We start from the raw sequence: 50,894 nt of genomic DNA, 5'->3' as shown, positions 1-50,894 counted from the left end.
CCCCTGCCATTACGGCTGCGGCTGCGCCGGCGGTGCCGCCTTGGCCTTGGCGATCGTCTCGGCCACCGATGCGGTGGTGATCGGGTGGTAGCTGGGCTTGGCCTTTTCGAAGGCCTGCTCGGCGAAGGCGATGCCGTCCGGGGTCTTCAACAACTCGGCATAGATCGGCAGCACCAGCTTGCGGCGGCCGACGCGTTCGATGAACTCGCCTGCAGCGGGGCGCGCATCGGTGTAACCGCTGCGGATCGCCAGCGGATACCAGCGCATGGCGATTTCGCCGTTCGGGGTGCCGGTGAAATGATAGGCCTCATCCAGCTGCTTGAGCTGCTCGGGCTTGAGCGTGGCGCCCATGCCGCTGAGGAAGTGCACCCATTCCTGCGTGCCCCACTCGCCGGTGACCTGCTTGCTCGGCAGCGTGCCGCTGCCGCTCCAGGCGATGCGCGCGGTGTCCACGATCGAGAAGCTGCGCGAGCGTGCCTTGGCGGCGAAGGCCGGGATGCCCGGCTGCTTCAACCACGCATCCACCTCGGCCGCACTGACCGTGTTGGGATGCTTGTCCAGCAGGTTCTTGTTGAGGTAATCGACGAACTGGTCGGTGGTGGCGCTCTGGAACGCATGATCGTCGAACCAGCCGCGCAGGAACGGGTCGAACACCTCGCGGCCGAAGCGCTGCTCCAGGAACTGCAGGAACCACGCGCCCTTGACGTAGGCCACCTGGCTCAGGGCTTCGTCGGGGTCGCGCTCGGCCAGCGGCGGCAGTGCCAACGCCTGGTCGGCCGGCGCCATGCCCTTCACTTCGGCCAGCAGGTCGCCCTGGTCGATCTCGCGCTCCATCTCGGCCATCTCCGCGCCATACAGCGCCTCGGTGATGCGGGCCTGCACGTAGGTGGTGAAGCCTTCATTGAGCCAGATGTCCTTCCAGCTGGCATTGGTCACCAGGTTGCCGGACCAGCTATGCGCCAGTTCGTGCGCGACCAGCGAGACCAGCGACTTGTCGCCGACGATCACGGTGGGCGTGGCGAAGGTCAGGCGCGGATTCTCCATGCCGCCGAACGGGAACGACGGCGGCAGCACCAGCATGTCGTAACGGCCCCAGCGATACGGGCCATACAGTTTTTCGGCGGCACCGATCATCTTTTCGGTGTCTTCGAATTCCTTGGCGGCCTTGTCGGCCATGGCCGGCTCGGCCCACACGCCCGAGCGCGCGGAAATCGGCTTGAACACCACATCGCCAGCGGCGATCGCCAGCAGATAGGACGGAATCGGCTCGGGCATCTTGAAGCTGTAGTCGCCGTCGCGCGCGGCCTTGGGGTCGTTGTCGGCGCTCATCAGCACCATCACGTCCGGGCGCGAGGTCACATGCGCGCTGTAGGTGAAGCGCACGCTCGGGGTGTCCTGCAACGGCACCCAGCTACGCGCGTGGATCGCCTGCGACTGGCTGAACATGAAAGGCAACTGCTTGCCTTCGGTCATCGACGGCTCCAGCCACTGCAGGCCGGAGGCGGTCGGTGCGGTGTGATAGGTGATCACGACCTTGGCCGGCTGATTCGGCGCCTCGATGGTGAGCTTGCTGCCGAAGGTCTTGTCGGCCGGCGCCAGCGCGAACTGCAGCGGCGCCAGCGTGCCCTTGCCGTCGTCGGCCTGCACCTGCGCAATGCTCAGCTCGCGCGTGTCCAGCACCAGCTGCTTGGCGGCCTTGTCCTTCCATTCCAGCGTGTAGGTGGCGGTGCCGCCGATCTGCTTGGCGTCGAAATCCAGCTTCAGGTCCAGCGCCAGATCCTTGATCACCACCAGCTGCGGCTGGGCGTAGGAGCTTTCGTCGTGGTTGCGGGCGTCTGCTTTCACGGGGGCCTTGGCAGTGGTGGCCGGCGCGGCGGTGTTGGCGGCCGGCGGCGTGGACTCGTTGGAACAGCCGGCCAGCGCGATGGACACGGCCAGGGACAGCGACAGGAACGGGAAGCGCATCGACGGCACCGCAGCGAGGGAATTGGGCATTTTAACGCCCCGGGCGGTTGCCTGCCCGTGCGGCCGATGGCGAGCACGTGCCGGACGCTCAACCCGCGCCGGCTGGCGACACCGTGGATGTCGCTGGCGCATCGGCACGAACTTGGGGCAGCAACCGCAGTGATGGCGTGACGCATGCCGCCCATGCGCGGCGTGCACCCGCCTGCGGCCCGGCCGCCAGGCGATTGCCGGATCGCCTAGACCACCGGATGGCTGCGCGGGCTGTCATGCCCGTCGCGCACCAGACGCCGGCCGCCGGAGAACTTGGCGCGATACATCGCCGCATCGGCGCGGCGATACAGCTCGGTGGCATCCAGGCCACGCTCGCACACCGCGCTGCCGGCGCTCACATGCAGCGGCGCCTCGTCGGCATCCTCGCGTTCGAGCATCGACAGCCATTGATTGAGCTTGAGCGTGGCGTCGTCCTCGCTGGCGTGCACGCCGATCAGAAATTCGTCGCCGCCCCAGCGCCCGATCCAGTCCTGCGCGCCCAGCCAGCCGTAGGCCGATTCCACCAGCCGCACCAGCACGCGATCGCCGGCCAGATGGCCGAAGCGGTCGTTGATCGGCTTGAGGTTGTCCATGTCCAGCACGAACAGCATGAACGGCCAGCCTTCGCGCTGCGCGGCGGTGACAGAATCGCGCATCGCCTGTTCGCAGCCGCGCCGGTTCAAGGCCTCGGTCAGCGGGTCGAACAAGGCGTGCTTCTTCAGATCGCGCATGCCGGCATCGATGCCGCGCAGGCTGCGATTGATGCCACGCAGCAACCGCCCCAGTTCGTCGTCGCCATGTTCGGGCAGGCTGGGCAGACGTTGATCGGCGTAATACGCATCCAGTGCGTCGGCGGCGATGCGCAGCGGTGCGAGCAGGCGATACAGGGCCGACAGGGTCGCCGCGGTGCCAGCCAGCGTGGCCAGCAGCGCCACGATCACCACCGACCACAGCGGGCGCCCGCTCAACTCGCTCTGCGCGGCCAGCCAGGCGATCAATAACAACAACGGCAGGTGGATGCCGACAAAGGTCACCGCCAGCAGCTTGGCGCTGAAGGAGCGGGGAAACACGCGCGACAACCCTGCGTACAAGCGCATCCACGTCTCCGGCAAAAGAGCGCCTAGTGTCGCCGACCGTTGGTGGAGCCAACGCGACGGGAGTCTCAAAGGTTTGTCGGCAAACGCACCTGCGCACAGTGCAATCGTGCGGCAAGCGAACACGAGCATGACCTGCTCGTGCGATGCCGACGCGCGATGTCCGGCGCATGCTGCGCGCCGGACCGGACGCTCAGATCACGCTGCGTCGGATCCGGTTCAGATCTTGTAGCCGGAGTGGATCGCCACGATGCCGCCGGTCAGGTTCTTGTAATGGCAACGCGCAAATCCGGCCTCGCCCATCATGCCCTTGAGCGATTCCTGCGGCGGGTGCTTGCGGATGCTTTCTGCCAGGTACTGGTAGCTGTCGGCGTCGCGCGCGAACAGCTGGCCCAGCCTGGGCAGGATCTTGAACGAGTGGAAGTCGTAGATCGGCTTGAACCAGTCGGCGGTGACCTCGGAAAACTCCAGCACGCGCGCCTGCCCGCCCACCTTCAACACGCGATACATCTCGCGCAGCGCGGCGTCCTTGTCGGTGACATTGCGCAGGCCGAAGGAAATGGTCACCAGATCGAAGCTCTGATCCGGGAACGGCAGCGCCTCGGCATTGCATTGCACGTAATCGAAGCCGGCCACCAGGCCGCGGTTGGTCAGCCGGTCGCGGCCCACCGACAGCATGCCGGCGTTGATGTCGCCCAGCACCACCGCGCCCTCGTTGCCGACGCGCTCCTTGAGCAGCACGGCGATGTCGCCGGTACCGCCGGCCAGGTCCAGCACGCGGTCGCCCGGCTTCACCTGCGCGGTCGCCACGAAGTAGCGTTTCCATGCGCGGTGCACGCCCAGACTCATCAGATCGTTCATCAGGTCGTAGTTGCGCGCGACCGAGGTGAACACTTCGCCGACCAGCTTCTGCTTGTCCTTGGCAGCGACGTCGCGGAAGCCGAAATGGGTGGTACCGGAGGTATAGGGGGATTCGCTCATGGGCGGATTATCGCACTGCTGACGCCGCCATGACCGCAACCGGACCACAATCGCTGCCTCCCCTGCGACCGGCCCTGCGAGCCCTGCGTGCACGACAAGTACGTCCAGCGCGACTGGCAGCCCCACGAGAAGCCCACCCTGCCCGGGTCGGCCTCCACCCCCTTGCACTCCACCCGGCGCCGCATCCAGTACGGGCTGGTGGGCGTGGTGGTGGCGCTGACCGGCGGGCTGAGCAATGCGCTGGTCACCGCCAACCTGACCTATCTGCAGGGCACGCTGGGCGCCTACGCCACCGAAACGGCCTGGCTGCCGGCCGCCTACGTGATGACCAACATGTCGGCCAACCTGCTGCTGGTGAAGTTCCGCCAGCAGTTCGGGCTGCGGCGCTTCACCGAGATCTTCCTGGCGCTGTATGCGGTCATCGCCTTCGCGCATCTGTTCGTGCACAGCCTGAGCTCGGCGATCACCGTGCGTGCCGCGCACGGATTGGTGGGCGCCGCGCTCAGCTCGCTGGGGCTGTATTACGTGATCCAGGCGTTTCCGGCCAGGTACCGGCTCAAGGCGGTGGTGACCGGGCTGGGGGTGACCCAGCTGGCGCTGCCATTGGCGCGGGTGTTCTCCACCGATCTGCTGGAATTTGCGCAGTGGCAAGGCCTGTACCTGTTCGAACTGGGCCTGGCGGTGTTCGCGCTGGCCTGCGTGCTGGCGCTCAAGCTGCCGCCCAGCGACCGCTATCGCGTGTTCGAGCCGCTGGATTTCCTCACCTTCAGCCTGTTCGCGGCCGGGTCGGCCGGGCTGGCGGCGGTGCTGTCGCTGGGGCGGCTGCTGTGGTGGACCAGCACGCCGTGGCTGGGCGTGGCGCTGGCGGCCTCCATCGTGCTGCTGTGCACGGCGGCGTGGATCGAGCACAACCGCCGCAACCCGATGATCAATACGCGCTGGCTGGCCAGCGGCGACATGCTGCGGCTGGGCCTGGCGATCCTGCTGATCCGGCTGGTGCTGTCCGAGCAGAGCACCGGCGCGATCGGCTTCTTCCAGACCCTGGGGCTGGCCAACACGCAGCTGCAGACCCTGTTCGCGCTGATGTTGCTGGGCGCAGTGGTCGGCGTGGCCGCCAGCGCGTGGCTGATCAATCCGGCGCGGGTGGCCGAGCATCTGATCATTGCGGTGGCGGCGATCTGCATCGGTTGTTTCATGGATGCCGACGCCACCAGCCTCACCCGTCCGGAGCAGATGTACGTCAGCCAGTTCCTGCTCGCCTTTGGCAGCACCTTCTTCATCGGCCCGGCGATGGTGGCCGGGCTGGGCCGGGTCATCGCGCAGCCGGGCAATCTGATCAGCTTCATCGTGCTGTTCGGCATGGCACAGAACATGGGCGGCCTGCTCGGCAGCGCGCTGCTCGGCACCGTGCAGGTCGTGCGCGAGAAATACCATTCCAGCCAGTTGGTCGAACATCTGGCATTGACCGACCCGCAAGTGGCCGCGCGCGTGCAGGCCTATGCCGCGCTGTACGGCCGCAGCATCGGCGACCCGGCCCTGCGCCAGGCCCAGGGCGTGCGCGCCCTGGGCAGCGTGGCCACGCGCGAAGCCAATGTGCTCGCCTATAACGACGTGTTCCTGTTGATCGGCTGCATCGCCATCGCCACCGGGCTGTGGATCCTGTCCGTGCTGGTGTGGCGGCGTTATCTGCGCCCACCCGCTGCGTCCCCCTCTCCTGCTTCCACCGCGCGCCCATGAATACACCTGCAGCTTCAACCTCTCCTGCCGATCTGCAACGTCGCAGGCGCCGCCGCATCGGTGGCGTGATCGGCTTCGGCGGGCTGGCCCTGCTCGGCGTGGCACTGGTGCTGTATGCATGGCGGTTGCCGCCGTTCGTCAGCGCCGTCGAGCGCACCGAGAACGCGATGGTGCATGGCCAGATCACGGTGATCGCGCCGCAGGTCAGCGGCTATGTCACCGAGGTGCCGGTGCAGGACTTCGCCCACGTCAGACACGGCCAGTTGCTGGCCAGGATCGACGACCGCATCTATGCCCAGCAGCTCGAACAGGCCAGGGCGCAGCTGCAGACCGCGCAGGCCAACCTGTCCAACTGGGACCAGCAGCGGCATAGCGCCGATGCCACCATCGCCGAACAACGCGCCGCACTGAGCAGCAATCAGGCCCAGCGCGACCGCACGCGCTCGGCGTATGCGCGCGCGCAGCAGTTGGCCGAGCAGAAACTGGTGTCCGAACAGGATCGCGACACCGCCTTCGCCGCACGTGCGCAGGCCGATGCCGGCGTGGCACAGGCGCGTGCCGCCGTGCAGGCCGCCGAGGAGAACGCACGCAGCGTCACCGTCAATCGCGCCGCGCTGGAAGCGGCGGTGGCCAATGCGCAAGCGGCCGTGCAACTGGCGCAGATCAATCTGGACAACACGCGCATCCTGGCCCCGCGCGATGGCCAGCTCGGCCAGCTCGGCGTGCGCCAGGGCGCCTACGTCACCAATGGCACGCAGCTGATGTCGCTGGTGCCGGACACGTTGTGGATCGTGGCCAATTTCAAGGAAACCCAGATGGCCAAGATCCGCATCGGGCAACGCGCCAGCTTCACCGTGGATGCGTTGGACAATGCGCGTCTGCACGGCCGTGTGCAGGAAATCTCCCCGGCCGCGGGCTCGGAATTCAGCGTGCTGCCGGCCGACAACGCCACCGGCAACTTCGTCAAGATCGCCCAGCGCATTCCGCTGCGCATCAGCGTCGATCCGGACCAGGCGCTGGCACCGCGGCTGCGCCCGGGCATGTCGGTGGTGGTGGCGATCGACACCGACAGCGCGGTCGACTGACGCGACGCAGCCGCTATCATGCGGTGATGTCGTCCCTGTCCCCATCCTCGCTGCACTGGCAGTGCCTGCGCTTCGACCAACTGAGCACCACGCAGTTGTACGCGCTGCTGCGGCTGCGCTCGGATGTGTTCGTGGTGGAGCAGCAGTGCGCGTATCCGGAGCTGGATGGCAAGGACAGCCTGCCGGGTGTGCGGCATCTGCTCGGCAGCACCGACGACGGTGCATTGGCCGCCTATCTGCGCGTGCTACCGCCCGGCGTGAGTTACCCCGAGCCGAGCATCGGCCGAGTAGTGATTGCCGCCACGCAGCGCGGCCACGGCTTCGCACACGCATTACTGCAGGAAGGCTTGCGGCTGGTGCACCGGCAGTGGCCCGCCAGCGCCGTGCAACTCGGCGCGCAGGCGCACCTGCAGGCGTTCTACGCCGCACACGGTTTCACGCCCTCGTCCGCACCGTATCTGGAAGACGGCATTCCCCACATCGACATGCTGCGTCGCGCCGACGCCGCCACCCAGGAGCCTGCATGATCACCACCCCCGACTACCGCGCACTGCTCGACACCGCCATTGCCGAAGCCCGCCAGGGCCTGGCCGAAGGCGGCATCCCGATCGGCGCGGCGCTGTACCACAACGACGGACGTCTGCTCGGTTGCGGCCACAACCGCCGCGTGCAGGAAAACGATCCCTCCGTGCATGGCGAAACCGATGCCTTCCGCAAGGCCGGCCGGCAGCGCCGCTACAAGGACACCATCATGGTCACCACGCTGGCGCCGTGCTGGTACTGCAGCGGGCTGGTGCGCCAGTTCAATATCGGCACCGTGGTGGTCGGCGAGTCGGTCACCTTCCAGGGCGGCGTGTCCTGGCTGCGCGAGCACGGCGTCACTGTCATCGACCTGCAGAGCCAGGAATGCATCGACCTGCTGGGCGGCTATATCTCGGCCAATCCGGACGTGTGGAACGAGGATATCGGCGAGGACTGAGCGGTTTGGGTGCAGAGCGGTTGATCTGCGGCTTGGCTGCGAGGCCCTTGCCCGCCCACCATCGCAGGACACGCCGCAAGTACGTCCCTGTAGGCTCTTACGCGGCATCCATGCCGCGTAAGGTCCCGCGACGGTGGGCGGGCAAAGACCATCGGAGATGGTCGGTGTGCATATACAAGCAACGCACTACGCACGTTGTTCGAAATCAGCTTGTTTAATACTGATGAGTGGGCGCAACGTCCCGACGCACGTCGGGCGACAGGCAGCTTTTATGCGAGCGCCGATCAACGTTAGGTGCGGTGCCCTCATCGATTACGGGACCCTTGGCGGCATGGATGCCGCCACCGAGCCTCCACGGACGGGTTCACGGCGTGTCCCGCGAGCGGTGAGGGCACCGCGCCGTCGACCGACTCAGCGTTTGACTGCATCCGGGCGGATGCGGCCAACAACACTGCCGTCCTCACCGCCAGGCGAGCGCGGTCAAAATCGGAATCGGCATGTCCAACGCGTACACGCCGGCTCCGGTTGCGTCCACACCGACCTGATGACCGTTGGCACCGGCATGCAGGTGCGCTGCGATCAGAGGATGTAGCGGCTCAGGTCCGGGTCCTGCACCAGCTCGCCGAGCTGCGCATCGACATAGGCCGCATCGACCGTGACGCTCTGGCCGTCGCGATCCGGCGCCTCATAACTCAACACATCGAGCAGGCGCTCCAGCACCGTGTGCAGGCGGCGCGCGCCGATGTTTTCCTGCCGCTCGTTGACCTGCGCGGCGATCTCGGCCAGGCGCTCCACCGCATCGGCGCCGAAGGTCAGGCGCACGCCCTCGGTCTGCAGCAGGGCTTCGTACTGCTTGATCAACGCAGCCTTGGGTTCGGTGAGGATGCGCACGAAATCGGCCTTGGTCAGCGCGGTCAATTCGACGCGGATCGGGAAACGGCCCTGCAATTCGGGAATCAGATCGCTGGGCTTGGCCAGATGGAACGCGCCGGAGGCGATAAACAGGATATGGTCGGTCTTGACCGTGCCGTACTTGGTCGACACGTTGGAGCCTTCCACCAGCGGCAGCAGATCGCGCTGCACGCCCTCGCGACTGACATCGCCGCCGTTGGAGCCGGCTTCGCCACGCTTGGCGACCTTGTCGATTTCATCGATGAACACGATGCCGTGCTGCTCGCACGCTTCGATCGCCGCCGCACGTACGTCGTCTTCGTTGACCAGCTTGCCGGCTTCTTCTTCGATCAGCAGCGGGCGCGCGGCCTTGATGGTGAGCTTGCGCTTCTGCGACTTGCCGCTGCCCAGGTTGGAAAACATCTGCCGCAGCTGCTGGCCCATTTCTTCCATGCCCGGCGGGGTCATGATGTCCATGCTGGCGTTGACAGCCACTTCCAGCTCGATCTCGCGCTCGTCCAGCTCGCCGCTGCGCAGCATGCGGCGGAACTTGATGCGGGTGTCGTTGTCCTGCGCCGAGGGCTCGTTGCGCGCCGCTTCCGGATCGAACCCGATCCCGGCCGCGCGGCGTGGCAGCAGCGCATCCAGGAGACGATCTTCGGCGCGTTCTTCGGCCTGGTTGCGCACGCGCACCTTGGCCTGTTCGCGATACAGCTTGACCGAGGTGTCGGCCAGGTCGCGAATGATCTGTTCCACATCCTTGCCGACATAGCCGACCTCGGTAAAGCGCGTGGCTTCGACCTTGACGAACGGCGCATTGGCCAAGGTGGCCAGGCGCCGCGCGATCTCGGTCTTGCCGACGCCGGTCGGGCCGATCATCAGGATGTTCTTGGGCATCACCTCGTTGCGCAGCTCTTCGGGCAGCTGCATGCGGCGCCAGCGATTACGCAGCGCGATGGCAACCGCACGCTTGGCATCGTGCTGGCCAACGATATGACGGTCGAGCTCCTGCACGATTTCGCGCGGAGTCATGGTTGAAGTATCGGAATTTGGCATTGGGGAATCGAGAATGGGGAAAGGGGAATCGCAAGCGCGAAATCAAGAGCCTATGTCGTCGGGGTGGAACCGAAACCGCTGTTGCGATTCCCGATTCCCCACTCCCGATTCACAGCTCTTCGACCACCACATTGCGATTGGTATAAATGCAGATATCGCCGGCGATGTTGATCGCCTCGGTGGCGATGGTCTTGGCATCGAGTTCGGTGTGCGCCAGCAGCGCGCGGGCGGCCGACAGGGCGTACGAGCCGCCCGAACCGATGGCGATGATGCCGTCTTCCGGTTCGATCACATCGCCGGTCCCGCTGATGATCAACGAGGTTTCCTTATCGGCGACCGCAAGCAGCGCCTCAAGCTTGCCCAGGCGGCGCTCGGTGCGCCAATCCTTGGCCAGCTCCACGGCGGCACGGGTCAGTTGCCCATGCTTGTCGAGCTTGGCTTCGAACAGCTCGAACAGGGTGAACGCATCGGCGGCGGCGCCGGCGAAACCGGCCAGCACCTGCCCCTCGCGGCCGAGCCGGCGCACCTTGCGCGCATTGCCCTTCATGACGGTGTGGCCGAGGGTGACCTGGCCATCGCCGGCAACGGCGACATGCCCACCACGCCGAACCGAGATGATGGTGGTGGCGTGAACGATGTTGGGGTTCTGGCTGGGGTCCATGGGTCCTCCGGGGGTTTCCAATGAGGTGGGGACGCCCCTGCCGGGTTCAAGCATGCTGCGCGCATGTGGCGCGGGCGGCTGATGCAGCGCGCTCAGACGGCAGACAGCATGCGCTCCCGGCACGCAGCGATTGAGCAGCCGCACACGAGAACGATCGGCAGCGTGGTGTGCGCTTCGGGATGAACCGGGTGATCGTCGCCGGCGCGGAGACGCTGCTGCGCAAACCTGTCGCTGCAGTACGCGGCCGTCATATGCGCATCACTGCAACAAACGCTTCGGCCCGAATAACCACGCAGGCCCGCGCATGGATGCGCGTACAAGCGCCGATGCCTGCACTTGAGCCCCTCTCCCGAGGGGAGAGGGGCTAGAGCGGCGATTCGCAAGCGGCGGTACTTCAGAGCAGTGGTTAACCGCCAAGCGCAACACACGCCGCACCGCTCACTCAGCAGCTTTCTTGCGCCTGGCGCGCGGATGCGCGGCGTCGTAGACCTTGGCCAGGTGCTGGAAATCCAGATGTGTATAGATCTGCGTGGTGGCGATGTCCGAATGGCCGAGCAATTCCTGCACGCCGCGCAGGTCGCCGGAAGATTCGAGGATGTGGCTGGCAAAGCTGTGCCGCAGCATATGCGGATGCACGTCCTTGAACATGCCCTGGCGCACTGCCAGTTGCTTGATGCGGATCTGCACTGCGCGCTGCGAAATCGCACCGCCGGCGCGGCCGGGGAATACATGCGTATCGGCAAGCCCGCCGCTGTCGCGCAGCCAGTCGCGCAACGCGCCGATCGCATGCGAGCCCACCGGCACCAGGCGCTGCTTGCCGCCCTTGCCGAGCACCATCACCAAGCCGCTGTCCAGATCCAGGTCGCGCCAGCGCAGCGCGCAGAGCTCGCTCAGGCGCAGCCCGGATGAATAGAACAGCTCCAGCAAGGCGCGATCGCGCAGGCCCAGCGGCGCGTCGGTCGGCACCTCGACCAGACGCACCGCTTCATCGGCATCGAGCACCTGCGGCAATTTACGTGGCGCCTTGGGTGCACGCAGCGCCGCCGCCGGACTTGCGGCAATGCGGCCATGCTTGAGCAACCAGGCGTAGTAACTGCGGCATGCCGACAGACGACGCTGCAGGCTCTTGGGCGACAACCCGCGCCGGTGCTCGGCCGCAACGAACTGCCGCAACTGTGCGCTATCGAGCTGCGCCACATCGTCGATGGCCTGTTCGCCGGCCCAGCCCACCAACGCAGCAAGATCGCGCTGGTAGGCATCCAGCGTATGCGCAGACACCTGCCGCTCGACCTGCAGATATCCCAGGAAATCGTCGACCGACGCCACCTCAGACTCCCCGCTGCCGCACCGTCGGTGCGGCCATCCAGCGCAGGCTGCACGCATCGGCGCACCCTGCACGGCGCATCATGTGTCGAAGCGCTGCAAGGCCACGCCCAGGGACTCGCCCATCATGCGCAGAAACAAGGTACCCATGCCGGGATAGAAACGGTTGGCGTCGCTGCTGCCGACCGCAATCAGGCCGATGCCGGGCAAGGGCAGCAGCGCAGTGGATTGCACGTTGGCAGCCTGGTCGGCGTACAGCAGCGCGTGTTTTTCCGCCTGCAGGCGGCCGCAGATTGGCTCGCCGTCGCTCAGGCAATCGCGGAACGGGGCAAGCCGTGCATCGTCGGCGGCGATGATCTGCAGCCAGTCGGCCTCCAGGCCGGCGACCGGCTTGAGCAACACCAGCCGCACCAGTTCGCCATTGAAATCTTCCGCCAGCGAGGCGGCCATCGCCTTGAGCGTGTCGGCTGCGCTGGTCTGGCGCATCAGCGCCAGGGTCAGTTGATGCGTGCGTACCGCCAGGCGCTCGTTGTCCTGCGCATTGTGGCCAAGCTCGTGCAGGCGCCGCGACAGCTCGCGGTTCTTGTCGCGCAGCACTTCCAGCTGATAGGTGGCCAGCGAGGCGGTGGGGCCGTCGTCGCGCGGCACCAGCAGACTCACCGCCAGATCCGGGAACTGCTTGAGGAAGGTCGGGTGGCGCCGCAACCAGGTTGCCACTTCGTGCGCGCTGAATGTGTCCGTGTTCTCGCTCATCAGTTCCACTCTCCATCGAAGACGAACACGGCCGGGCCTGACATGACGACTTCCTGTTGTTCGCCGGCCCAACGGATGCGCAGCTCGCCGCCGGGCAAGGACACCTGCACGTCGCGCTCGACACGGCCGCGCTGCATCAGCACCACCGCCGCCGCGCATGCACCGCTGCCGCAGGCCAGGGTTTCGCCGACGCCGCGCTCGAACACGCGCAGGCGCACATGCGTCGGGTCGACGACCTGCACAAAGCCGACGTTGACCGAATCGGGAAACGCGGCGTTCTGCTGCAACAGGCCGCCGACGCGCTCTACCGGCGCCGCGTCCACCCGCCCAACTTCCACCACGGCATGCGGGTTGCCCATCGACACCGCGCCAAAGCGCACGGTTTCGCCATGCACCGGCAGCGCATATTCCTCGCGCGCACGCGCAAAGCCGGCCAGCGGGATCTGCGTGGGCTCGAACTGCGGCACGCCCATCGCCACCGCGTAGGTGCCGGCGTCCAGACGCTGCACGCGGTGGGAGGTGAACGGGCTATCGATGACGAACTCATCGTCCTGCGCGGTGCCGTCGCGCACCAGCCAGGCCGCCACACAGCGCGCGCCATTGCCGCATTGGCGCGCGGCCGAGCCGTCGGAATTCCAGATGCCGTAGGCGGCCACCGCCTCGCTGCTGCGCGAGTTCTCGATGGTCAGGATCTGGTCGCAGCCCACCCCGAAATGACGGTCGGCCAGGCGTGCGGCCAGCGCGGCATCCGGCGGCGGCGTACCGTCGCGCAGGTCCAGCACGACGAAATCGTTGCCGGCGCCATGCATTTTGGTGAAACGCAGACGCCCGTTGCGGCCGTCAGCGCTCATTGCCGCTGCTAGCGGGCTGGTCGGTGGTGGGCGCGGGCTGCGTATCGGTATTCACCGGCGCAGGCGCAGGCGAGGACTCATCCAGTGGTTGTGGCGCGTCCGGCGGCTGCAGCACGGGCTGGGCTTCCACCGGCACCGGCTTCTGCGGCATTACCAGCGGGCCCTTGTTGCCGCAGGCGGCAAGCAGGACAAAGGTCGCACCAACCAGTGCGAGACGAACAGACGGTCGGGACATGATGCTCATGGCCGAAGTATAGCCAGAACACCCTGACTGCCGTGCGCTCAGTGCGCTCAGTGCGCGCTGGGCAGCGCGCGCGGTGGCGGCTCGGGGCGCAGCCATAGCCAGATCGCCACCACCGCCATGCTGCCGATCGACAGGCATTTGACCCAGAACACCGGCACGCACCACAGCATGATGCCGGCGCAGACGGTCATGGTGAGCGTGGCCATCCACTTGGCCTTGCGGCTGACCGCGCGATAGGTCTGCCACTCGACGATCGCCGGGCCGAAGCGCGGGTGCGAGAGCAGCCAGTTGTGCAGGCGCTCGGAGCCGTGCGAGGCGGCCCAGGCGGAAATCAGGATGAACACGGTCGTCGGCAGGCCGGGTACGAAGATACCGACGATGCCGGTCGCCAGGCTGGCGTAGGCCAGCAACCACCAGGCCCAGCGGAATCGAGTCGGTCGCGTCATGGGTAAATGATACGGCCAGCGGGCGCCGAGATGGTCCGGGCATCCCCTTCTCGCACCGGGAGAAGGGGCCCCGAACGGCGGATAAGGGGACGTCTGCACGCAGGATTGGGCGGGTTTTGCTTACCAATCCCCAATCCCGACTCCCCAATCCCCGCCCCTCAACTACTTGACCCCGAGCTGATCCAGCACAAACGCATACGACTCGGCGAGTTCGCGGTAACGGCGGAAGCGGCCGGACTTGCCGCCGTGGCCGGCTTCCATGTTGGTGCGGAACACGATCGGCCGGGTGCCGGTGTTGTCGTCGCGCAGCTTGGCCACCCACTTGGCCGGCTCCCAGTACTGCACCTGCGAATCCCACAGGCCGGTGCCGACGAACAGGGCCGGATAGGCCTGCCTGGTCACATTGTCGTACGGGGAATAGGACAGCATGTAGTCGTAATAGGCCTTCTTTTCCGGGTTGCCCCACTCGTCGTATTCGTTGGTGGTGAGCGGGATGCTGGCATCGAGCATGGTGGTGACCACGTCGACGAACGGCACCTGCGCGACCATCACGCGATAGTCCTGCGGCGCCATATTGGCCACCGCACCCATCAGCAACCCACCGGCGCTGCCGCCGGAGGCGGCAACGCGATCCTTGGCGGCATAGCCCTGTTCCACCAGCCCGCGGGTGACGTCGATGAAGTCGGTGAAGGTGTTCTTCTTGTGCAGCAGCTTGCCGTCGTCGTACCACTGGCGGCCCATCTCCTGGCCGCCGCGGATGTGTGCGATGGCATACACCACGCCACGGTCCAGCAAGCTGATCGCCGGCAGATTGAACGCCGGGTCCATCGACATGCCGTAGCTGCCGTAGGCGTACTGGAACAACGCTGCAGTGCCGTCCTTCTTGAAGCCGCGCTTGTACACCAGCGACACCGGCACCTTGACGCCGTCACGCGCGCTCACCCAGACGCGCTCGGTCACGTACTTGCCGGCGTCGTAACCGATCACCGGCTGCTGCTTGAGCAGCTTGCGCTCGCCGGTCCGCGTGTTGAGCTCATAGGTGGTGGCCGGCGTGGTCAACGAGGTGTAGCTGTAGCGCAACCACTCGGTGTCCGGCTCGGAATTGACCGCCAGGCCCATCGAATACGCAGGCTCGTCGGCCTTGACGTATTGCGGTTCCCCCGGATGAGCCCCCACATCCATATGCGGACTGTTGAATTGAAGACGCACGCGTTCCAGCCCGCCGGAGCGCTCTTCGATCGCGGTAAACCCGTCGAACAGCTCGAAGTTTTCGATATAGACCTTGTCATCGTGCGCCACCCAGTCGGTCCACTGCTTGCGCGTGGTCGCATCGGTGGGTGCGGTCACCAGCTTGAAATTCTTGGCGCCATCGGCATTGGTGCGGATCACCCAACGGCCATCGAAATGCTCGGGGTGATATTCGACATCGCGTTCGCGCTTGGCCAGCAGGGTGAACCGCTCGGGATTGTCGGCCGGCGCATAACGCGTCTCCGACGACACCGTGCTTTCCACGCCGATGACGATGTACTTGTCGTCGCGGGTACGGCCGATGCCCATGTAGAAGCTGTCGTCCTTCTCCTCGTACACCAGCACGTCGTCCTTGGAGGGCGTGCCCAGCACGTGTTTCTTCACCCGCACGGTGAGCAGCGTTTCCGGATCGTTTTCGACATAGAACAGGGTCTTGTTGTCGTCGGCCCAGACCACGTTGGCCGACACGCCTTCCACCGTATCGGGGTAGATCTCGCCGGTGTCCAGATTCTTGAAACGGATCGTGTACTGGCGACGGCCCACCGCATCGTCGGCCCAGGCCAGGATGCGATTGTCCTGGCTGACTTCCGCATCGCCGACGCTGAAGTAGCCCTTGCCCTGCGCCATCTGGTTGACGTCGAGCAGGATCTGTTCCGGCGCCTCCATGCTGCCCTTGCGGCGCGCCTGGATCGGGTAGTCCTTGCCAGCCTCGAAGCGCGTGTAATACCAGTAGCCGCGCTCGCGATACGGCACGCTGGCGTCGTCCTGCTTGATGCGCCCGACGATCTCGGTATACAGCGCGTCTTCCAGCGGCTTGAGCGGCGCCATCACCGTGTCGGTGTAGGCGTTCTCGGCGTTGAGATAGGCCAGCATCGCCTTGTCCTCGCGCTTGTCGTCGCGCAGCCAGTAGTAGTCGTCGTTGCGGGTGGCGCCGAACGGGGCCTTGACCACATGCGGACGCTTGGCCACGTCCGGCGGCGACGGGAGAGCTGCGATGGCGGAAGGAACAGATGTGGTCATCAGGCTGGCGATCAGAAAGGTGAGGACAGGCTTCATCAGATTGGGGTTCGTTGGATGAACGCAATGCCATCCCAGCGCCCGAGTGTGGAAGAGGCTGGCCGGGAGCGTCATGTGCCCGAGGTCATGCTGCTCTATCCTCTTCGGCATGGACTCCCTACATTCGCACGTTCCCCGCTACAGCCGCCGCAGCCAGGACATCGCCCCGTTTCATGTGATGGCGCTATTGGCGCGCGCCAATGCGCTGGAGCAGGCCGGCCACGATGTGATCCACCTGGAGATCGGCGAACCGGATTTCACCACCGCCGCACCGATCGTCGCGGCCGGGCAGGCCGCACTGGCGGCCGGACACACCCGCTACACGGCCGCCCGCGGCCTGCCCGCGCTGCGCGCCGCCATCGCCGGGTTTTACGCGCAGCGGTACGGCTGCGCTATCGATCCGGAACGCATCCTGGTGACCCCGGGCGGCTCCGGCGCATTGCTGCTGGCCAGCAGCCTGTTGGTCGACCCGGACAAACACTGGCTGCTCGCCGACCCCGGCTATCCGTGCAACCGGCATTTCCTGCGCCTGGTCGAAGGCGCCGCGCAACTGGTGCCGGTCGGCGCAGACACCGATTACCAGCTGACGCCAGGTCTGGTCGACGCCTGCTGGAACGCCGACAGCGTCGGCGCACTGGTCGCCTCGCCGGCAAATCCCACCGGCAGCGTGCTGTCGCGCGCGCAACTGGCCGGCTTGTCGCAGGCGCTGCATGCACGCGGCGGCCACCTGGTGGTGGACGAGATCTACCACGGCCTGACCTACGGCATGGACGCGCACAGCGTGCTGGAAGTGGACGACAGCGCCTTTGTGTTGAACAGTTTTTCCAAGTACTTCGGCATGACCGGCTGGCGCCTGGGCTGGCTGGTCGCCCCGCCCGAGGCGGTGCCGGAGCTGGAGAAACTCGCGCAGAATCTTTACATCAGCGCATCCACGATCGCCCAGCACGCCGCACTGGCCTGTTTTACGCCAGAAAGCATCGCCATCTTCGAAGCCCGCCGCGCCGAGTTCCAGCAGCGCCGCGATTATCTGCTGCCCGCGCTGCGCCAGCTTGGCTTCAACATCGCCGTCGAACCGCAGGGTGCGTTCTACCTGTACGCGGACATCAGCGCATTTTCCAACGACGCCCAGGCCTTCTGCGCGCACTTCCTGGAAACCGAACATGTCGCCTTCACCCCCGGCATCGACTTCGGCCATCACCGCGCCAACCAGCACGTCCGCATCGCCTATACGCAAAGCCTGCCACGCCTCGAGCAGGCGGTGGAGCGGATTGCACGTGGCTTGCAACGTCTTTGATCGAACCAGCGCCAGTGCGCACGGCGCATCTCTTCGATCAGCGCCTCGCTGTGGCCATAGGTTCACTGCATCTGGAATGCATCTCTTCTACGTGCGCACGTACCCTCATCCGCCCTTCGGGCACCTTCTCCCGACGAGAAAAGGAAACGGCCAGGTGTCGCGGCGCTCCTGATCAACCGCAACGCGCGTCAGCACTCACCTCTGCGCGGCGCAGCCATTCAGATCGAAGAATTGCCGTGCAATGTCCAATCGCTGCTCGGGCCCGGCCCGGTACCACACCGCTTCGCGCAGGTCGGGCAACAGAAAGTGCGCTGGCGCCGGTGCGCCCAGACGCGGCACCTCGCTCAAGACGCGATAGTCCGCATCTGTACCGATATAGCTGACATCGCCCAACGGGCGCGGCCCGCCGTCGGCGTCTGGCGGATGCCAGCCCGGCGCAGTGACGTCGGTCGTCGAGGCCATGTGCTGACTGCCGTCACTGCCACCATTCCATGGCAGAAACCATGCATCCCGGCCGGAGCTTGTGGAGTGCACGCGCAACGCCAAATGTGATGGCCACTGTGGGCCGCTGGCGACCTGATGGAATTCGGCACGCATGTCGGGGTGGTCACGCAGCACATAGTGCGCATCCTGAGCAGCACAGCCGCTCAATGCCAAGGCAACCATCAGCGCCAGCATCGACCACTCTCCGACTAGGTCAATCAATCGCAAAACATCCAAAACAATACGGGCGCGCCGACCATTGCCGGCGCGCCCGTATCGGCGCATCAACTCAATCCGCCAGCCGCTCCCACAAGAAGCTGTAGGCCAGCGCCGCCATATGCGCGGCCTGTGCGTTGTTGGCCGCGCCGCCGTGGCCGCCTTCGATGTTCTCGTAGTAGGTCACGTCCTTGCCGGCCTCGATCATCTTGGCGGCCATCTTGCGCGCGTGGCCCGGATGCACGCGGTCGTCGCGCGTGGAGGTCAGGAAGATCACCGGCGGATAGGTCTTCTTCGGGTCGAACAGGTGATACGGCGAGAAGGTCTGGATGAACTTCCAGTCGTCGGTGTCCGGGTCGCCGTACTCGGCCATCCACGAGGCACCGGCCAGCAGATGGCTGTAGCGCTTCATGTCCAGCAATGGCACCTGCACCACCACCGCACCGAACAGTTCCGGATACTGGGTGAGCATGTTGCCGGTCATCAGCCCGCCATTGCTGCCGCCCTGCACGCCCAGATGCCTGGTCGAGGTGATCTTGCGCGCCACCAGGTCCTTGGCCACCGCAGCCATGTCTTCATAGGCCTTGTGGCGGTTCTGCTTGAGCGCGGCCTGGTGCCAGCGCGGGCCGTATTCGCCACCGCCGCGGATGTTGGCCACCACGTAGACGCCGCCCTTCTCCAACCAGGCGCGGCCCAGTCCGCCGGAATAATTGGGCGTCATCGAAATCTCGAACCCGCCGTAGCCGTACAGCAGGGTCGGCGCGCTGCCATCGAGCTTCAACGCCTTGGGGCGCACCAGGAAATACGGCACGCGGGTACCGTCCTTGCTGGTGGCAAAGTGCTGCTCGATGCTGTCCTTGCCGGCATCGAAGAACGCGGGCATGGCCTTGAGCGGCTGCGGCGCGGTGCCCACCTCCACCCACGACAAGGTGGTCGGGGTCAGGTAGTCGGTAACGGTCAACCACAGCGCGTCGCTGTCGTCGCTGTCCACCGCGCTGACGTCGACGGTGCCGAACGCCGGCGCACCGACGAAGGCGCTCTTCTTCCAGCCATCCTGCCCAGGCGTGATCACGCTCAGGCGGTTCTTGACGTCTTCCAGCACGTTCAACACCAGGTGCGAACGCGTCCAGGCGATACCTGCCAGCGAGGTGCTGTCGGTGGGCTCGAACAGCACATCGAAGCTGCGCTTGCCGGCCATGAAGTCGTCAAAGCGCGTCGCCAGCAGCGAGCCGGCCTTGTAGGTCTTGCCGGCCACGGTCCAGGGTTCGCGCAGCTCCAGGGTCAGCCATTGCCGCTTGACCGACTTGCTGGCCGAGTTGGGTGCATCCACCTTGACCAGCTTGCCGTCGGCGCCCTTGAGATACAGCTCCTCGTTGTAGAAGGCCAGCGTGCGGCTGACGAAATCGCGCTCGAATCCGGGCGTGTCGTCGTGCATCGCGGCGATGTACATGTCGGTCGGCTTGCCCTCGTACACCACCGTGGCGGCGCTGAGCGGAGTGCCGCGCTTCCACTGCTTGGCGATGCGCGGATAGCCGGAGCTGGTCATCGTGCCGGCACCGAAATCGGTGAACACGTAGACGGTGTCCTGGTCGATCCAGCCCAGCCCGCCCTTGGATTCGGGGCGGAAGAAGCCGTCCTTGACCCACTGCTTGCCGGCCAGATCGAACTCGCGGGTGACGTCGGCATCGGCGCCGCCGCGCGACAGCGCGATCAGGCAGCGCTGGTAATCCGGGCGCAGGCAGTCGGCGCCGTGCCAGACCCAGTTCTCGCCTTCGGCCTTGTTGAGCGCATCCAGGTCCAGCACCGTTTCCCACTTGGGCGCCGGCTTGCGGTATTCGTCCAGCGTGGTGCGCCGCCACAGGCCGCGCTCGTGCTGCTTGTCCTTCCAGAAGTTGTAGTAGTACTCGCCGATCTTCTGCACGCCGGGAATCTTCGCGTCCGAATCCAGCACTTCGCGGATGCTGGTCTCCATCTGCTTGAAGGCCGGCGTGGCGGCCAGGCGCGCCTCGGTCTTGGCGTTCTGGGCCTTGACCCAGTCCAGCGACTGGGCGCCGGAAACATCTTCCAGCCAGGCGTAGGGATCGTTGGACACGGCGGTTTCCTCTGCAGAGACGGCGCCAGCGGTGATCAGACCGGCAACCAGGCAGATCGAGGCGAGTTTGGACATGAATGTTTCCGGGAGAACGAACGCCGTGAACGTAGCATAGCCCTCCGCCGCCCGACCCTGCCGAAGGTCAGGCCGCGCGCGCCTGTGTCGCCGCACGCGAAGTGCTGCGTCGGCGTTGTGCCTGCGGCCCGCGCCGACGTGGTGCGCCGCGCCGCGCACCTGGCCGCACCAGGGCCGGCAATGCGAACCGGTGCAGGCTCCACCAGGCCAGCATCGGCATGCCGACCAGCCACAGCGGCAGCCAGCCGATCCACTCGCTGTGGCCGCGCGCGGCCGGCCAGACCAGCACCAGGGCCAGGCCGGCCAGGGCGATCTGCCGGACCGGGCGCAGCACGCGCGGGTCGGGACGTTCGGAACGACGGGAAGGACGAATCGACATGGCGGCACTCCGTGGCAGGAAGGATCAGGACAGGCCGGCAGGATTGCCTGCGCCCATCTCACCGACTGCGACCTGGCGGCGAAAACCGGAGAGACCGCCTTGCCGGGTGCCGACGCCGCAGCGCGATAACCACCGCCAGGCCACCGATGGCGCCCTCTTCCGCACCCGGTCCCGGGCGCCCGGTTGCCACGTTTGAGGCAGCCACGTGCGCCAGACCCGACCGTTGACGCGAACTTGCCCCCTGCATGCGGTAGTGTGCTGCTCCAACTGCCCCTTTGTGATGTTGCGATGCGCCTGACCGTTACGATCGCCCTCGCTTTTCTGTTCGTCCTCGGCCTGCCCGTGGCATCCGCCAAGGACGCGCCTGCCAGCGAGCCGGCGGTCGACCTGTCCAAGATCATGGGCACCTGGTATGTGATCGCACGCATGCCCAACCCGGTCGAGCGCGGCCACGTCACCAGCCGCGACGAGTACACCCTGGTCGAAGACGGCAAGGTGGCGGTGCGCTATGTGTACCGCGAGGGCTTCGGCGAGCCGGAGAAAGAGGTCAACGCGCGCGCCTCGGTGGATGCCGAGAGCGGCAACCGCGACTGGCGGGTATGGTTCTACAAGGTCATCCCGGCCAAGCAGCGCATCCTGGAAATCGCACCGGACGGTTCGTGGATGCTGATCTCCTACCCCGGCCGCGACCTGGCCTGGATCTTCGCGCGCAAGCCGGACATGAGCCGCGACCAGTACCGCAAGCTGGTCGACAAGATGCGCGACGACTATTCCATCTACACCGACAAGCTCAAGCGCGTGCCGCAGCTGCGCGAGCAGGTGGATCGTTTGGGGTTTGAAGTGCCTAACAAGCGCTGAGCTTGGCGGGCGGGCCGGTCGGTTGCCCGGCCGGATTCGGTTGATACAGGCATCAGCTGGTTGGTACGACGGTCGATAAGATTCGGCGCAATGCGTCGCTGGCGACCTTGTCGCTTCAACTTTAACTGCACGCTCCCGGCGCGGTTGCAGCAGGAACTGCGCTGCAACGCGCGTTACCACCATTGGCGGCAGTGACGCGCGCTAAGCTGTATCGGCGGCTACTTCGGATGCGCGCACGCGGCTGCCGCACGACAGCCCGCTCCAGGCACCGCGCGCCACGCTCAGTCGTAATTGCTCAAGGCCAGCGACAGCAGCGCCTTGGCCTGCTCGCGCAGCGAGACCGGCTCGACGATTTCCGCGTCCGAGCCGTAATGCAGCACGTCCATCAGCAGTTCGCGCGAGTTGCTGTACGGCACCTTGAGCTCGTAACGGCCATCAGCCAGAAAGCGGCCCTGCTGCTTGGAATGCCAGTGCTCGTCGGCGACCCAGCGCGCGGCCTTGGCACTGAACACGATGGTGGCCCAGCCCTTGGGTGCACCGGAAAAAATGCCGTAGCTGGCCGCCAGCTGCTCATCCAGCTCGCTGTCGGGCACATCGCGCGGCACGCTCTCGAGCAGGCGTGCGTGATTAATACGGTCCACCGCAAAGCTGCGCACGCCATCGCGGCCGTGGTCCCAGGCGTCCAGGTACCAGTTGTCGCGGTAGTGGGTGATACGCTGCGGGGACACCGTGCGCTTGGTCGATTCGTCGGTGGAACGGGCGCGGTAGTCGAAGCTCAGCTGCTTGCGCTCCAGCACGCCGGAGGCCACGGTGCGGAAGCTGGCTTCGTCCAGCTTGCGGCCGCGGTGCGGAATCACTCGCACCCGGTCCACCGGCCATTGCGACACGCCGGCCTGAGCGGCCAGCAGCCCTTCGATGCGTTGCTGCAGCGGCGCCAGCATCGAGGACAACACGCCGCCACCGGTGCGCGCCAGCAGTTGCTGGGAGGCCAGCAGCGCATGCAGCTCTTCCGAACTCAGCCACAGGCCGGGCAGTTCGAAGCGGTCGCTTTCGCCGGAGAGATAGCGGAACCCCGATTCGCCGTCGCCTTCCACCGGCGCCATCAGCGCATCGCGCAGAAACGCCAGGTCGCGGTACACGGTTGCGCGGGAACAGCTCAGCTCATCCTGCAGCCGCGCCACCGTGACCGGGTAGCGTGCCGATTTGAGCAAGCGATGCAGGGAGTTGATGCGTTCGTAGCGGTCCATGCGTCGATTATGTCCGAGTCTTTGCGTGGCAGGGTGAGCGTCGCTGTACACCGGCAATCATGCCTGGATCGGCGCCGCCACTGTGCGCGTTCGGCATGGCTGCTGGCCTGCAGCGCGCGCAGGCCAGGCCTGCTTGCGATGCGCCATCCGCTGCCGTTGCGCAAGCCGACGCCCGAACCCCTTCTGAAGCGCAGCATTCACTTGCTCATGACGCAGCCGCTCAGTCCGTTATCATGAAATCGCTTCCACCCTCTTTCGCCCCCCTGTCCTCCAAAGCGAGCCGCCCATGTCCCGCCGTGCCCCGTTGTCTGCCCTGCTGCCGCTGTTGTTGATCACGCCCACCGTCTGGGCCCAGGCAGTCGCACCGGCCCCGGTGGACCCTGCCGCCGCCGTGATGCCGTCGCCGTGGGGCGGGAGCAGTGGCGAGCTCGGCTATGCCGCCGCCCATGGCAACAGCACCACCGACAGCCTCAACGGCCGGATCCGCCTGCGCTATACCGACGGCGACTGGATCCACAGCCTGGATGCCACCGCGCTGCGCTCCAGTTCCGAATACACCAATACCAACGACGACGGCAGCACCTCGCGCGAGCGCCAGACCACTGCCGAGCGCTACACCGGCAGCGCCGGCAGCGCGCTGCAGTTGGGCGAGCACCGCCAGCTCACCGCCACCGGCCGTTACGAACACGACGACTTTGCCACCTACGACCGCCTGGCAACCTTCGGTATCGGTTACGGCACGCGCCTGATCGATGCCGACCGCTTCTACCTGGATGCGCAGATCGGCCCAGGTATCCGGCGCGCGCACAACAGCGACGAAGACCGCAACGAGACCGGGCTGATCGGGCGCGGGCTGTTCGACCTCAAGTACACCGTCACTGACAACACCGACCTGATCAACACGCTGCTGGTGGAATCGGGCGAATACAACACCTACGCGCAGAACGATTTCGGCGTGCAGGTCAGCATGAACTCGCACTTCGCGCTCAAGGCCGCCTGGCAGATGCGCCACAACAGCGAGGTCAGCGACGGCGACAAGAAGACCGACACCCTGACCACGGTCAACCTGGTCTATACGTTCAAGTAAACACCCGCAAATGTAGGAGCGGCCCTGGCCGCGAGGGCGTTCCCGGGAAAGCCTCTCGCGGCCAGGGCCGCTCCTACGAAGAGCGGGCGTTGCGTGAGGGCGGGCTTGGCGGCGAGGTCTGGAGTCTGCGCCTGGCTCGGCGTCGATGCCGGTCGCGTTACACGTTGACGCAGCGGCGCGTTACAGCTCGGCCAGCAGTTGCGCGGCGCCCTTGTCGAACAGGCCTTGCGCGACCAGGCGGCCGAGGGCCTCGGTGTCGTCGGCGCTGCCGTGCGCCTCGGCGTGGATCAGGCGTCCATCGCTGGCGCTGCCGACCATGCCCTGCAGGAACAGGCCCTGCCCTTCCCAACGCGCGAACGCCGCCACCGGCACATGGCAGCTGCCGTGCAGCGCGCGATTCATCGCCCGCTCCGCTTCCACGCAGGCGCGCGTGCGGCCGGCGTCCAGAACCGCCAGCAGGCCGTGGATGCGCGCATCGTCGCCACGGCATTCCACCGCCACCGCGCCCTGGGCCGGTGCCGGCAACCAGTCCGGGACGTCCAGACGCGCGGTGATGCGCGCATCCAGGCCCAGCCGCTGCAGGCCGGCGCAGGCCAGCACGATGGCGTCGTAACCGCCGTTGTCGAGTTTGGCCAGGCGGGTGTTGACGTTGCCGCGCAGGTCGATCAACTCCAGATCCGGGCGGGCCGCGCGCAGCTGCGCCTGACGCCGCAAGGAGGAGGTGCCCACGCGGGCGCCCAGCGGCAGCGCCTGCAGGTTGGCATAGAGATTGGACACCAATGCATCGGCGGCATCGCCGCGCTCCATGATCGCCGGCAGCACGAAGGGCGCATCCAGCTCCATCGGCACATCCTTGAGCGAATGCACCGCGCAATCGGCCTCGCCGCGCAACATCGCCAGCTCCAGCTCCTTCAGGAACAGGCCCTTGCCGCCGATCGCGGCCAGCGAACGGTCCAGCACCTCGTCGCCGCGGGTGCTCATCGGCACCAGCGCGACCTCCAGCCCGGGGTGGTGCTGGCGCAGCGCGGCGGCGACATGTTCGCTCTGCCAGAGGGCGAGCGGGCTCTTACGGGTAGCGATGCGGAGCGTGGTCATCGGGGCATTATCACGGACCGGGCGCGTAACTCCTACCTGGAGCGCACGCCGGCGCCCGCAGCACATTGCCGCGACCGAGCAACGCCCCTCACCACACGTGACAGGTCACGCCCTAACGCAATTGCTCGCGCAGGCTGGCCACGCAGCGGCGGCTCACTTCCAGCGGGTGCGGCACATTGCGCAGCACCGCGTGCACCTGACCATCGCCGCTGCGGCGCAGCTCCACCAGTTCGTCGCGCGCGACCAGGCAGTTGCGGTGGATGCGTACCAGGCGATCGGCAAACTCGTCTTCCAGCGATTTGAGCGACTCTTCGATCAGGTCCTCGCCACGGCTGTGGTGGACGATGACGTATTTTTCCTCGGCCTGCAGGTAGCGGATATCGCCGATGGCGATCAGCCGCAGGCTGCCGCGCAGGCGTGCGCACAGGTGCGTGCGCAACGGCGGCGGCGTGGCGCTAGGCGCGCGCCCGGCCAGGAAGGTGGCCACCTTTTCCAGTGCGGCAGCCAGGCGTTCGGGGCGCACCGGTTTCATCAGGTAGTCCAGCGCGGCGGCATCGAAGGCCGACAATGCATGCTGGTCATAGGCGGTGCAGAACACCACCGCCGGCTGCGGCTGGCTCTGGCGCAGCAGGCGCGCGGTTTCCAGGCCGTCGACGCCGGGCATGGCGATGTCCAGCAACACCAGGTCCGGATGCAGGTGATGGCACTGCTGCAGCACCTGCTGGCCGTTTTCGGCCTCGCCGATCACTTCGACATGCGGATGTTCGCCCAGCAGCAGGCGCAGGCGCTCGCGCGCCAGCGGCTCGTCATCGGCGATCAGCACCCGCACTTGCGTGGCCGTCATGGACATCCCCCTTCGCTGCAGCGACTCCCCCGTCACGACAGCGGCAATGTGATCTCACAGGCATAGTAGCCCTCGGCCCAGCTGGCCGCCATCCGTGCACCGGCACCGAACTGGAACGCCAGCCGGTGCGAGATGCTGGCCTGGGCATGCCCGGCCCCGGCCACCAGCGGCAACTGGGTGCCCGGCTGCGGGGCCGGATTGACGATACGGATCTGCAACTGGTTGCCGCGCTGGCGCAGCGACAGGTACAGCGTGCCGCCCTCGGGCATGCGCGAGACGCCGTGCAGCACGGCGTTTTCCACCAGCGGCTGCAGCACCAGGCGCGGCATCGGCAGCTCCCACGGCAACGGCTCCTGCCGGTGCCAGCGCACCTGCAGGCGCTCGCCCAGGCGCAGCGATTCGATCGCCAGGTAGCGTTCGGCCAGTTCGCATTCGGCGCGCAGGCTGGACATGCCTTCGCCGGCACCGAGCGCGGCGCGGAACAGATCCGACAGGTCCAGCACCGCCTGCTCGGCCACCGCCGGGTCGCGGCGCAGCAGGCTGGCGATGAGATTCATGCTGTTGAACAGGAAATGCGGGCGGATGCGTGCCTGCAAGGCATCGGCCTGGGCACGCGCATTGGCCTGCACCTGCGCTTCCCAGCGGTCGCTGACGTAGAAGTAGCGCAGTGCCAGCGCGGTGATCAGCACCACCGTCGCCGCGCTGCCCAGGGTGAAGCGCCAGAAGCCGACCAGGGGACCGAGCGGGGCCTGGTCGAGCGCCGCATACAGGGCGTGCACGATTCCGGCGCCGAGCATCGCCACCACCGCGGCGATCGACAGCGCGGCCAGCCCGCCCACCCGTGGCGGCAGCCGCGACAACGCCGGCCGCAGCACGCACAGCAGCACGCTGACCGCCAGCGCCAGCCACAGCGCCAGGCCGCTGGCAGAGACAAAGCGCGACAGGGTGATGCTGCGCGCGGCGCCGGCGTCGGGCACCAGGGTCACCACCAGCACCACCAGTTCGGCCAGGCCCAGCATGGCGCCCAACCGCGGCAGCCGGCACAGGTCCGGCATCCAGGCGGTCTGGGGCGCGTGCTGGGCCATGGCCTCAGGCGGCGGTGAAGCGCGCCTGCATCCAGGTGCGCAAGGCCTCGATCTCTTCCAGGCAGACCTGGTGGCCCATCGGGTAGGTGTGCCAGTCCAGTTCGAAACCGAGCGTGCGCAGGGTCTGCATGCTGGCCTGGCCGGCACCGAACGGCATCACCGGATCGGCGGTGCCGTGGGCCATGAACACGGGTTGGCGGGCAGCGGCCGGCTGCAGCTGGCTGGCGGCCGCTGCCGGCTCGGGCAGATAGGTGGACAGGGCGATCAACCCGGCCAGCGGTACGCTGCGCTGCAGTCCGACCGCCAGGGTCACCGCGCCGCCTTGCGAGAACCCGGCCAGCAGCATGCGCTCGGGGGCGATGCCGCGGGATTGCTCATGGGCGATCAATGCCTCGACCTGGGCCACCGATTCGGCGATGCCGGCCTTGTCGGCGCGCGCGGCGAAATCCATGCCGACGATGTCGTACCAGCCGCGCATGCGCACGCCGTTGTTGATGGTGATCGGGCGGATCGGCGCATGCGGAAACACGAAGCGCAGCGCCGGCCAGTCCGGGCGCACCAGTTCCGGCACCATCGGGGCGAAATCGCTGCCATCGGCACCCAGGCCGTGCAGCCACAGCACGGTCCATTGCGGGTTCGGTCCGGTCTCGCGTTCGATCACTTCCAGCATTGTGCAGCTCCGCTTGCGGGCCGGACATTATGCCTTGCGCCATCGGCCAGACCGATCACGGGCCGGCCGAGCCAGATGCGTCGACCGGTCTCGGGGCCCGTCATGGGCGCTTTGCTTGGCGTGACAGACGCGGAGGTCGCAACGCGCACCGATCCCGCCATGCGCCGACTGCGCGCTCAGATCAGCGACGGCTCCAGCGCGGCGGCGCGGCGCAGCTCGGCCGCACGCACCAGCACCTTGGGCGGATCGAGCTCTTCGGGAATGCAGAAGATGCCGGCGCGGCGCAGGGCCAGGCCGGTGCGGCGCAACGAGGTCACAGCCACGACCGGGATCGACACCGCCATGCCCACGATCACCGGCGCCATCCAGGCCGCCAGCGATGGCGACACCGTATAGGCCACCGCGCCCATGAACAGGCCGAACACGGTCAGCCCGCCGTAGCTGCGCAACAGCGCCGGCCACGACAGCTTGCCGTCGTCGCGCACCTGCGCATCCCAACCCGAATCCTTGCCGGCCAGTACCTCGAACACGCCGCGCGACTGCAGGTACATCACCACCGGCGCCATCAGCGCCGCCAGCACGGTTTCCAGCAGGATGCTCAGCAGCGCGCGGATGGCGCCACCGCAGGCGCGCAACTCGCGCGGGTTGAGCAGCAGCGCGATGTAGCCGAGCAGCTTCGGCGCCAGCAGCACGAACATGGTGCAGACGAAGATCCAGATCGCGTTGCCCTGGCTGCTGCCATGCCAGTAACGGGCGGGCGAGAACGGCAGGTCGCCGGCCAGATCGATCCCGCCGCCGGCCAGCGGAATGCCGATGCCGATCAGCATCAGCAGGCCCCACATCGGCGCGGTGAAGTAATGCCCGATGCCGATCAGCATGTGCATGCGGCTGATCCAGTGCAGGCCCTTGGCGCCGACCACCTTGGCGTGCTGCAGGTTGCCCTGGCACCAGCGGCGGTCGCGGATCAGCAGGTCGGTCAGCGTGGGCGGGCCTTCCTCATAACTGCCCTGCAGGTAGGGCACCATGTGCATGGCCCAGCCGCCACGCCGCATCAGCGCCGCCTCGACGAAGTCGTGGCTGAGCACATGCCCGCCGAACGGCTTGCGCCCGCGCAGCGACGGCAGGCCGGCGTGATCGGCGAAGGCCTGGGTGCGGATGATGGCGTTGTGGCCCCAGTAGTTGCTCTCGGCGCCATGCCACCAGGCCACGCCGAAGGCGATGATCGGCCCGTACACGCGCCCGCCGAACTGCTGCATGCGGGCGAACAGGGTCTGCCCGTTGACCACCGCCGGCAGGGTCTGGATCAGGCCCACGTCCGGGTTGTTTTCCATGCCGGCGACCAGCCGCACGATGGTGTCGCCGGTCATCACGCTGTCGGCGTCCAGGATCAGCATCTGCGGGTAGTTGCCGCCGAAACGGCGCACCCAGTCGGCGACATTGCCAGCCTTGCGCGCGGCATTGTCGGCGCGGCGGCGGTAGAAGATGCGCCCGTGTCCGTCGACGCGGTCGCACAGCTCGCTGTACACCAGTTCTTCGGCACGACCGATGTGTTCGCGGGTGGTATCGCTGAGCACGAAGAAGTCGAAATGCTCCAGCTGGCCGGTTTCGGCCACCGATTCGTAGATCGCCTGCAGGCCGGCCAGCAGCCGGCGCGGGTCTTCGTTATAGGTGGGCATCAGCAACGCGGTGCGCGTGTGCAGGGTCGGCAGCGGCGCCTCCGGGTCGATGCCGAGCTTGCGTCCGGCGCGCGCCACCACGGTGACGAAACCGGCCACCGCGCTGGCGAAGGACATCGCGATCCAGGCAAACAGCAGCACGAACAGGCCGAGCAGGCAGCCTTCCAGCACGCTGAGGCCATCGGGCCAAAGCACGCTGAGCATCACCCACACCGCCACGGCGGTGGTGGCGACGGTGCCGCCGATCAGATAGAAACGCCGCAAGCCGATGCCGACCGGCGCGGTGCGCTGGTGCGGCACCTGCAGACGGCCTTCGCGCAGGGATTGCTCGGGCATGGCCAGCGGCGCTTCCGGTGGCAGCGTGGGCTGACCGGCGTCGAGGGCGGAAACGGGGGGAAGATCGGTTGGTGCGGGGGAAAGAGTCACAGTGCCGTCCATCAAGGCTGCCCGCCGCACGATCGCGGCAGTGTGGGCTGAAGCGGGAGATCCCTCCCCGCTACGCGTGGCGACGTCGCCGCATGCACCGCAGTCCGGGCGAGCCCGGCAGTGCGGGACCACGTCGCAGAATCAGCAGCTCTAAGACCACTCCGATGCACAAGCTCTCCTGGCTGCGACGATGACGTCGCGGCTCATCTTAAAGAATCGACCGTTAAAGGAAACGAAGGCCGCGCTGCAGTCTTCGCCCCACCCGACGAGGACCGCGCGGCAGACTACGCCGCAGCGACCGAACGCTACCCCAACAGATTGCAGTCTGGCGCGCGTGCTGTCACGGGCGGCAAACCGCACTGTCATGTCAGACAACTGCAAGTGATGTGCCAAGACCTGCAATCGGTTGCAGCGCCAGCCTGTTGGCGCGCGCGATCACGGCGGTGGAACTGAGCGAATCTGAGGCATTCTGCCGCGCGTCATGGTGTATCGGAATAAGCGATGTCGGGCCTGGCCCACGTCGGCGCAGTGCACGAAGGCTGCGTTGCGCCTGCAATCGCCGGCAAGGACACCGCACCAGGGCGTTGGTCGGCGGCCAAGTGAAAAGCTGTTGGTCGAGCGATGGACATCGGACGTTGAGCCGCGTCGTTAAATGCATTACGCATTGCTTGCACCATGCCCACCGGCCATCTCCGATTGTCCTTGCCCGCCTACCGTCGCGGGACCTTACGCGGCATGGATGCCGTGTAAGAGCCTACACGGACGTACTTGCGGCGTGTCCTGCGATGGTGGGCGGGCAAGGGCCTGCAGCCAGGCGCCAGATCAGCCGCTCTGGCGCCCTCCCTGTCCGGAGGCGGCACATGCGCACATCGCACATGCCGCATCGAACAGCAGCAGCGCCGCCTGACGGAAGCGCTGCCGCCATAGCGGCCGGTGTTACTTGCGCGCAGCCTCGCTGGCGTCGCGGGTGGCGCGGAACTCCGAATCGGAGTTCCAGTTCGGCCACTGGCGCGAATCGGCCAGCTGCTGGCCCAGCGCGTACAGCACGCCCAGATCGCGCGCCGCACCGGCGAAGGTCCAGTCCGGCTTCCACTCATCGCCCTGCTGGTGATAGCGCTTGGCGGTGTAGTCGTCGGAGGCGGCCTTGCCCGCGGCCACCCCGCCCACTTCCCAGTCCTGCCCGGCCGCATACGACAGCGCCGGCACGCCACGCTTGGCGAAGGAGAAATGATCCGAGCGGAAGAAGTACCCCGCCTGCGGCTTGGGATCGGGCGTGTAGCGCAGCTTCCACTGGCCGGCGACGGTCTTGAGCTGATCGAGCAATTCGAGTTTTGCGGTGCCGTAGATGCCGAAATCGCGCGATGGCACGAACGGGCTCATGCCGTCCATGTTGATCACCGCCACCGTGGTGTCCAGCGGATACAGCGGCTTGGAGGCGTAGAACTCCGAGCCCAGCAAGCCCTTTTCCTCGGCGGTGACCGCCAGGAACACCACCGAGCGCTGCGGCTTGGGGCCGGCGGCAAAGCCGCGCGCCAGCTCCAGCAGCGCGGCGGTGCCGCTGGCGTTGTCCAGCGCGCCGTTGAAGATGGTGTCGCCGCGTGCGTCCGGCTTGCCGACGCCGATGTGGTCCCAGTGCGCGCTGTAGATCAGCGTTTCATCCGGATGCGTGCTGCCTTGCAGGCGTGCGACCACGTTGTGCGAGGTGATCACGTCGGATTTGACCTGGTAGCTGGCGCTCAGCCCCTGGCCCTTGAGTTCCACCGGCTTGAAGCCGCGCGTCTGCGCCTGCTTCTTCAAGGCGTCGAAATCCAGCCCGGCCTGCTTGAACAGGTCGGTGGCCAGGTCGCGCTGGATCCAGCCTTCCAGGGTGGGATGCGCGGCACGCGGGTTGTCGCGCACCACGTCGAACATGGTGTTGGTGTTGGAGCTGGCCACGGTGTCCCAGCCATAGGAGGCGGGCGCGGTTTCGTGCACCACCAGCACGCCGAGCGCGCCCTGGCGGGCGCCTTCTTCGTACTTGTAGGTCCAGCGGCCGTAGTAGGTCATGCCGGCGCCGTCGAAGGCGCCCTTGCCGGTTTCGAAATCCGGGTCGTTGATCAGCACCACCGCGATCTTGCCCTTCAGGTCCACGCCCTTGAAGTCGTCCCAGTCGCGCTCCGGCGCCTTGACGCCGTAGCCGACGAACACCAGCGGTGCGTTGGCGATGTCGACCTTGGACGAGCCATCCAGCGCGGCGCGGATGGCGATCTGCTTGCCCTGGGTCAGCGCCTGCGGCTTGCCGGCGTGCTGCAGGGCGATGGTCGGCGTGCCGACGATATCGGCACGGCGCAGCGGCACCGCCTGGGTCCAGGCACGCTTGCCGTCGGTCAGATCGCCGCCCGGCTGCAGGCCGGCGTCGGCGAACTGTTTGCTCAGGTAGGCGATGGTCTTTTCCTCGCCGGCGGTGGCCGGACCACGCCCTTCGTAGGCATCGGAGGCCAGCTCCTTGACGTCGCGCGAGATGCGCGCGCCATCAAAGGTCGGCGTCGCCGCCATCAGTGCGGTCGAGACCGCCATCGCCAGCATTCCCGTTACAACGCGCTTGGTAACAACTCGCTTCACTGCAGCACCCAGGTAGTGTCCGAACAGCCCTGGAGTGTAGCCACTGCGGGGTCTGATCGGGTGTGCACGGCAGCGAGCGATGCATGCCGTCGCGCTGGCACGACGTGCCTCGGCAGCGACGCAGCATTGATCGATAGGGCCAGCTAGCGATGCGGCGCGGCGCAGCACATGGCGCTACCACCTGGCACGGCATCCACCTTGCGCCTCATGCGCTGGATGCCGTCCAACTGCTACATGCTGCTACATGCTGCTGCGAGCTAAACCGCAGCGCCGCCGCCGACCGGCGCCACTGCCGCTCAGAACAGATCCACGCTGCCGACCTGCTGGGCGACCTGCTGCATCTTTCCGCTGGCCACCAGTTCGGCGTACACCTCGGTGCGATTGCGGCCGTGCTGCTTCGCCCAGTACAGCGCCTTGTCGGCCTCGTCGAGCAGCTGGCTGATCAACTGGCCGTCGGTGAGCTCGACGATGCCGGTACTGAGCGTGACCTTGCCGACCTGCGGAAACACCTGCTCGGCCACCGCCATACGGAAACGCTCGAACAGACTCACCGCGATGTCGCGGTCCACGCCGCGCAACACGATCACGAACTCCTCGCCGCCGAAGCGGAACAGCAGATCGTCCTGGCGGAAGCAGCGCTGCATCAACTGCGCAACCAGCAACAGCACCTCGTCGCCGTACAGGTGACCGAAGCTGTCGTTGACGCGCTTGAAGTGATCGATGTCCACGATCCCCAGCCACACGCCTTCGCTGGCCGCTGCATCCGCACCACCGGCGAACAGGCGCAGGATCACATCGTCGAAGGTCTTGCGGTTGCGCAGGCCGGTCAACGCATCGCGCTGGGCATCGTCGAGCAAGCTGCGGTAATTCTGGAAGAAGCGCGCAAAGCCCTGCAGCATCACCTGCTCGGCGGCGCCGGGTGCGCGCGAGCCGCCCACGCGCAGGCAGGTGCGGATGCCGCGTGCCTCCATCATCGGGTACACCAGCAGCGCGCGGCCGTCCTGCTGCAACTGCACCACATCGCCCAGCCCGTGCAGGTCGGCCAGTTGCGCGCGCATCTGCGCGTCGTGGATGTCGGCCACCGTCAGCGACAGCCGGCCATCCTCGCGCAGCCGCGTTTCGGCCATGGTGCGGCCATCCGGCGCGATGCGCAGCAACGACAGTTCCTCGGACGCGCAGACCTCGCGCATGGTGCGCAGCAGACTCAGGTCGAGCAGATCGGCGTCGCGGATGGCGGTCAGGTCCACCATGCGTTCCAGCAACGGTGCCGTGGTCATTGCCGCACCATCCCGCGGGCAGACGCAGGCCCGCAGCGCCGGTCACGGCACGCGGGCACACCTCTCGGGCTGGAACGCACTGGCATCACGACGGGTTACCGGCAGTCTCGATGCCGGTTCATCGGCGCTGAACGCGCGAACTTGAGTCCGCCCGCCGGCCGGCACAGCGCACGGCCAGCCGGCGTACACGGATGTGCAGGCGCACGACCGGCCGGCGCACCGGCGCGCTTACGGCAGTGCGGACTCCAGCGCATCGTCGCCCAGCGCGTGCGCCTGCATCAGGCGCCGGCTGCCGGCATTCAGGCCTTTGACCTGGACGTCCAGCCCATGATGGCGCAGCCGCTGCACCACCTTGTCCAGCGCCGCCACCGCGGTGATGTCCCAGAAATGCGCGCGGCTTATATCGATCACCACCGCGCGGCCGGGCACTTGGCGCGCGTCGAAGGCGTCGATGAACACGTCGGCCGAGGCGAAGAACACCTGCCCGCGCACGTGATAGGCGCGCGCGCCATCGTCGCCGTCGCTGTGCGTGATCTGCAGCAGCCCGGCCACCTTGAAGGTGAAGAACACCCCGCTCAATACCACGCCCACCGCCACCCCGGCAGCCAGGTTGCGGGTGACCAGGGTCACCGCCACGGTGGCCAGCATCACCACGCTGGAGGTGCGCGGATGGGTGACCACGGTGCGCAGCGAACGCCAGTCGAAGGTCTCGGCCGAGACCATCACCATGATCGCCACCAACGCGATCACCGGCACCTGCGAGACCCACGGCTTGAGCAGCACCATCAGGATCAGCAGGAACACCCCGGCGAACAGGGTGGAGAGACGGCCCCGCCCGCCGTATTTCACGTTGCCCACGGTCTGCCCGATCATGCCGCAGCCGGCAATGCCGCCGAACAGGCTGGCAGCGGTATTGGCCAGACCCAGCCCGGTGCACTCGCGGTTCTTGTTGCTCGGGGTGTCGGTGAGTTCGTCGACCACGCGTGCGGTCATCAGCGATTCGAGCAGCCCCACCATCGCGATGGCCAGCGCCGGCAGGGCGATGATGCGCAAGGTCTCCAGCGTCAGCGGCACCGCCGGCCATTGCAGGACCGGCAGCGCATTGGGCAGCTTGCCCAGGTCGGCCACCGTCTCCAGCGGCAGGTGCAACGCCGAGCCCAGCACCGTCAGCACCAGGATGCACAGCAGCGGCGAAGGGATTGCCGACACGCCCGGCAACGGCAGCCGCGGCAGGCCGTAGATGATGAGCAGGCCCAACGCCAACATGCCCCAGGTGGCCAGGTTGGCGTGCTGCAGATGCGGCAGCTGCGCGGCGAAGATCAGCACCGCCAGCGCATTGACGAAGCCGGTACGCACCGAACTGCTGACAAAGCGCATCAGCACGCTTAGCCGCAACAGACCGAACAGGATCTGCACCGCACCGGCCAGCAGCCCGGCCGCCAGCAGATAGGGCAAGCCGTGCGCGGCCACCAGCGGTGCGGCCACCAGGGCCACCGACCCGGCCGCAGCGGAAATCATCGCCGGGCGGCCGCCGAAGAACGCGATGACAATCCCGATCACGAACGACGCGAACAACCCCACTTGCGGATCGACGCCTGCCACGAACGCAAAGGCGATCACTTCGGGAATCAGCGCAAAGGTAGCGACCGCACCGGCCATCAGTTCGCGCGCAGGCGAGGCGCGCCATTGCGCCAGTTCGGCACGCATAAAGGACATTGGAAGACACTCCGGGGGACAGAAAGGACAGCCTGCGGACAGGCGACAGCGGCGATAGTGTGCGCGAAAGCGACCCGGCCCGCAGCCTGCGTGTGACCCGTGCGGCAATGCGCCTTTCTGTGGTCCGGATCACGCCAAACGATGCAGCCGCGGACCAAGATGCCCCCCTCACCGGGTTCGGGTGTCGAGCCGGGTTCGCTAGGGAGATCACCATGTCCATCTTCAGGACCGCCAGTACGCTCGCACTGGCCACCGCGCTGGCGCTCGCCGCCGCACCGGCCTTCAGCTACTCCATCAGCAACAACAAGATTGTCGACGACAGCGGCAAGGTGGTCCAGCTCAAGGGCGTCAACGTGTTCGGCTTCGAGACCGGCAACCATGTCATGCACGGTCTATGGGCACGCAACTGGAAGGACATGATCAACCAGATGCAGGGCCTTGGCTTCAACGCCGTGCGTCTGCCGTTCTGCCCGGCCACCCTGCGCAGCAGCACGATGCCGACCAGCATCGATTACAGCCTCAATGCCGATCTGCAGGGCCTGAGCTCGCTGCAGATCCTGGACAAGGTGATCAACGAATTCAACGCGCGCGGCATGTATGTGCTGCTGGATCACCACACTCCCGATTGCGCCGCCATCTCCGAGCTCTGGTACACCGGCTCGTATTCCGAAGCGCAGTGGCTGGACGATCTGCGCTTTGTCGCCAACCGCTACAAGAACGTGCCCAGCGTGATCGGCCTGGACCTGAAGAACGAGCCGCACGGTGCCGCCACCTGGGGCACCGGCAACGCGGCCACCGACTGGAACAAGGCTGCCGAGCGTGGCTCGGCCGCGGTGCTGGAGGTGGCGCCGAAGTGGATCATCGCGGTGGAAGGCATCACCGACAATCCGGTCTGCTCGACCAACGGCGGCATCTTCTGGGGCGGCAATCTGCAGCCGCTGGCCTGCACGCCGCTGAACATTCCGGCCAACCGGCTGCTGCTGGCGCCGCATGTGTACGGGCCGGACGTGTACGCGCAGGCGTACTTCAACGACAGCAATTTCCCCAACAACATGCCGGCGATCTGGGACCGTCACTTCGGCCAGTTCGCCGGCACGTATGCGCTGCTGCTGGGCGAATTCGGCGGCAAGTACGGCGAAGGCGACGCACGCGACAAGGTCTGGCAGGACGCGCTGGTGAAGTACCTGCGCAGCAAGGGCATCAACGAGGGCTTCTACTGGTCGTGGAATCCCAACAGCGGCGACACTGGCGGCATCCTGCGCGACGACTGGACCAGCGTGCGCGAAGACAAGATGGTGCTGCTGCGGACACTGTGGGGCACGGTGAGCAGCACCACGCCGACGCCTACTCCCACTCCGACACCGACACCGACGCCGACACCCAGCGGCAGCTTCAGCACCAAGGTCAGCGTGGACAGCCAGTGGAACGGTGGCTACTGCAATCGCGTGCAGGTCACCAACACCGGCACCGCCAGCGGCACCTGGGCGATCTCGCTACCGGTCACCGGCACCGTCAACAACGCCTGGAACGTCACCTGGTCGCAGAGCGGCAGCACGCTCAAGGCCAGCGGCGTGGACTTCAACCGCACCCTGGCCGCCGGTGCGACGGCCGAATTCGGCTTCTGCGCGGCAGGCTGATGCAATACGGCGGGCACGCAGTGCGTGTCCGCCATTACCTCGCAAGCTGCCGACAGTCTGCAAATCACCAACGTCGCGTCACCCATCGATCGCTGGATCGATGCCCATGACCTTGTAGGAGCGCCCCCGGGCGCGATGAAGCGTTATCGATAACGCCCCATCGCGCCCGGGGGCGCTCCTACATTGCAGCTGTCGCAAGCGGACGCTGCCGCAATTAGCATTCAACCCGCATGTGAATCAGCCGCTATTCATGACATAGCGCCCTGCGCGCGTTCTGGATGCCGTTGCCATGCCTGTTGTCTCCCTGTTGCGTCGTCACGTTGCCAATCTCCCGCTCACCCGCAAGTTCGTGCTGTTGTGCAGCTTGTTGACGGTAGGTGTGATCCTGCTGGCAGTGGCCGCGGCCCGCCTGCAATACCTGGACCTGATCGAGGCGCGCAAGCTGAGCGTCAAGACAGAGGTGGAGATGGGCCTGACCGTGATGCAGCACTACGCAGACAAGGCCAAGGCCGGCGAACTGACGGTCGAGCAGGCCAAGGAAGCTGCACGCACCACGCTGGCCGACATGCGCACCAACGACGGGGTGGATTACTTCTTCATCGTCGACCCGCAGATGCGCATCCTGATGCATCCCAAGCGCGCCGTCGGCACCGACATGAGCGACTACAAGAGCGATGCCGGGCAGTACGTCTATCGCGACATCAAGACGGCGATCGAGCGCGGCGACGGCTTCAGTTATTACGACGCGCCCAAACCGGGCAAGCAGGAGCAGCTGCCCAAGATCAGCTACGCCAAGACCTTTCCGGCCTGGAACTGGGTATTGGTGATGGGCGTGTACGCCGAAGACATCCAGGTGCAGGCCTGGGGCTTCACCCGCACCTTGACCCTGATCGGCGGCGCCTTGGTGGCGATGGTGATCGGCCTGTGCTGGTTGATCGCCTCGGCGATGGCGGCACCGCTGCGGGCAGCATCGCGTACCGCGGAGGCGATCGCCTCGGGCCGCTTCGACAACGATGTCCGGGTGGAGTCGCGCGACGAAACCGGCCAGCTGATGCACAGCATGCAGCAGATGCAGACCCAGTTGCAGCGCTTCAACGGCGAGATGCAGACCATGATCCGCCTGCAGCAGGGCGAGAACATCGCGCACCGCATTCCGGAGGATTTCCCCGGCGATTACGGCACCCTGGCGCATGGCGTGAACACGGTGGTGTTCGAGCATCTGGATGCCATCAACGAGGCGATGGACCTGATGGGCGAGTACGGCCGCGGCGATCTGCGCCGCGACATGCGTCGCCTGCCCGGCCAGCGCGCGGCGCTGCACGAAGCGCTGGATACGGTGAAGAGCAACCTGTCGGCGATCAACAGCGATATCGCGCGCCTGGCCGATGCGGCCGCACGCGGCGACTTCTCCGCACGTGGCGAGCAGTCGCGCTACCAGTTCGCATTCGCCGAAATGGTGCAGGCATTGAACCGCCTGATGCAGCAGGCCGATGCAGGCCTGGACGACGTCGGCCGCATCATGGCCGCGATTGCCGATGGCGATCTGTCGCAGCGGGTGGAATCGCATTACGAGGGCGCATTCGGCCGCCTGGCCAATGCGGCCAACCGCACGGCGATCCAGCTGACCACCATCGTGCAGGGCATCCAGCACTCGGCCGAGATGATCAACACCGCCGCCGGCGAGATCGCCAGCGGCAATGCCGACCTGTCCACACGCACCAAGCACCAGGCGGCGAACCTGGAAGAAACCGCCGCCTCGATGGAAGAACTCACCTCCACCGTGCGCCAGAACGCCGACAACGCGCGCCAGGCCAATCAGCTGGTCAAGGGCACCGGCGAAGTGGCCGAAAGCGGCGGCCGCGTGGTGCAGGAAGTGGTCAGCACCATGCAGGCGATCACGCAATCGTCGGCACGGATTTCCGACATCATCGGAGTGATCGACGGCATCGCGTTCCAGACCAACATCCTGGCCCTGAACGCGGCGGTGGAAGCGGCACGCGCCGGCGAGCAGGGCCGCGGATTTGCGGTGGTGGCCACCGAAGTGCGCGCGCTGGCGCAGCGTTCGGCCGGCGCGGCCAAGGAGATCAAGCAGCTGATCTCCGATTCGGTGGAAAAAGTGGCGCAGGGCTCGGACCTGGTGCAACAGGCCGGCAGCACGATGACCGAGGTGGTCAGCTCGGTGCAGCGGGTGACCGACATCATGGCCGAGATCACCGCCGCCAGCACCGAGCAAAGCGCCGGTATCGAGCAGGTCAGCACCACGGTGATGCAGCTGGATGAAATGACCCAACAGAACGCGGCGCTGGTGGAAGAAGCCACCGCTGCGGCACGCAGCATGGAAGACCAGGCGGCGGATCTGACCCGCGCAGTGGCAGTGTTCCGGTTGGTGCCGCAGCGTGCTGCGCTGACGCAACGGCGCTCGGTGGTGCAGGCGGCTTGATGGATGCAGAGCCCCTCTATCTGCGGGGCGAGAAGACACCGCTTACGCACCACTGGCGCGCGTGGCGCAAACGCGGGCTGGGGGCGCGAAGCGGCGGTCCGGGGAAGGATGCCCTGAAAGCCGCATCTGCATCAGAACAAGCGCGTCATCGGATCAAAAGAGGCTGATCAGACCGCAGTTCATCGGACAACCGTGCAAGGCACACGGTACACAACCATGCACACCGACTATCCCGATGGGTCCTTGCCCGCCTACCGTCGCGGGACCTTATGCGGCATGGATGCCGCGTAAGAGCCTACACGGACGTACTTGCGGCGTGTCCTGCGATGGTGGGCGGGCAAGGGCCGTGCAGCCAAGCCGCAGATCATCGCTCTGCAATCGATGCATCCATACCCCTGCATCACCTCTCCAGACGACCGAGATAATAGGCTTCAACATCGCGGGTGGTGAACATCATCGATGCGATTGACGCGGGTTTCTGGGTAAGCCGTACCCTCATCCGCCCTGCGGGCACCGTCTCCCGGGGGGAGAAGGGAGTGCTCTGATTGACGCGGGATTATGGGTAAGTCTTAGCCTCGCTCGCCCTGCGGGTGCCTTCTCCTGTTGGGAGAAGGGCGTGTTGCTGCATGCGCTGCGTCAGCGCGTGGCGTCGCGGCCGGCGCTGTCGTTGCCGTGGCGGGCGCGTTTGACGGCGTACATCGCTTCGTCTGCCGCGTGCATCAGGCTGGCAGCGTCGGCCTGCTGGCCGTGTTGCCAGGCGACGCCGATGCTGGACCGAATCGGCAGATGTTGCTCACCGAACACGGCACCCGCCGCCGATGCGGCGCGGATCCGGTCTGCCACGGCGGCGCATTCGGTCTGCGGATCCTGCAGGTTGTCCAGCAACACCACGAATTCGTCGCCGGCCAGGCGCGCCACCAGATAGCGGCCTTCGGCCGCCTGCTGCAGGCAGCGGCCGAAGGCGACCAGCACCGCGTCGCCGGCGCGGTGGCCGTGGACGTCGTTGATGCGTTTGAAGCCGTCCAGATCCAGGAACATCACCGCGACCGCGCACCGCTGCTGTTGCGCCTGGGTCACCGCAACCTGCAGCGCCTCGGACCAGGCGTGGCGATTGGGCAGGCCGGTCAGTGCGTCGCGGGTCGCGCGCTCGTGCATCAGCCGATGCAGGGTCTTGTGCGCGGTGACATCCTGCGCCATCAGGAAGAATCCCTGCGCCTGCGTCGCTGCGCCCTGCATTTCCGGCACCAGGGTGATTTCCACATCGCGCGGTGTCGCGCCGCCACGCAGGACGTGTTCGAAGTGGGCGCGCTGCCCGGCGCTCACCTGCGCCAGCGCAGCGCGCGCCTCCGCACCGAGCTCTTCGCCCAGCACCTGGGTGATCGCGCAGCCGACCAGACTGGCCGGCTCCACGCCGAGCCAGTCGCGATGCGCCTGGTTGGCGAACAGGCAGCGCTGCGCGGCATCGTAGTGCCCCACCAGGGTGGGGGTGGCATCGCTGATCGCACGCAGCCGCGCTTCGCTTTCGGCCAGGCGTTCGGCGGCGACATGGCGTTCGGTGACGTCCTGGATCTGCGAGACGAAATGCACCAGCGACACCGACAGCTGCGCCCAGATCACCGCACCCTGCTGGCTGATGTAGCGCTTGGCCAGGCTGTAACTGTCGCGTTTGCCGTCGATCAGTTCCTGCACCAGGCGCAGGTCCATGTCCAGATCGTCCGGATGGGTGATGGTCTGGAAGGTGGTCCGCAACAGCTGCTCGCGCGGATATCCCAGGATGCTGCACAGCGACGGGTTAACGTCGCGCCAGTCGCCATCCAGCGAGACGATCGCCATGCCCTGCGGGGCGGTTTCGAACGCACCGCGGAAGTGCTCGGCCGCCAGCTGCGCGGCGGCCTGCGCCTGCAGCTCGGCGGTGACGTCGATGGCCATTGCCAGGTAGCCGGACACCCCCTGCTGCGCGTCGTGGATGATGTTGAAGCACAGCCGTACGCGCCGCAGTCCGCCGTCCTTGCGCACCAGGGTCCAGAGTTCTTCTTCGAGCAGGTCGCCTGCGGCAGCGGCGGCCAGCTTGAGATACGACGGCGGCGACAACGCCAGCGTGGCCATGTGCCGCTCCAGCTCGGCCGGCAGATGGAACTGCGCCGGGCAGCTGCCCAGCACCTCGTCCGCCGTGTAGCCGAGCAGGCGCTCGGCGCCGGGATTGAACAATTTGATGCGCCCGTTCGGATCGAACGCGATGATCGCCACATCCTGCGAGGCGTCCACCAGCGACTGCAGGCGTGCGCGCTCGCCCGCCAGCGCAGCCGAGGCATCGCGCAGCTGGGTGATGTCGTGCATCACGCATACCGCACCCAATGCCGCGCCCTGATCGCTGACCACCGGGTCTGCATTGCACAGCACGCTGCGTGCCGGCTGGCCGGTGGCGCGGATCACCATCTCGGCATTGCGCACATGCTCGCCGGCCCAGGCGCGCACCAGCGGGATGGCCTCGGTGGGCAGCAGCGCACTGCCGTCGGCGTTGTAGAGATCGAAGTGCTGCGCCCATTGCGTCGGCGGCAACAGGCGCGGATCGGTGCCGTGCCATTGCCGGGCAGCGTGGTTGAATTCATGCAGCAGCCCGTCGCTGTCGCAGGACACCACGCCGTCGGGCATGGCCTCCAGCAAACGGCTCAGGGTCTGCCGCTGCGCCTGCGCGGCCAGCCGGTCGCGACGCGCCTCCAGTTGACTGACGGCCTGGCGCGCCAGACGGATCAGGCCTTGCTTCTGGTTCTCGTCGAGCACGCGCGAGCGGGTGCTGAGCGTGCACAAGGTGCCGTAGGCATAGCCTTCGCGGCCGACCAGCGGCACGCCCACATACGAGCGGATGCCCGGCGCGGCAGTGACCAGCGGGTTGAGCGCGAAGCGCGGGTCGGCCTCGGCGTCGGGGATCTCCAGCAGCTCGGTCCCCATCACCGCATACGAGCAGAACGACGCGCTGCGCGGGGTGCCTTCCAGATCGGTGCCGCAACGCGCCTTGAACCACTGGCGGTCGGCGTCCAGCAGGGACACCAGCGCCATCGGGGCGCCGGTGATGTTGGCGGCCAGCCAGGCGATGTCGTCGAATTCGGCCTCCGGCTCGGTATCCAGCACCCCCAACCGACGCACCGCCTCCACACGCAGGGCGTCGTCGGCAGGAATCGGCACGGGCGGCAACAGAAGGGTCATAGCGTGATCGGCGGGCAACGTCTGGGCAAGGTAGGTCGCCCCAGGTAACGGCGAGGCGATGATCAACTTGAGCGCGTGCGGCCGGGCCTGCTTGCTGATGGTCAGCGTGCCGGTGCCGAGCCCGCCCCCCCGATCTGCCGGCATCGGGATGTTGGAAGGATCCAAACACGACCGGGCACGTGCCGGGCCTGCGCAATCGATCGCCCCACCGGGCGTGGTGCACACCGCACACCGGCCATCTGCACCCGCCACGCCATCACGCCCGTGCCGGATGGGAACCACCTCCGACGCGCTGGGGGGGGACATGTTGCGGTTGCTGCGCCCTGACCAGCGCCGGCCCGGGCGTCCCGTCGCGCGCCATCCTGCCGGTAGTCGCACATCCCCCCCCTGCCGGACAGCATTTGCGACGCCGACAGGCAGCCACTACCCTCGGCCGATTGTCCTGCTCTGGAGTGTCACATGCTGCGTCCGCTGTCCCTGTTGATCGCCGGTGTGCTCGGCGTCGCTGCCGGTACCGTTGCTCCCGCCGTCGCTGCCGCCCCGGCCAGCCTGTCCAAGCCCGCGGCCAGCAGTGCCATTCCCGAGATCGGCTACACCCGCTTCACCCTGCCCAACGGCCTGACCGTGGTGGTGCACGAGGACCATAAGGCGCCGGTGGTGGCGGTGAGCATCTGGTACCACATCGGTTCCGGCGACGAACCGGCCGGCAAGACCGGCTTTGCGCACCTGTTCGAGCACCTGATGTTTTCCGGCTCGGAGAACAACAAGGGCAGCTTCTTCGCGCCGCTGGAAAAGGTCGGCACCACCGACATGAACGGCACCACCTGGTTCGACCGCACCAACTATTTCGAGACCGTGCCGACCACCGCGCTGGACACCGCGCTGTGGCTGGAATCGGACCGCATGGGCCACCTGCTCGGTGCGATCGGCCAGGAAGAACTCGACACCCAGCGCGGCGTGGTACAGAACGAGAAGCGCCAGGGCGAAAACCGCCCCTATGGCCGCGTGGACCAGAACATCCTGTCCAACCTGTTCCCGGCCAACCACCCGTACCAGCACGACACCATCGGCTCGATGGAAGATCTGGACGCGGCCTCGCTGGCCGACGTCAAACAGTGGTTCAACGACAACTACGGCGCCGCCAACACCACCCTGGTGCTGGCCGGCGACATCACCGTGGCGCAGGCGCGTGCCAAGGCGCTGCAGTATTTCGGCGACATCCCGTCCGGCAAGCCGGTGGCGCGCCAGCAGCCGTGGGTGACCCCGCTGGCCGCGCAGAAGCGTGGCGTGCAGCACGACCACGTCTCGCAGCCGCGCATCTACCGCACCTGGGCCGCGCCGCAGCTGGGCAGCGATGCAGCGATCCAGCTGGACCTGGCCACCACCGTGCTCGGCGGCGGCAAGACCTCGCGGCTGTATCAGCGCCTGGTCTACCAGGACAATCTGGTCGATGACGTGTCGGCGGCGATCCAGCCGTTCGCGCTGTCCAGCCAGGTGCAGATCCAGGCCGACGTGAAGGACGGCGTGGACCCGGCCAAGGTCGAGGCGATCATCGACGAGGAGCTCAAGAAGTTCATCGCCCAGGGCCCGACCGCCGACGAGCTGCAGCGCGCGCAGGTGGCCTACCGCGCCGGCTTCGTGCGCGGGCTGGAAAAGGTCGGCGGCTTTGGTGGCAAGGCGGTGATCCTGGCCGAGGGCCAGGTCTACCGCGGCGACCCGGGCGCCTACAAGCAGGATCTGCAGCGCGGCCAGGCCGCCACCGTGGACAGCGTCAAGCAGACCGCCGCCACCTGGTTCGGCAAGGGCGACTATCTGCTCACCGTGCTGCCGGCCGGCAAGGATTTCGACCCCGCCGCCGAAGACAAGGCAGTGGTCGCGCGTGGCGAAGAACCCGGCAAGCCGGCGCCCAGGCTGCCGGCCGCCGGCAAGTACAAAACCACCGCCTCCACGCTGGACCGCAGCAAGGGCGTGCCGCAGACCAGCCAGTTCCCCGACCTGAGCTTCCCGCAGCTGCAGCGCGGCAAGTTGAAGAACGGCGTCGAGGTGATCCTGGCCGAGCGCCACACCATCCCGGTCACCCAGGTGGAGCTGCTGTTCGATGCCGGGTATGCGGCCGACCAGGGCAACAAGCTCGGGACCGCCAGCTTCAGCGCCGCGCTGATGAACGAGAGCACCGCCGCGCTGGATTCGGTGGAAGTGGCGCAGCGTCGCCAGCGCCTGGGCGCGATCACGGCGGTCGGCTGCGATCTGGACAGCTGCAGCGCCTCGCTGGATGCGCTCAACGACCAGCTGCAGCCGTCGCTGCAGCTGTTCTCCGACATCGTGCGCAACCCGGCCTTCAAGGCTGCCGACATCGAGCGCATCCGCGGCCAGTGGCTGGCCGGCATTGCGCAGGAAAAGACCCAGCCCAACAGCCTGGCGCTGCGTGCGCTGCCGCCGTTGCTGTTCGGCCAGAACCACCCCTACGGCATCCCGCTCACCGGCAGCGGCACCGAGGCGGCGATCAAGAGCCTCAACGCCCAGGACCTGCAGGCCTTCCACCGCCAGTGGCTGCGTCCGGACAACCTGCGCATCCTGGTGGCCGGCGACACCACGCTGGCGCAGATCATCCCGCAGCTCGATGCCGCCTTCGGCGACTGGAAGGCACCTGCCACGCCGTTGCCGAAGAAGAACCTGGTCCAGGTCGCCGCGCAGCCCAAGCCGCGCGTGTACCTGATCAACCGCCCGGATGCGCCGCAGTCGGTGATTCTGGCCGGCCTGCTCGCACCGTCCACCAAGGCGCCGGACAACCTGGCGATCGGCGTGGCCAATGGCGCCTTCGGCGGCACCTTCACCTCACGCCTGAACATGAACCTGCGCGAGAACAAGCGCTGGGCCTACGGTGCCGGTACCCGCATGCTGGATGCGCAGGGCCAGCGGCCGTACATGTTCTCCGCGCCGGTGCAGACCGACAAGACCGCCGAGTCGGCCAACGAGATCCTCAAGGAAGCCACCGCGATCATCGGCGACAAGCCGCTGACCACCGACGAGATCGAGAAGATCAAGAACCAGCGCATCCGCGCCCTGCCCGGCAGCTTCGAAACCACCGGCGCGGTGCTGGGTGCGATCGAAGGCATCGTGCAGTTCGACCGCCCCGACGATTACGTGCAGACGCTCAAGCCGCGCCTGGAAGCGATCGACCAGCCGGCCGCGCAGAAGGCCATCAAGGAAATCATCGCGCCCAACGCGATGACCTGGGTGATCGTGGGCGACCTGAAGAAGATCGAAGCCCCGGTGCGTGCGCTCAAGCTGGGTGAGGTGCAGGTGCTGGACGTGGACGGCAAACCGGTCAAGCGCTGAGGCTGATCAGTCGCACACCGACGGCGTGGCTTTCGAGCCGCGCCGTTTCCACATGCGCGGTACGCGATGGTGCGTGTGCGTATGACTCCCCGGTTCCTGCGTGCAATGCGCAGGCATCGCACTCGGGTTTGAAATCTCGCGCCGGCGCTTCAGTCCGCCGGCTCCATATCCCCCTAGCCTGCGCAGCACGACGGGGATGCGGATCTGAATCCGCCCTGCAGGCCGTGCTCGGGCGCATGGCAAATCCACGCCGCGTTATCGGCGGTGCCGGTATCGTTACATCTTTCTCGCTCGCGCTTGCCTGGCTTATTCGATGAAGCAAATGCCCCTGGCTGACGAAGCCTCCCGCCAACAGGTCCTGGACGGCTATCGCATCGTCGACAGCCTGCCCGAGGACACCTACCAGGACGTGGTGCAGGTGGCGGCCTCGCTGTGCAACACACCAATCGCACTGATGTCGCTGGTCGATCGCGACCGCCAGTGGTTCAAGGCCCAGCTCGGCCTGGGCATGCAGCAGACCGACCGCAGCCAGGCAGTGTGCGATCACGCCATCCGCAGTCCCGAGCAATTGATGGAAGTGCGCGACCTCACCCAGGACAGCCGCTTTGCCGATGTCTCGGTGGTCACCGGCGAGACCGGCGCGCGCTTCTATGCCGGCATGCCGCTGGTCACCTCCGACGGCGTGGCATTGGGCACCGTCTGCGTGCTCGACACCGAGCCGCGCACGCTCACCGACATTCAACGCACCGGGCTGCAGGCATTGGCACGCGTCACCATGCGCCTGCTGGACGAGCGCAAGCGCGAGTTGCAGCTTGAGCGCGAGGCGATCCTGCAGCCGGTGGCACCGGTTGCCGCCCCGGCGGCGGCCGACACCGGTTATTACCTGGTGATTCTGGAAGTGCAGGAACTGGCCGCGCTGGCCGAAAAACAGAGCGAGCGGCTCCTGGGCCGCGCCTTGCAACAGCTCGACCAGGCCCTGGCCGCACAGGCGCAAGCCAACGGCGACAGTGTGGACCGCGTGACCGACAGCGCCGAATTCATCGCCGTGCTGCGCGATCCCAATGCCGAACAGAAACTGCAGCGCCTGCGCGACATCGCCCAGCAGCAGCATGCGCACGGGCTGACGGTGCTGATCGGCCAGGCGCAGGCAACCCGTGGCGACGAGCCGATCGGGCAGGTGTTCCTGCGCGCGGAAGTCGCACTGAGTGCGGAGAAAGACCGTTACCGCCAGAGTCTGGCGCGGGACGGCCTCAGCGCCTGATGTAGCGCGGGGCGACAGTCCGGCTGCCGGCTGATCTGCCGCTTCATAGATGTGCCCTCACAACTCCCGCTGCGCGCCTCCAACCGCGCTTGCGTCGCGGGCGTTCCAAGGCGCACGCGCCCTTGCCGCGAAAGCCGTGCCTTCTCGCCCCGGCGGGAGGGGATTTTAGTCCCGATATCTGACGAAGCTGCCTTACTTCTCCAATTCCTGTCGGGACGCTTCGCTTCTCCGGGAGAAGGTGGCGCGCAGCGCCGCTCGTCCACTTCCACTTCGCGCGGCGACCAGGTGATTGAGCGGTGTGGGTGAGTCGGGTGCAGAGCTGCGGATCTGCGGTTTGGCTGCAGGGTCCTTGCCCACCCACCATCGCAGGACACGCCGCAAGTACATCCTTGTGGGCGCTTACGCGGCATCCATGCCGCGTAAGGTCCCGCGACGGTGAGCGGGCAAGGACCAGGCGAGATGGTCGGTGTGCACGGTAAGAGCAGTGCTTGATCCGCGTTGTTCGGATCGTCGTGCGGCCAAAAATCTTCCCATCGCAAGCCGAGCAGCAATCAGGTTTTCACCTGGCCGCCGACCAACTTTCTAATGCGGTGTCCTTGCCGGTTGCGCGACCCTTGGCGGCATGCATGCCGCCAAGGAGCCTCCTTGGACGGACTCACGGCGGGTCCCGCGAGCGGTGAGGGCACCGCGCAATCGACTCACTCGCCGTCACGCGTCAACGCTGCGAGTGTGACCGATGCGTTGCCGCCATCGAGACAGCTTTAGAGCGGGGTTGCCCGCCATTCCTGGTCAGCTGCACCCAACCGCATTCACTGACCCACTCACCCGATCGCACACTGCTTCAACTGGCGGTCCGCGTACCACAGCGCGCGGCGGGCCAGATCGTAGGCGCTGTCGGCCTGGCGCGGCAGCATCTGTGCGGCCATCACCGGGTCGGCGCCGTTGTTCAAGGCATGCTCGGCACGCTCCAGATCGCCCAGGTGCGTGCGCACCGGCGACAACAGGGATTTGCGTTTGGATGCATCGCAACGCGCGCTGCGTTGCTCCAGCGCGGCCAACGCCTCGCGGATGCGGCGGCTGGCTTCTCCCTTGAGATCGGGCGGCGTCTCGTGCGCGATCGGCGCGGCCTTGTAGGCATCGCCGGTCGCCTCGCTGCCCACCTCGGCCTGATTGCCGGCCAGCGCGGGGTTGAAGCGCACATCCGGCGGTGGTCGCGCCTTGGCCACCTGCGTCTGCGGCCCGTTGAGCATGTCGTTGAATTTCTTCATGCCGCGATTCATTTCCTGCATCGCCACATCGCCCAGCGTGCCGTCGCTCTTCCAGTCCTTGGCAAAGCGCGTGTCCTGGTACTGCACCGGATTGACCCGTTCCATCACATTGCGCGCCTTGGCCTGCGCGCGTTCGTCGGCCATGCCCGGCGGCACCGCGGCGCCGGCCTGCGCCAGCGGGTCGACCTGCGCATCGCGCGGCATGCGCAAGCGGCCTTCGCGGGTGTAGAGCTGGGCCGCCATCGATTCGCCAGCGGGCGCGTTGGCGGCGGCCACCTGCCGCTGCGGCGGTGGGGTACGTGTCGGCGGTGGCGCACTGCGCGCGGATGAGGCCGCGGCAGGAGCCGCGCGCGGTGTGGAGTCGCGTTGCTGCGGCGGTGTCATCGGCGCCGGCAGCGTCAACTGCGGACGCGGCACGAAATACACCTGCAAACTGTCGTCGTGTCGCACCGTGTCGCGTGGCGGCGGCATATACAGCAACAGGCAGGCAAGAAAGAACAGGATGGCGCCCGTGCATGCGACAGCGGCGACATGCGGGACAACCGTTTCCTTCCTGCGGGTAATCACAATGCGGGAGACCGATGAGATGAGAGATGCGCACGCCGCACCGTGAACCCGGTGCAGGACGCGCAAATCTAGCGGGCGTGGCGTTTGCGCGCGTTTGAAATTCGTTGTCTGGGCCGCAGGCGCCAGCCGCCATTCACATTAGCGAGCGTGGCGGCCGACGCCCGCTGCTTGCCGACAGGCGCTGCCCTGCCCCGGCGGCATGGATCCTGCAGGCTGTGGCGGCGGTCGTTCGCCCTACATCCGGTCGATGCCGACTGGCCAGGGTGCGGGCCGCACATGCTCAGTCATCCTCCGGACGGTACAGCCGCTGGCAGACCTCGCAGAAAAACGCCCGCCGCCCGGCCTTGCCCAGGTGCTTTCGATACTGCAGCGGCGCGCCGTCGCGCGGGCAGCTGGTTTTGGTATGCACCTGATAATGCTTCTTCAGCACGAAGGCCTTTTTCCAGCTGTAGAAGTCGAAGCTGTACGCGCGCGCCTGGGTAACCAGTTCGCCGAGCTTGCGCGCCGGCAATGCGCCCAACGTGCTTTCCGGATGCACACGGATGCGATGCAGCACTTCGTTCTTGATGATATTGCCGACGCCGGCAAAGATGGTCTGGTCCAGCAACGCATCGGCGGCCAACATGCCGGGTGCGGCGCGCAACTTGCGCCGTGCCTGCGCGCCATCCCAGAGCGGGTTCATGACATCTGCGGTCCAGTCGTAGACCTCGTCCAGCGGGCGCTCGATGAACTGCACCGAGCAGGCGTAGAAATTCAACCGCTGGCCCTTGGAAAACTCCAGGCGCAGACGCGGCACCGCATTCGGCTTGTCCTCGTCGATGCGATAACTGCCGAACAACAAAAAGTGGATGCGCACGCTGAACTGCGCGCACTCGATCAGGAAGTGCTTGCCCCAGCTGCGTAGCGCCAGCACCTTCTGCTGCTCCAGCCGCGCGATGTCCTGCTTGCTGTTGCCGGACACGCGCAGGATCTTGCGGCCGACAAACGCTTCGGTCTGCTCGCGCAGGATGACAAGGGAAGGACCTTCAGGCATGCGCCCAGTATCGAAGTCGTCGGTGAGTCGGCCGTGAGCGCAGTGCACACGCAACGCTGACATGCGCGCATGCATAGAGTGCTGCCCACCCGATCTTGCGTACACCTCATGCAGGCTCGTTCATCCATCGCCCTGCCGCGCATGCGCTGTGGCTGCGCAGGCTGGTCGATTCCGGCCGCCGACCGTGCCGCATTCGGTGATGGTGCCAGCGTCCTGCAGCGCTATGCCACACGTTTTGATGCAGTGGAGATCAACTCCTCGTTCCATCGTCCGCACCGTGCCAGTACCTATGCACGCTGGGCCGAGAGCGTGCCGGAGGATTTCCGCTTTTCGGTCAAGCTGCCGCGCAGCATCAGCCACGATGCACGCCTGCAGGGTGTGGGTCCGTTGCTGGATGCCTTCCTCGCCCAGGCCGGTGCGCTGGGTACGCGACTGGGCTGCCTGCTGCTGCAACTGCCGCCCAGCGCTGTGTTCGATGCGCCGGTGGCGGCCAGGTTTTTCGCCATGCTGCGGCGGCGCTGGGACGGCGGCGTGGTCTGCGAACCGCGCCATGCCAGCTGGTTTCTCCCGCAGGCACAGACGCTGCTGGCACGCCACCGCATCGCACGCTGCGCCGCCGATCCG

At 66.8% G+C, this 50,894-nt stretch carries 38 protein-coding genes (1 of these 38 only partly in view); 12 read left to right on the top strand and 26 right to left on the bottom strand.

The features are described 5' to 3' along the window. Positions 1-9 precede the first annotated feature (9 nt). The 3 genes from XARJCFBP2528_RS09535 to ubiE form a co-directional block, all read right to left on the bottom strand. Complete coding sequence (locus tag XARJCFBP2528_RS09535; RefSeq protein ID WP_211257627.1) at positions 10-1,965, bottom strand: M1 family metallopeptidase; 1,956 nt, start codon at positions 1,963-1,965, stop codon at positions 10-12. 236 nt (positions 1,966-2,201) lie between these two features. After that, positions 2,202-3,092: a GGDEF domain-containing protein gene (locus XARJCFBP2528_RS09530; RefSeq protein ID WP_047124606.1), complete on the bottom strand. Its 891-nt coding sequence runs from the start codon at positions 3,090-3,092 to the stop codon at positions 2,202-2,204. A 216-nt stretch (positions 3,093-3,308) separates the two neighbouring features. Then, the gene (gene ubiE, locus XARJCFBP2528_RS09525) at positions 3,309-4,070 is read right to left on the bottom strand and encodes a bifunctional demethylmenaquinone methyltransferase/2-methoxy-6-polyprenyl-1,4-benzoquinol methylase UbiE (protein WP_016903622.1); all 762 of its coding nucleotides are present in this window, start codon (positions 4,068-4,070) and stop codon (positions 3,309-3,311) included. Positions 4,071-4,157: 87 nt separating this feature from the next. Here ubiE and XARJCFBP2528_RS09520 point away from each other — a divergent pair, with 87 nt between their 5' ends. Genes XARJCFBP2528_RS09520 through XARJCFBP2528_RS09505 form a run of 4 tightly spaced genes read left to right on the top strand, consistent with a single transcriptional unit; the run spans position 4,158 to position 7,871 of the window. After that, on the top strand, positions 4,158-5,807 hold the full coding sequence (locus tag XARJCFBP2528_RS09520) for an efflux MFS transporter permease (RefSeq protein ID WP_016903623.1): 1,650 nt from the start codon (positions 4,158-4,160) through the stop codon (positions 5,805-5,807). Further along, positions 5,804-6,892 (top strand): HlyD family secretion protein, encoded by a 1,089-nt coding sequence (locus XARJCFBP2528_RS09515; protein WP_026064607.1) that lies wholly within the window; start codon positions 5,804-5,806, stop codon positions 6,890-6,892. The genes XARJCFBP2528_RS09520 and XARJCFBP2528_RS09515 overlap by 4 nt, the downstream gene beginning before the upstream one ends. Before the next feature lie 26 nt (positions 6,893-6,918). Continuing rightward, entirely contained in the window at positions 6,919-7,419 is a 501-nt protein-coding gene (locus tag XARJCFBP2528_RS09510) for a GNAT family N-acetyltransferase (protein ID WP_016903625.1), read from the top strand. Beyond that, positions 7,416-7,871 carry a nucleoside deaminase gene (locus tag XARJCFBP2528_RS09505; protein WP_016903626.1) on the top strand — a complete coding sequence of 152 codons (456 nt, stop codon included), beginning with the start codon at positions 7,416-7,418 and terminating at the stop codon, positions 7,869-7,871. Before XARJCFBP2528_RS09510 ends, XARJCFBP2528_RS09505 begins: the two co-directional genes overlap by 4 nt. Positions 7,872-8,450: 579 nt before the next feature. Here XARJCFBP2528_RS09505 and hslU read toward each other — a convergent pair. The 8 genes from hslU to XARJCFBP2528_RS09465 form a co-directional block, all read right to left on the bottom strand. Continuing rightward, on the bottom strand, positions 8,451-9,818 hold the full coding sequence (gene hslU, locus XARJCFBP2528_RS09500) for an ATP-dependent protease ATPase subunit HslU (protein WP_024940232.1): 1,368 nt from the start codon (positions 9,816-9,818) through the stop codon (positions 8,451-8,453). A gap of 109 nt (positions 9,819-9,927) precedes the next feature. Further along, a complete protein-coding gene (gene hslV / locus XARJCFBP2528_RS09495; protein ID WP_005997221.1) occupies positions 9,928-10,479 on the bottom strand; it encodes an ATP-dependent protease subunit HslV in 552 nt (183 codons plus the stop codon). Between the two features lie 438 nt (positions 10,480-10,917). After that, complete coding sequence (gene xerC, locus XARJCFBP2528_RS09490) at positions 10,918-11,805, bottom strand: tyrosine recombinase XerC (protein WP_016903629.1); 888 nt, start codon at positions 11,803-11,805, stop codon at positions 10,918-10,920. 78 nt (positions 11,806-11,883) lie between these two features. After that, on the bottom strand, positions 11,884-12,555 hold the full coding sequence (locus XARJCFBP2528_RS09485) for a DUF484 family protein (RefSeq protein ID WP_016903630.1): 672 nt from the start codon (positions 12,553-12,555) through the stop codon (positions 11,884-11,886). Then, positions 12,555-13,406 carry a diaminopimelate epimerase gene (dapF, locus tag XARJCFBP2528_RS09480; RefSeq protein ID WP_016903631.1) on the bottom strand — a complete coding sequence of 284 codons (852 nt, stop codon included), beginning with the start codon at positions 13,404-13,406 and terminating at the stop codon, positions 12,555-12,557. Before dapF ends, XARJCFBP2528_RS09485 begins: the two co-directional genes overlap by 1 nt. Next, positions 13,396-13,650, bottom strand: coding sequence for an LPS translocon maturation chaperone LptM (lptM, locus tag XARJCFBP2528_RS09475; protein WP_016903632.1), 255 nt, complete (start codon positions 13,648-13,650; stop codon positions 13,396-13,398). Before lptM ends, dapF begins: the two co-directional genes overlap by 11 nt. A 47-nt stretch (positions 13,651-13,697) precedes the next feature. Continuing rightward, positions 13,698-14,096 carry a YbaN family protein gene (locus XARJCFBP2528_RS09470; RefSeq protein ID WP_026064608.1) on the bottom strand — a complete coding sequence of 133 codons (399 nt, stop codon included), beginning with the start codon at positions 14,094-14,096 and terminating at the stop codon, positions 13,698-13,700. A gap of 162 nt (positions 14,097-14,258) precedes the next feature. Further along, the gene (locus XARJCFBP2528_RS09465; protein ID WP_016903634.1) at positions 14,259-16,400 is read right to left on the bottom strand and encodes a S9 family peptidase; all 2,142 of its coding nucleotides are present in this window, start codon (positions 16,398-16,400) and stop codon (positions 14,259-14,261) included. Positions 16,401-16,509: 109 nt separating this feature from the next. Here XARJCFBP2528_RS09465 and XARJCFBP2528_RS09460 point away from each other — a divergent pair, with 109 nt between their 5' ends. After that, on the top strand, positions 16,510-17,694 hold the full coding sequence (locus XARJCFBP2528_RS09460) for a pyridoxal phosphate-dependent aminotransferase (protein WP_026064609.1): 1,185 nt from the start codon (positions 16,510-16,512) through the stop codon (positions 17,692-17,694). Positions 17,695-17,889: 195 nt separating this feature from the next. Here the strand turns inward: XARJCFBP2528_RS09460 and XARJCFBP2528_RS24150 are convergent, their stop codons facing one another. The 3 genes from XARJCFBP2528_RS24150 to XARJCFBP2528_RS09445 form a co-directional block, all read right to left on the bottom strand. Continuing rightward, positions 17,890-18,462: a hypothetical protein gene (locus XARJCFBP2528_RS24150; protein ID WP_230673718.1), complete on the bottom strand. Its 573-nt coding sequence runs from the start codon at positions 18,460-18,462 to the stop codon at positions 17,890-17,892. A 4-nt stretch (positions 18,463-18,466) separates the two neighbouring features. Continuing rightward, on the bottom strand, positions 18,467-20,560 hold the full coding sequence (locus XARJCFBP2528_RS09450) for a prolyl oligopeptidase family serine peptidase (protein WP_047124605.1): 2,094 nt from the start codon (positions 20,558-20,560) through the stop codon (positions 18,467-18,469). A gap of 67 nt (positions 20,561-20,627) precedes the next feature. Further along, on the bottom strand, positions 20,628-20,939 hold the full coding sequence (locus XARJCFBP2528_RS09445) for a hypothetical protein (protein ID WP_024940223.1): 312 nt from the start codon (positions 20,937-20,939) through the stop codon (positions 20,628-20,630). A 288-nt stretch (positions 20,940-21,227) separates the two neighbouring features. Here XARJCFBP2528_RS09445 and XARJCFBP2528_RS09440 point away from each other — a divergent pair, with 288 nt between their 5' ends. After that, positions 21,228-21,797 carry a lipocalin family protein gene (locus tag XARJCFBP2528_RS09440; RefSeq protein WP_016903639.1) on the top strand — a complete coding sequence of 190 codons (570 nt, stop codon included), beginning with the start codon at positions 21,228-21,230 and terminating at the stop codon, positions 21,795-21,797. A 281-nt stretch (positions 21,798-22,078) separates the two neighbouring features. Here the strand turns inward: XARJCFBP2528_RS09440 and XARJCFBP2528_RS09435 are convergent, their stop codons facing one another. Then, entirely contained in the window at positions 22,079-23,044 is a 966-nt protein-coding gene (locus tag XARJCFBP2528_RS09435; RefSeq protein WP_024940221.1) for a helix-turn-helix transcriptional regulator, read from the bottom strand. 286 nt (positions 23,045-23,330) lie between these two features. On the opposite strand from XARJCFBP2528_RS09435, the gene XARJCFBP2528_RS09430 reads away from it, so the two are divergent. Beyond that, positions 23,331-24,131, top strand: a complete 801-nt coding sequence (locus XARJCFBP2528_RS09430; protein ID WP_039811264.1) for a DUF481 domain-containing protein — start codon at positions 23,331-23,333, stop codon at positions 24,129-24,131. A gap of 180 nt (positions 24,132-24,311) precedes the next feature. Here XARJCFBP2528_RS09430 and hemC read toward each other — a convergent pair whose 3' ends face one another. From hemC to XARJCFBP2528_RS09390, 8 genes are all read right to left on the bottom strand, one after another. Then, positions 24,312-25,226, bottom strand: coding sequence for a hydroxymethylbilane synthase (gene hemC / locus XARJCFBP2528_RS09425; protein WP_039514150.1), 915 nt, complete (start codon positions 25,224-25,226; stop codon positions 24,312-24,314). Between the two features lie 112 nt (positions 25,227-25,338). Then, on the bottom strand, positions 25,339-26,070 hold the full coding sequence (locus tag XARJCFBP2528_RS09420) for a LytR/AlgR family response regulator transcription factor (RefSeq protein WP_047124696.1): 732 nt from the start codon (positions 26,068-26,070) through the stop codon (positions 25,339-25,341). A 32-nt stretch (positions 26,071-26,102) separates the two neighbouring features. After that, on the bottom strand, positions 26,103-27,155 hold the full coding sequence (locus tag XARJCFBP2528_RS09415; RefSeq protein ID WP_047124604.1) for a sensor histidine kinase: 1,053 nt from the start codon (positions 27,153-27,155) through the stop codon (positions 26,103-26,105). Positions 27,156-27,159: 4 nt separating this feature from the next. Continuing rightward, positions 27,160-27,825: an alpha/beta hydrolase gene (locus XARJCFBP2528_RS09410; protein WP_047124603.1), complete on the bottom strand. Its 666-nt coding sequence runs from the start codon at positions 27,823-27,825 to the stop codon at positions 27,160-27,162. 176 nt (positions 27,826-28,001) lie between these two features. Further along, a complete protein-coding gene (gene mdoH, locus XARJCFBP2528_RS09405) occupies positions 28,002-29,939 on the bottom strand; it encodes a glucans biosynthesis glucosyltransferase MdoH (RefSeq protein ID WP_047124695.1) in 1,938 nt (645 codons plus the stop codon). A gap of 924 nt (positions 29,940-30,863) precedes the next feature. Next, entirely contained in the window at positions 30,864-32,492 is a 1,629-nt protein-coding gene (locus tag XARJCFBP2528_RS09400) for a M28 family metallopeptidase (protein WP_047124602.1), read from the bottom strand. 332 nt (positions 32,493-32,824) lie between these two features. Continuing rightward, positions 32,825-33,805 (bottom strand): GGDEF domain-containing protein, encoded by a 981-nt coding sequence (locus XARJCFBP2528_RS09395; protein ID WP_016903811.1) that lies wholly within the window; start codon positions 33,803-33,805, stop codon positions 32,825-32,827. 228 nt (positions 33,806-34,033) lie between these two features. Then, positions 34,034-35,521, bottom strand: coding sequence for a SulP family inorganic anion transporter (locus XARJCFBP2528_RS09390; RefSeq protein WP_026064649.1), 1,488 nt, complete (start codon positions 35,519-35,521; stop codon positions 34,034-34,036). Positions 35,522-35,733: 212 nt separating this feature from the next. On the opposite strand from XARJCFBP2528_RS09390, the gene XARJCFBP2528_RS09385 reads away from it, so the two are divergent. Then, complete coding sequence (locus tag XARJCFBP2528_RS09385; RefSeq protein WP_016903813.1) at positions 35,734-37,158, top strand: glycoside hydrolase family 5 protein; 1,425 nt, start codon at positions 35,734-35,736, stop codon at positions 37,156-37,158. Between the two features lie 307 nt (positions 37,159-37,465). Further along, positions 37,466-39,598 carry a methyl-accepting chemotaxis protein gene (locus tag XARJCFBP2528_RS09380; RefSeq protein ID WP_211257626.1) on the top strand — a complete coding sequence of 711 codons (2,133 nt, stop codon included), beginning with the start codon at positions 37,466-37,468 and terminating at the stop codon, positions 39,596-39,598. Positions 39,599-40,234: 636 nt separating this feature from the next. On the opposite strand, the gene XARJCFBP2528_RS09375 is transcribed toward XARJCFBP2528_RS09380, so the two are convergent. Continuing rightward, positions 40,235-42,946, bottom strand: a complete 2,712-nt coding sequence (locus XARJCFBP2528_RS09375; protein WP_162200821.1) for a sensor domain-containing diguanylate cyclase — start codon at positions 42,944-42,946, stop codon at positions 40,235-40,237. 315 nt (positions 42,947-43,261) lie between these two features. On the opposite strand from XARJCFBP2528_RS09375, the gene XARJCFBP2528_RS09370 reads away from it, so the two are divergent. Then, entirely contained in the window at positions 43,262-46,141 is a 2,880-nt protein-coding gene (locus XARJCFBP2528_RS09370; RefSeq protein ID WP_016902980.1) for a M16 family metallopeptidase, read from the top strand. Positions 46,142-46,454: 313 nt separating this feature from the next. Next, positions 46,455-47,402: a GAF domain-containing protein gene (locus XARJCFBP2528_RS09365; protein WP_047124600.1), complete on the top strand. Its 948-nt coding sequence runs from the start codon at positions 46,455-46,457 to the stop codon at positions 47,400-47,402. An 821-nt stretch (positions 47,403-48,223) separates the two neighbouring features. Here the strand turns inward: XARJCFBP2528_RS09365 and XARJCFBP2528_RS09360 are convergent. Next, the gene (locus XARJCFBP2528_RS09360) at positions 48,224-49,237 is read right to left on the bottom strand and encodes a hypothetical protein (protein WP_026064432.1); all 1,014 of its coding nucleotides are present in this window, start codon (positions 49,235-49,237) and stop codon (positions 48,224-48,226) included. Between the two features lie 280 nt (positions 49,238-49,517). Then, entirely contained in the window at positions 49,518-50,270 is a 753-nt protein-coding gene (locus tag XARJCFBP2528_RS09355; protein ID WP_016902977.1) for a DNA-formamidopyrimidine glycosylase family protein, read from the bottom strand. Positions 50,271-50,378: 108 nt separating this feature from the next. On the opposite strand from XARJCFBP2528_RS09355, the gene XARJCFBP2528_RS09350 reads away from it, so the two are divergent. Next, positions 50,379-50,894, top strand: the 5' portion of a protein-coding gene (locus tag XARJCFBP2528_RS09350) for a DUF72 domain-containing protein (protein ID WP_047124599.1). Its footprint extends 267 nt past the window's final position; 516 of the gene's 783 nt are visible here — the first part of the coding sequence; its start codon is at positions 50,379-50,381; its stop codon lies beyond the right edge, outside the window.

The organism is Xanthomonas arboricola pv. juglandis (genome assembly GCF_001013475.1).
GTDB lineage: Bacteria > Pseudomonadota > Gammaproteobacteria > Xanthomonadales > Xanthomonadaceae > Xanthomonas > Xanthomonas arboricola.
This window is presented reverse-complemented; position numbering and strand designations above follow the sequence as displayed.

Excerpts from the sequence above, each read along its gene's own strand:
- XARJCFBP2528_RS09535 (WP_211257627.1), bottom strand. The coding sequence starts at position 1,965 with ATGCGCTTCCCGTTCCTGTCGCTGTCCCTGGCCGTGTCCATCGCGCTG.
- XARJCFBP2528_RS09530 (WP_047124606.1), bottom strand. The coding sequence starts at position 3,092 with ATGCGCTTGTACGCAGGGTTGTCGCGCGTGTTTCCCCGCTCCTTCAGC.
- ubiE (WP_016903622.1), bottom strand. The coding sequence starts at position 4,070 with ATGAGCGAATCCCCCTATACCTCCGGTACCACCCATTTCGGCTTCCGC.
- XARJCFBP2528_RS09515 (WP_026064607.1), top strand. The coding sequence starts at position 5,804 with ATGAATACACCTGCAGCTTCAACCTCTCCTGCCGATCTGCAACGTCGC.
- XARJCFBP2528_RS09510 (WP_016903625.1), top strand. The coding sequence starts at position 6,919 with ATGTCGTCCCTGTCCCCATCCTCGCTGCACTGGCAGTGCCTGCGCTTC.
- XARJCFBP2528_RS09505 (WP_016903626.1), top strand. The coding sequence starts at position 7,416 with ATGATCACCACCCCCGACTACCGCGCACTGCTCGACACCGCCATTGCC.
- hslU (WP_024940232.1), bottom strand. The coding sequence starts at position 9,818 with ATGCCAAATTCCGATACTTCAACCATGACTCCGCGCGAAATCGTGCAG.
- hslV (WP_005997221.1), bottom strand. The coding sequence starts at position 10,479 with ATGGACCCCAGCCAGAACCCCAACATCGTTCACGCCACCACCATCATC.
- XARJCFBP2528_RS09485 (WP_016903630.1), bottom strand. The coding sequence starts at position 12,555 with ATGAGCGAGAACACGGACACATTCAGCGCGCACGAAGTGGCAACCTGG.
- dapF (WP_016903631.1), bottom strand. The coding sequence starts at position 13,406 with ATGAGCGCTGACGGCCGCAACGGGCGTCTGCGTTTCACCAAAATGCAT.
- lptM (WP_016903632.1), bottom strand. The coding sequence starts at position 13,650 with ATGAGCATCATGTCCCGACCGTCTGTTCGTCTCGCACTGGTTGGTGCG.
- XARJCFBP2528_RS09470 (WP_026064608.1), bottom strand. The coding sequence starts at position 14,096 with ATGACGCGACCGACTCGATTCCGCTGGGCCTGGTGGTTGCTGGCCTAC.
- XARJCFBP2528_RS09465 (WP_016903634.1), bottom strand. The coding sequence starts at position 16,400 with ATGAAGCCTGTCCTCACCTTTCTGATCGCCAGCCTGATGACCACATCT.
- XARJCFBP2528_RS09460 (WP_026064609.1), top strand. The coding sequence starts at position 16,510 with ATGGACTCCCTACATTCGCACGTTCCCCGCTACAGCCGCCGCAGCCAG.
- XARJCFBP2528_RS24150 (WP_230673718.1), bottom strand. The coding sequence starts at position 18,462 with ATGCGCCGATACGGGCGCGCCGGCAATGGTCGGCGCGCCCGTATTGTT.
- XARJCFBP2528_RS09450 (WP_047124605.1), bottom strand. The coding sequence starts at position 20,560 with ATGTCCAAACTCGCCTCGATCTGCCTGGTTGCCGGTCTGATCACCGCT.
- XARJCFBP2528_RS09445 (WP_024940223.1), bottom strand. The coding sequence starts at position 20,939 with ATGTCGATTCGTCCTTCCCGTCGTTCCGAACGTCCCGACCCGCGCGTG.
- XARJCFBP2528_RS09440 (WP_016903639.1), top strand. The coding sequence starts at position 21,228 with ATGCGCCTGACCGTTACGATCGCCCTCGCTTTTCTGTTCGTCCTCGGC.
- XARJCFBP2528_RS09435 (WP_024940221.1), bottom strand. The coding sequence starts at position 23,044 with ATGGACCGCTACGAACGCATCAACTCCCTGCATCGCTTGCTCAAATCG.
- XARJCFBP2528_RS09430 (WP_039811264.1), top strand. The coding sequence starts at position 23,331 with ATGTCCCGCCGTGCCCCGTTGTCTGCCCTGCTGCCGCTGTTGTTGATC.
- hemC (WP_039514150.1), bottom strand. The coding sequence starts at position 25,226 with ATGACCACGCTCCGCATCGCTACCCGTAAGAGCCCGCTCGCCCTCTGG.
- XARJCFBP2528_RS09420 (WP_047124696.1), bottom strand. The coding sequence starts at position 26,070 with ATGACGGCCACGCAAGTGCGGGTGCTGATCGCCGATGACGAGCCGCTG.
- XARJCFBP2528_RS09415 (WP_047124604.1), bottom strand. The coding sequence starts at position 27,155 with ATGGCCCAGCACGCGCCCCAGACCGCCTGGATGCCGGACCTGTGCCGG.
- XARJCFBP2528_RS09410 (WP_047124603.1), bottom strand. The coding sequence starts at position 27,825 with ATGCTGGAAGTGATCGAACGCGAGACCGGACCGAACCCGCAATGGACC.
- mdoH (WP_047124695.1), bottom strand. The coding sequence starts at position 29,939 with ATGGACGGCACTGTGACTCTTTCCCCCGCACCAACCGATCTTCCCCCC.
- XARJCFBP2528_RS09400 (WP_047124602.1), bottom strand. The coding sequence starts at position 32,492 with ATGCTGGCGATGGCGGTCTCGACCGCACTGATGGCGGCGACGCCGACC.
- XARJCFBP2528_RS09395 (WP_016903811.1), bottom strand. The coding sequence starts at position 33,805 with ATGACCACGGCACCGTTGCTGGAACGCATGGTGGACCTGACCGCCATC.
- XARJCFBP2528_RS09390 (WP_026064649.1), bottom strand. The coding sequence starts at position 35,521 with ATGTCCTTTATGCGTGCCGAACTGGCGCAATGGCGCGCCTCGCCTGCG.
- XARJCFBP2528_RS09385 (WP_016903813.1), top strand. The coding sequence starts at position 35,734 with ATGTCCATCTTCAGGACCGCCAGTACGCTCGCACTGGCCACCGCGCTG.
- XARJCFBP2528_RS09375 (WP_162200821.1), bottom strand. The coding sequence starts at position 42,946 with ATGCCGGCAGATCGGGGGGGCGGGCTCGGCACCGGCACGCTGACCATC.
- XARJCFBP2528_RS09370 (WP_016902980.1), top strand. The coding sequence starts at position 43,262 with ATGCTGCGTCCGCTGTCCCTGTTGATCGCCGGTGTGCTCGGCGTCGCT.
- XARJCFBP2528_RS09365 (WP_047124600.1), top strand. The coding sequence starts at position 46,455 with ATGAAGCAAATGCCCCTGGCTGACGAAGCCTCCCGCCAACAGGTCCTG.
- XARJCFBP2528_RS09355 (WP_016902977.1), bottom strand. The coding sequence starts at position 50,270 with ATGCCTGAAGGTCCTTCCCTTGTCATCCTGCGCGAGCAGACCGAAGCG.